The 57,186-nt window shown below is 63.2% G+C and carries 49 protein-coding genes and 1 other RNA gene (2 of these 50 running past the window's edge); 31 read left to right on the top strand and 19 right to left on the bottom strand.

What is annotated here, in order from left to right:
* Window positions 1–996, bottom strand: the 5' portion of a protein-coding gene (locus PMI20_RS13235; protein WP_007921321.1) for an ATP-binding cassette domain-containing protein. 924 nt of this gene lie to the left of the window's left edge; the window shows 996 of its 1,920 coding nt (coding positions 1–996); its start codon is at window positions 994–996; its stop codon lies off the left edge, out of view.
* 213 nt (window positions 997–1,209) lie between these two features.
* On the opposite strand from PMI20_RS13235, the gene PMI20_RS13230 reads away from it, so the two are divergent.
* Window positions 1,210–3,138 carry a transglycosylase SLT domain-containing protein gene (locus tag PMI20_RS13230; protein WP_007921323.1) on the top strand — a complete coding sequence of 643 codons (1,929 nt, stop codon included), beginning with the start codon at window positions 1,210–1,212 and terminating at the stop codon, window positions 3,136–3,138.
* Between the two features lie 60 nt (window positions 3,139–3,198).
* Here the strand turns inward: PMI20_RS13230 and PMI20_RS13225 are convergent, their stop codons facing one another.
* Window positions 3,199–4,974, bottom strand: coding sequence for an ABC transporter transmembrane domain-containing protein (locus PMI20_RS13225; RefSeq protein WP_162136160.1), 1,776 nt, complete (start codon window positions 4,972–4,974; stop codon window positions 3,199–3,201).
* A gap of 316 nt (window positions 4,975–5,290) precedes the next feature.
* On the opposite strand from PMI20_RS13225, the gene PMI20_RS13220 reads away from it, so the two are divergent.
* Window positions 5,291–5,470, top strand: a complete 180-nt coding sequence (locus PMI20_RS13220) for a PA1571 family protein (RefSeq protein ID WP_007921326.1) — start codon at window positions 5,291–5,293, stop codon at window positions 5,468–5,470.
* A gap of 98 nt (window positions 5,471–5,568) precedes the next feature.
* Here PMI20_RS13220 and pdxB read toward each other — a convergent pair whose 3' ends face one another.
* Window positions 5,569–6,714, bottom strand: a complete 1,146-nt coding sequence (pdxB, locus tag PMI20_RS13215; RefSeq protein ID WP_007921327.1) for a 4-phosphoerythronate dehydrogenase PdxB — start codon at window positions 6,712–6,714, stop codon at window positions 5,569–5,571.
* A gap of 179 nt (window positions 6,715–6,893) precedes the next feature.
* Here pdxB and PMI20_RS13210 point away from each other — a divergent pair, with 179 nt between their 5' ends.
* Window positions 6,894–8,300, top strand: coding sequence for an MATE family efflux transporter (locus PMI20_RS13210; RefSeq protein ID WP_007921328.1), 1,407 nt, complete (start codon window positions 6,894–6,896; stop codon window positions 8,298–8,300).
* Here the strand turns inward: PMI20_RS13210 and tusA are convergent.
* Window positions 8,297–8,548: a sulfurtransferase TusA gene (tusA, locus tag PMI20_RS13205; protein WP_007921329.1), complete on the bottom strand. Its 252-nt coding sequence runs from the start codon at window positions 8,546–8,548 to the stop codon at window positions 8,297–8,299. The genes PMI20_RS13210 and tusA overlap by 4 nt on opposite strands.
* Window positions 8,549–8,627: 79 nt before the next feature.
* Window positions 8,628–9,701, bottom strand: a complete 1,074-nt coding sequence (gene rlmM, locus PMI20_RS13200) for a 23S rRNA (cytidine(2498)-2'-O)-methyltransferase RlmM (RefSeq protein WP_007921330.1) — start codon at window positions 9,699–9,701, stop codon at window positions 8,628–8,630.
* Between the two features lie 214 nt (window positions 9,702–9,915).
* On the opposite strand from rlmM, the gene acnA reads away from it, so the two are divergent.
* The 3 genes from acnA (at window position 9,916) to PMI20_RS13185 (ending at window position 15,348) form a co-directional block, all read left to right on the top strand.
* Window positions 9,916–12,657 carry an aconitate hydratase AcnA gene (gene acnA / locus PMI20_RS13195; RefSeq protein ID WP_007921331.1) on the top strand — a complete coding sequence of 914 codons (2,742 nt, stop codon included), beginning with the start codon at window positions 9,916–9,918 and terminating at the stop codon, window positions 12,655–12,657.
* 161 nt (window positions 12,658–12,818) lie between these two features.
* Window positions 12,819–13,610, top strand: a complete 792-nt coding sequence (locus PMI20_RS13190) for a CPBP family intramembrane glutamic endopeptidase (protein WP_007921333.1) — start codon at window positions 12,819–12,821, stop codon at window positions 13,608–13,610.
* 172 nt (window positions 13,611–13,782) lie between these two features.
* The gene (locus PMI20_RS13185) at window positions 13,783–15,348 is read left to right on the top strand and encodes a methyl-accepting chemotaxis protein (RefSeq protein ID WP_007921342.1); all 1,566 of its coding nucleotides are present in this window, start codon (window positions 13,783–13,785) and stop codon (window positions 15,346–15,348) included.
* Between the two features lie 186 nt (window positions 15,349–15,534).
* Here the strand turns inward: PMI20_RS13185 and PMI20_RS13180 are convergent, their stop codons facing one another.
* Window positions 15,535–16,233, bottom strand: a complete 699-nt coding sequence (locus PMI20_RS13180) for an alpha/beta family hydrolase (protein WP_007921344.1) — start codon at window positions 16,231–16,233, stop codon at window positions 15,535–15,537.
* A gap of 99 nt (window positions 16,234–16,332) precedes the next feature.
* Between PMI20_RS13180 and ccoN (PMI20_RS13175) the strand changes: the two genes are divergently transcribed.
* The 18 genes from ccoN (PMI20_RS13175) (at window position 16,333) to PMI20_RS13090 (ending at window position 32,931) form a co-directional block, all read left to right on the top strand.
* Complete coding sequence (ccoN, locus tag PMI20_RS13175) at window positions 16,333–17,757, top strand: cytochrome-c oxidase, cbb3-type subunit I (RefSeq protein WP_007921346.1); 1,425 nt, start codon at window positions 16,333–16,335, stop codon at window positions 17,755–17,757.
* Between the two features lie 10 nt (window positions 17,758–17,767).
* Complete coding sequence (ccoO, locus tag PMI20_RS13170) at window positions 17,768–18,376, top strand: cytochrome-c oxidase, cbb3-type subunit II (protein ID WP_007921349.1); 609 nt, start codon at window positions 17,768–17,770, stop codon at window positions 18,374–18,376.
* A gap of 3 nt (window positions 18,377–18,379) precedes the next feature.
* Entirely contained in the window at window positions 18,380–18,604 is a 225-nt protein-coding gene (locus PMI20_RS13165) for a cbb3-type cytochrome oxidase subunit 3 (RefSeq protein WP_007921351.1), read from the top strand.
* On the top strand, window positions 18,601–19,554 hold the full coding sequence (ccoP, locus tag PMI20_RS13160) for a cytochrome-c oxidase, cbb3-type subunit III (protein WP_007921353.1): 954 nt from the start codon (window positions 18,601–18,603) through the stop codon (window positions 19,552–19,554). The genes PMI20_RS13165 and ccoP (PMI20_RS13160) overlap by 4 nt, the downstream gene beginning before the upstream one ends.
* Window positions 19,555–20,032: 478 nt before the next feature.
* Window positions 20,033–21,475, top strand: a complete 1,443-nt coding sequence (gene ccoN, locus PMI20_RS13155; RefSeq protein ID WP_007921354.1) for a cytochrome-c oxidase, cbb3-type subunit I — start codon at window positions 20,033–20,035, stop codon at window positions 21,473–21,475.
* A complete protein-coding gene (gene ccoO / locus PMI20_RS13150) occupies window positions 21,475–22,083 on the top strand; it encodes a cytochrome-c oxidase, cbb3-type subunit II (protein ID WP_009042961.1) in 609 nt (202 codons plus the stop codon). The genes ccoN (PMI20_RS13155) and ccoO (PMI20_RS13150) overlap by 1 nt, the downstream gene beginning before the upstream one ends.
* A gap of 5 nt (window positions 22,084–22,088) precedes the next feature.
* A complete protein-coding gene (locus tag PMI20_RS13145) occupies window positions 22,089–22,274 on the top strand; it encodes a CcoQ/FixQ family Cbb3-type cytochrome c oxidase assembly chaperone (protein ID WP_003175465.1) in 186 nt (61 codons plus the stop codon).
* The gene (gene ccoP, locus PMI20_RS13140) at window positions 22,271–23,248 is read left to right on the top strand and encodes a cytochrome-c oxidase, cbb3-type subunit III (protein WP_007922407.1); all 978 of its coding nucleotides are present in this window, start codon (window positions 22,271–22,273) and stop codon (window positions 23,246–23,248) included. The genes PMI20_RS13145 and ccoP (PMI20_RS13140) overlap by 4 nt, the downstream gene beginning before the upstream one ends.
* Window positions 23,249–23,413: 165 nt before the next feature.
* Window positions 23,414–23,668 carry a type II toxin-antitoxin system Phd/YefM family antitoxin gene (locus tag PMI20_RS13135; RefSeq protein WP_007922405.1) on the top strand — a complete coding sequence of 85 codons (255 nt, stop codon included), beginning with the start codon at window positions 23,414–23,416 and terminating at the stop codon, window positions 23,666–23,668.
* A complete protein-coding gene (locus PMI20_RS13130; RefSeq protein WP_007922403.1) occupies window positions 23,668–24,078 on the top strand; it encodes a type II toxin-antitoxin system VapC family toxin in 411 nt (136 codons plus the stop codon). The genes PMI20_RS13135 and PMI20_RS13130 overlap by 1 nt, the downstream gene beginning before the upstream one ends.
* A 205-nt stretch (window positions 24,079–24,283) precedes the next feature.
* Window positions 24,284–25,699 carry a cytochrome c oxidase accessory protein CcoG gene (gene ccoG / locus PMI20_RS13125; RefSeq protein ID WP_007922401.1) on the top strand — a complete coding sequence of 472 codons (1,416 nt, stop codon included), beginning with the start codon at window positions 24,284–24,286 and terminating at the stop codon, window positions 25,697–25,699.
* 11 nt (window positions 25,700–25,710) lie between these two features.
* Window positions 25,711–26,250, top strand: a complete 540-nt coding sequence (locus tag PMI20_RS13120; protein WP_007922399.1) for a FixH family protein — start codon at window positions 25,711–25,713, stop codon at window positions 26,248–26,250.
* 87 nt (window positions 26,251–26,337) lie between these two features.
* Complete coding sequence (locus tag PMI20_RS13115; RefSeq protein ID WP_007922397.1) at window positions 26,338–28,788, top strand: heavy metal translocating P-type ATPase; 2,451 nt, start codon at window positions 26,338–26,340, stop codon at window positions 28,786–28,788.
* 24 nt (window positions 28,789–28,812) lie between these two features.
* The gene (gene ccoS, locus PMI20_RS13110; RefSeq protein ID WP_007922395.1) at window positions 28,813–29,043 is read left to right on the top strand and encodes a cbb3-type cytochrome oxidase assembly protein CcoS; all 231 of its coding nucleotides are present in this window, start codon (window positions 28,813–28,815) and stop codon (window positions 29,041–29,043) included.
* A complete protein-coding gene (locus PMI20_RS13105; protein WP_007922394.1) occupies window positions 29,036–29,719 on the top strand; it encodes a sulfite exporter TauE/SafE family protein in 684 nt (227 codons plus the stop codon). Before ccoS ends, PMI20_RS13105 begins: the two co-directional genes overlap by 8 nt.
* Window positions 29,720–29,875: 156 nt before the next feature.
* The gene (gene hemN / locus PMI20_RS13100) at window positions 29,876–31,258 is read left to right on the top strand and encodes an oxygen-independent coproporphyrinogen III oxidase (RefSeq protein WP_007922392.1); all 1,383 of its coding nucleotides are present in this window, start codon (window positions 29,876–29,878) and stop codon (window positions 31,256–31,258) included.
* 307 nt (window positions 31,259–31,565) lie between these two features.
* The gene (gene fnrA / locus PMI20_RS13095; protein WP_007922390.1) at window positions 31,566–32,300 is read left to right on the top strand and encodes a Crp/Fnr family transcriptional regulator FnrA; all 735 of its coding nucleotides are present in this window, start codon (window positions 31,566–31,568) and stop codon (window positions 32,298–32,300) included.
* A gap of 82 nt (window positions 32,301–32,382) precedes the next feature.
* The gene (locus PMI20_RS13090) at window positions 32,383–32,931 is read left to right on the top strand and encodes an adenine phosphoribosyltransferase (RefSeq protein ID WP_007922389.1); all 549 of its coding nucleotides are present in this window, start codon (window positions 32,383–32,385) and stop codon (window positions 32,929–32,931) included.
* A gap of 86 nt (window positions 32,932–33,017) precedes the next feature.
* On the opposite strand, the gene PMI20_RS13085 is transcribed toward PMI20_RS13090, so the two are convergent.
* The 5 genes from PMI20_RS13085 to dnaX all read right to left on the bottom strand — a co-directional run bounded on the left by PMI20_RS13085 (window position 33,018) and on the right by dnaX (window position 38,849).
* The gene (locus PMI20_RS13085) at window positions 33,018–34,166 is read right to left on the bottom strand and encodes an acyl-CoA dehydrogenase family protein (RefSeq protein ID WP_007922387.1); all 1,149 of its coding nucleotides are present in this window, start codon (window positions 34,164–34,166) and stop codon (window positions 33,018–33,020) included.
* Window positions 34,167–34,349: 183 nt separating this feature from the next.
* Entirely contained in the window at window positions 34,350–34,952 is a 603-nt protein-coding gene (gene recR, locus PMI20_RS13080; RefSeq protein ID WP_007922386.1) for a recombination mediator RecR, read from the bottom strand.
* A gap of 65 nt (window positions 34,953–35,017) precedes the next feature.
* On the bottom strand, window positions 35,018–36,052 hold the full coding sequence (gene curA / locus PMI20_RS13075) for an NADPH-dependent curcumin/dihydrocurcumin reductase (RefSeq protein WP_007922385.1): 1,035 nt from the start codon (window positions 36,050–36,052) through the stop codon (window positions 35,018–35,020).
* A 271-nt stretch (window positions 36,053–36,323) separates the two neighbouring features.
* On the bottom strand, window positions 36,324–36,662 hold the full coding sequence (locus PMI20_RS13070) for a YbaB/EbfC family nucleoid-associated protein (protein ID WP_007922383.1): 339 nt from the start codon (window positions 36,660–36,662) through the stop codon (window positions 36,324–36,326).
* Between the two features lie 66 nt (window positions 36,663–36,728).
* Window positions 36,729–38,849 (bottom strand): DNA polymerase III subunit gamma/tau, encoded by a 2,121-nt coding sequence (gene dnaX, locus PMI20_RS13065; RefSeq protein ID WP_007922381.1) that lies wholly within the window; start codon window positions 38,847–38,849, stop codon window positions 36,729–36,731.
* A gap of 139 nt (window positions 38,850–38,988) precedes the next feature.
* On the opposite strand from dnaX, the gene PMI20_RS13060 reads away from it, so the two are divergent.
* The gene (locus tag PMI20_RS13060) at window positions 38,989–39,762 is read left to right on the top strand and encodes a substrate-binding periplasmic protein (RefSeq protein ID WP_007922379.1); all 774 of its coding nucleotides are present in this window, start codon (window positions 38,989–38,991) and stop codon (window positions 39,760–39,762) included.
* A gap of 3 nt (window positions 39,763–39,765) precedes the next feature.
* Here PMI20_RS13060 and PMI20_RS13055 read toward each other — a convergent pair whose 3' ends face one another.
* Window positions 39,766–41,466 carry a putative bifunctional diguanylate cyclase/phosphodiesterase gene (locus tag PMI20_RS13055; protein WP_007922377.1) on the bottom strand — a complete coding sequence of 567 codons (1,701 nt, stop codon included), beginning with the start codon at window positions 41,464–41,466 and terminating at the stop codon, window positions 39,766–39,768.
* Window positions 41,467–42,066: 600 nt separating this feature from the next.
* Between PMI20_RS13055 and PMI20_RS13050 the strand changes: the two genes are divergently transcribed.
* Together PMI20_RS13050 and PMI20_RS13045 are read left to right on the top strand one after the other, a co-directional pair.
* Window positions 42,067–42,381: a helix-turn-helix domain-containing protein gene (locus tag PMI20_RS13050; protein ID WP_007922376.1), complete on the top strand. Its 315-nt coding sequence runs from the start codon at window positions 42,067–42,069 to the stop codon at window positions 42,379–42,381.
* 142 nt (window positions 42,382–42,523) lie between these two features.
* Window positions 42,524–42,898, top strand: a complete 375-nt coding sequence (locus PMI20_RS13045) for a VOC family protein (RefSeq protein WP_007922375.1) — start codon at window positions 42,524–42,526, stop codon at window positions 42,896–42,898.
* Here the strand turns inward: PMI20_RS13045 and PMI20_RS13040 are convergent.
* Window positions 42,832–43,815 carry a DMT family transporter gene (locus PMI20_RS13040; protein ID WP_037033922.1) on the bottom strand — a complete coding sequence of 328 codons (984 nt, stop codon included), beginning with the start codon at window positions 43,813–43,815 and terminating at the stop codon, window positions 42,832–42,834. The two genes, PMI20_RS13045 and PMI20_RS13040, sit on opposite strands and share 67 nt — an antisense overlap.
* 102 nt (window positions 43,816–43,917) lie before the next feature.
* On the opposite strand from PMI20_RS13040, the gene PMI20_RS13035 reads away from it, so the two are divergent.
* The gene (locus tag PMI20_RS13035; RefSeq protein WP_007922372.1) at window positions 43,918–44,784 is read left to right on the top strand and encodes a LysR family transcriptional regulator; all 867 of its coding nucleotides are present in this window, start codon (window positions 43,918–43,920) and stop codon (window positions 44,782–44,784) included.
* 93 nt (window positions 44,785–44,877) lie between these two features.
* On the opposite strand, the gene ffs is transcribed toward PMI20_RS13035, so the two are convergent.
* Window positions 44,878–44,974, bottom strand: an RNA gene (ffs, locus tag PMI20_RS13030) — signal recognition particle sRNA small type.
* A 649-nt stretch (window positions 44,975–45,623) separates the two neighbouring features.
* Between ffs and PMI20_RS13025 the strand changes: the two genes are divergently transcribed.
* The gene (locus tag PMI20_RS13025; protein WP_007922370.1) at window positions 45,624–46,010 is read left to right on the top strand and encodes a DUF6124 family protein; all 387 of its coding nucleotides are present in this window, start codon (window positions 45,624–45,626) and stop codon (window positions 46,008–46,010) included.
* 112 nt (window positions 46,011–46,122) lie between these two features.
* Here the strand turns inward: PMI20_RS13025 and PMI20_RS13020 are convergent, their stop codons facing one another.
* The 5 genes from PMI20_RS13020 to PMI20_RS13000 form a co-directional block, all read right to left on the bottom strand.
* On the bottom strand, window positions 46,123–47,289 hold the full coding sequence (locus PMI20_RS13020) for a zinc-binding metallopeptidase family protein (RefSeq protein WP_007922368.1): 1,167 nt from the start codon (window positions 47,287–47,289) through the stop codon (window positions 46,123–46,125).
* Window positions 47,290–47,491: 202 nt separating this feature from the next.
* A complete protein-coding gene (gene ligA / locus PMI20_RS13015) occupies window positions 47,492–49,858 on the bottom strand; it encodes an NAD-dependent DNA ligase LigA (RefSeq protein ID WP_007922366.1) in 2,367 nt (788 codons plus the stop codon).
* A 127-nt stretch (window positions 49,859–49,985) separates the two neighbouring features.
* Complete coding sequence (zipA, locus tag PMI20_RS13010) at window positions 49,986–50,834, bottom strand: cell division protein ZipA (RefSeq protein WP_007922364.1); 849 nt, start codon at window positions 50,832–50,834, stop codon at window positions 49,986–49,988.
* A gap of 261 nt (window positions 50,835–51,095) precedes the next feature.
* Complete coding sequence (gene smc, locus PMI20_RS13005) at window positions 51,096–54,584, bottom strand: chromosome segregation protein SMC (protein WP_007922362.1); 3,489 nt, start codon at window positions 54,582–54,584, stop codon at window positions 51,096–51,098.
* 2 nt (window positions 54,585–54,586) lie between these two features.
* Window positions 54,587–55,246 carry a GntR family transcriptional regulator gene (locus tag PMI20_RS13000; protein ID WP_007922360.1) on the bottom strand — a complete coding sequence of 220 codons (660 nt, stop codon included), beginning with the start codon at window positions 55,244–55,246 and terminating at the stop codon, window positions 54,587–54,589.
* A 268-nt stretch (window positions 55,247–55,514) separates the two neighbouring features.
* Between PMI20_RS13000 and xdhA the strand changes: the two genes are divergently transcribed.
* Both xdhA and xdhB read left to right on the top strand, forming a co-directional pair.
* Window positions 55,515–56,969, top strand: a complete 1,455-nt coding sequence (xdhA, locus tag PMI20_RS12995) for a xanthine dehydrogenase small subunit (protein WP_007922358.1) — start codon at window positions 55,515–55,517, stop codon at window positions 56,967–56,969.
* A protein-coding gene (xdhB, locus tag PMI20_RS12990; protein ID WP_007922357.1) for a xanthine dehydrogenase molybdopterin binding subunit crosses the window boundary here: on the top strand, window positions 56,962–57,186 show its start. The gene runs 2,175 nt beyond the window's last position; the window shows 225 of its 2,400 coding nt (coding positions 1–225); the start codon lies at window positions 56,962–56,964; its stop codon lies beyond the right edge, outside the window. Before xdhA ends, xdhB begins: the two co-directional genes overlap by 8 nt.

Below are 57,186 nucleotides of genomic sequence, written 5' to 3'. Positions count from 1 at the left end.
CAGGAACGGACCGCCCGGATGAGCGAAGCTCACGTCTTCGAGCACCATGACCTGCTTGCCGGACTTGTCGGCGGTTTCCAGCTGGATATTGGCCTTGCCGGTACGCTCGCGACGCTCGCTGCGCTCGACACGCAGGGCCTTGAGGGCACGCACACGGCCTTCGTTACGGGTACGGCGGGCCTTGATGCCTTGGCGAATCCAGACTTCTTCCTGGGCCAGGCGCTTGTCGAACAGCGCGTTGGCCGTCTCTTCAGCCGCCAGCACGGCCTCCTTGTGTACCAGGAAGCTGGCGTAGTCGCCGTTCCAGTCGATCAGCCCACCACGGTCCAGCTCGAGAATCCGGGTCGCCAGGTTCTGCAGGAAGGAACGGTCGTGGGTAATAAAGAGGACGGCGCCCTGGAAGTCCTTCAGGGCTTCTTCCAGCCAAGCGATGGCGCCGATATCCAGGTGGTTGGTCGGTTCGTCGAGCAGCAGCAGGTCCGGTTCGGACACCAGGGCCTGGGCCAGCAGGACGCGACGACGCCAGCCACCGGACAACTCGGCGAGGGTCTTGTCGGCCGGCAGTTGCAGGCGGCTCAGGGTGCTGTCCACCAGGGTCTGCAAGCGCCAGCCGTCACGGGCTTCGAGGTCATGCTGGACGTGCATGAGCTTTTCCAGATCGGCATCGGTGACGATGTTCTGGCTCAGGTGGTGATACTGCGCCAGCAATTCGCCAACACCATCAAGGCCCTGGGCGACGACGTCGAACACCGTCCGCTCGTCGGCCACTGGCAATTCCTGCGGCAATTCGCCGATTTTCAGACCGGGCGCGCGCCATACGGAACCGTCGTCGGGCTTCTGATCGCCCTTGACCAGCTTCAGCATGCTGGATTTGCCAGTGCCGTTGCGGCCGATGATGCACACCCGCTCACCACGGGCGATCTGCCAGGACACCTTGTCCAACAACGGCATAGCGCCGAACGCAAGGGACACATCGCTGAATTTGAGCAGGGTCATGAGCTTCTCCAAAAACCGGGCGCGCATTCTACCTGAGTTGAGGCCTCAGAAGGCCGGCATTTTCACTCCTGAAGCACCCTGAACAACATTTGCAGCGAACTGGCGACAAGAGGCCGGCAAAGCTTTCACCCGCTGCTGGCAAAAGGCTAAGCTAGGGAATAATCAGTGTTGGCATTGTCGGCACTTGTCATGATTTCTCTGCCCGGATGTCTCATGCGCAGTCGCCTTTTCAGCCTTTTATCCTGCCTGCTTCTTTCTGCCTCTGCCGTGCACACCGCTCAGGCCGCGGACCTCTCACTCCAGCGTCAATATTACGATGAAGCCAAGCGCGCCCTGGCCAAGGGCGACTCCGGTCCGTATTTCCGCTACAGCCAGGTCCTGGCCGACTACCCGCTCGAGCCCTATCTGGCCTATGACGAACTGACCGCCCGGCTAAAGACCGCCAGCAACGCCGAGATCGAAAAGTTTCTCCGTGAACACGGCGACCTGCCCCAGGCAAACTGGATGAAACTGCGCTGGTTGCGCTGGCTGGCCGAACGCGGCGACTGGGCCACCTTCGTCAAGTATTACGACCCCAAGCTCAACTTCACCGAGCTGGACTGCCTGAACGCGCAATACCAGCTGGGCCACAATCTCAAGGCCGAAGGTTACGCCGCCACCGACAAGCTCTGGCTCAGCGGCAAATCCCTGCCCGCCACCTGCGACGCGTTGTTCGCCCAGTGGGCCGCCGAAGGCCAGTTGACCGAACAGAAGCGCTGGCAGCGCGCCAAGCTGGCCGCCGAGGCCCGCAACTATCCGCTGGCCAATAGCCTGGTCAACAGCATGACCACCCTCGCCCCTCAGGGTCGGCTGCTAGTAGACGTTGCCCAGAAGCCCGAACTGCTCAGCCAGCCGTCGCGCTTCACTCCAGCCAGCGAAGCCATGTCCGACGTGGTCGGCCTGGGTCTGCGCCGCCTGGCCCGCCAGGATCCGGACAGGGCCATGGCCCTGCTCGACGGTTATGCCAGCAGCATGCACTTCTCCCGTGACGAAAAAGTGGCGATCGCCCGGGAAATCGGCCTGACCCTGGCGCGGCGCTTCGACAGCCGCGGCCTTGAAGTGATGACCAAATACGATCCCGAGCTGCGCGACAACACGGTTTCCGAATGGCGCCTGCGCCTGCTGTTGCGCCTGGCTCGCTGGGAAGACGCCTACCAGCTGACCCGCAAGCTGCCCCAGGACCTGGCGACCACCAACCGCTGGCGCTACTGGCAAGCGCGCAGCCTGGAACTGGCCCAACCGCAGAACCCCCAGGCCCAGACCCTCTACAAAGGCTTGGCCAACGAGCGCGATTTCTATGGTTTCCTCGCGGCCGACCGTACCCAGCTGCCTTATCAGCTGAACAACAAACCGCTGGTGCTCAGCCAGCAGGTGATCAACAAGGTGCGCAATACGCCCGGCGTGCGGCGCGCCCTGGAGTTTCATGCCCGTGGCCAGATCGTCGATGGCCGGCGTGAGTGGTACCACGTCAGCCGTCATTTCAACCGTGACGAAATGGTTGCCCAGGCCAAGCTGGCCTATGACCTGAAATGGTACTTCCCGGCCATTCGCACCATCAGCCAGGCGAAGTACTGGGACGACCTGGACATCCGCTTCCCGATGGCCCACCGCGACACCCTGGTGCGCGAAGCCAAGGTCCGTGGCCTGCACTCGAGCTGGGTCTTCGCGATCACCCGCCAGGAAAGCGCGTTCATGGACGACGCTCGCTCGGGCGTCGGCGCGGCCGGCTTGATGCAGCTGATGCCCGGCACCGCGAAGGAAACCGCGCGCAAGTTCAGCATCCCGCTGGCCTCGCCGCAGCAAGTGCTGAACCCGGACAAGAACATCCAGCTCGGCGCAGCCTACCTGAGCCAGGTGCACAGCCAGTTCAACGGCAACCGGGTGCTCGCCTCCGCCGCCTACAACGCCGGCCCCGGACGCGTGCGCCAATGGCTCCGTGGCGCCGACCACCTGAGCTTCGACGTCTGGGTGGAGAGCATTCCGTTCGACGAAACCCGCCAGTACGTGCAGAACGTGCTGTCCTATTCGGTGATCTACGGCCAGAAGCTCAATTCGCCACAGCCACTGGTGGATTGGCATGAGCGGTATTTCGACGATCAGTAAGCGATAACGCCCAATAAAAATGCCCGCAGCGATGCGGGCATTTTCGTTTCCAGCGCAAGGTCAGGACACAGACTGGCCATCGCTGAACTGCAAGGCCGCCAGGCGCGCATACAGTGGATTGCTGGCGATCAGCTCCTGATGGGTGCCCACCGCCACCAGCCGGCCCTGATCCATCACCGCGATCCGGTCGGCGTTTTTCACCGTGGCCAGGCGATGGGCGATCACCAGGGTGGTGCGATTCTTCATCAGGCTCGGCAAGGCTTGCTGGATCAAATGCTCGCTCTGGGCATCCAGGGCGCTGGTGGCTTCATCCAGCAACAGGATCGGCGCATCCACCAGCAGCGCCCGGGCAATCGCCAGGCGCTGGCGCTGGCCGCCGGACAGTCCCAGCCCCGCATCGCCGAGATGGGTCCGGTAACCCTCGGGCATGTTCTCGATGAAGTCATGGGCGTAGGCGATCCTTGCCGCCTCCCTGACCTGTTCCGGGGTGGCCGAGGGTTTGCCATAACGAATGTTCTCCTCGATGCTGCCGAAGAACAGCGCCGGGCTTTGCGACACCAGGGCAAAACAGCGACGCACATCCTGCGGGTCGAGCTGGGTCAGGGGCACGCCATCGAGCAGGATGCGTCCCTGCTCCGGGTCGTAGAAGCGCAGCAGCAGATCGTAGAGGGTCGACTTGCCCGCCCCCGACGGCCCGACCAGCGCCAGGGTTTCCCCCTCGTGGATAGTCAGGCTCAAGCCATCGACGGCGTAACTGTCCGGACGCGACGGATAAGAGAAGCGCAAGTTCTCCAGCACCAGCTCGCCCCGTACCCGCTCGGGCAAGCTGGCCGGGCCGTCGCTCGGCGGCTGGATCAGGTTTTCCGAACGCAGCAACTCGGCAATCCGCTCCGCCGCGCCGGCGGCCCGTTGCAGCTCGCCGATCACCTCGCTCAGGGTGCCGAAGGCACTGCCGACGATCAGGCTGTAGAAGACAAAGGCCGCCAGCTCACCACTGGAAATACGCCCGGCGATCACGTCCATGCCGCCGACCCAGAGCATCACCCCGACCGCCCCCAGCACCAGCACGATCACCAGGGTGATCAGCCAGGCGCGCTGGACGATACGCCGGCGCGCGGTGTTGAACGCCTCTTCCACCGTCTGGGCAAAGCGTTGCTCATCCTGGGGCTGGTGGTTATAGGCCTGGACGGTCTTGATCTGGCCCAGGGTTTCCGCCACGTAGCTGCCGACATCGGCGATACGGTCCTGGCTCAAGCGCGACAGGCTGCGCACCCGGCGGCCGAAAATCAGGATCGGCGCCAGCACCAACGGCAAGGCGATCACCACGATGCTGGTGAGCTTGGGATTGGTGACAAACAGCAGCACGATGCCGCCGATGACCATCAGCGCATTACGCAAAAACAGCGAGAGCGACGAGCCGATCACCGATTGCAGCAAGGTGGTATCGGCGGTCAGCCGCGACTGGATCTCCGAGCTGCGATTGTTCTCATAGAAGCCCGGGTGCAGGTAGATCAGGTGATTGAACACTTGCCGACGGATGTCCGCCACGCAACGCTCGCCAATCCATGACACCAGGTAGAAACGCACGAACGTCCCCACCGCCAGCCCCAGCACCAATAACAGAAACAGACCGATGGACTGGTTGAGCAAATCCGGCGACCCGGTCATGAAGCCCCGGTCCACCAACAGGCGGATGCCCTGCCCCATGGACAAGGTGATGCCCGCGGTCACCACCAGCGCCAGCAGCGCCCCCAGGGCCTGCCAGCGATAAGGCGCGATGAAACGACTGGCCAGGCGAATCGCCCGGCGTTGACGCGAAGAAAGCATGAAGTTCATCCGGGAGCACACCTGGGAACGGCCCCGCCCCATTCACCACCGCGTGATCCAGCAAGGCGATGAGGTTGAGCCCTGTTTGTCGGAACCGATTTTCCTGGAACTTGGGTAAATCAAAATGAGTCAGGTTAATTATGTCCGCCAACACTAGAGCCTAGATGCTATTGGTCTAAGGTCCGAGTGGAAGTCCACAGACATTTCTGTTGGACTGAGGACTCCCCGGATAGAAAACGCCGTAGTGGGACCTTGCAGGGAGTTGTCACAGCTTGGTCACCTGGCGGTTTTAAAGTAAGTGCACAACCTGATGAGGAGACAGGCCATGTCCTTGCAAAACAGCAGCAATGACAAGATTGAAGTGATTCGTACCCACCCCGACCAGTCTCTGGGATGCGCCATCATCGACGCTCAGGGTCGCGAAGTACCGATCACCGAAGACATGATCCAGAACGCCTGCCGCGAACTGGAAAAGCGACTGGTCAAGCCTGCGCAGCAAGATTGACACATAGCCTCACGTCCTCTTGACCCGGCCCTGAAGCCGGGTTTTTTATGCCTGCCGGATTCCTTGTCGCTCCGTCACAAACGACTGGGTTCGAGCCTTCAGCGAACCGACACCGCGCCCAAGGCCGAGACGATCTGCTGCAAGCCTGGCGCGTCGCCCTGGATGCGCACGGCCAACCCATCGATTTCACGGCGCGGCGGATAACCCTTGCGCAACGCATCGAAGGCCGCGCGCTGCTCGGCCACGCTGCCCACCAGGCTGCGGCGAAAATCCGCATCGTCGCGCCGCGGGTCGTAGACCGCTCGGCAGATCATCGCCAGGGACCAGGCCGGGTCGCTATGGGCATCGAGGCTCACCTCCGACAACCATGGCCGGGGCAGCAGGTCGCGCAAATGAATCGCTTGCGGCTGCCCAAGGTAATCGCACAGCGCCTGATAGATCTGCGCCGTCCCGCGCTGCCGGCCATCGAGGCTGTAACCGGCGATGTGCGGCGTGGCCAGTACGCACAGGTCGGCCAGGGCCACGTCGACCTGGGGCTCGCCCTCCCAGACATCCAGCACCGCCTGCAGGTCTTCACGCTCGAGCAACACCTCGCGCAGAGCGGTGTTATCCACCACCGCGCCACGGCTGGCGTTGATCAGCCAGGCGCCGGGGCGCAGTTGCCGCAGGCGCTGCTTGTCCAGCAGATGCCAGGTCGGCAGCTCGCCGGCCTTGGTCAAGGGGGTGTGCAGGCTGATGACATCGCACTGGGCGAGGATCTGTTCCAGGCTGACGTAGTCGCCACCTTCCGCCAGCTGCCGTGGCGGGTCGCAGACCAGGACCTTCCAACCCAGGCCGCGCAGCACCTCGATCAGCCGTCCACCGACCTCGCCCGCGCCCACCACGCCGTAAGTGCGTTGCGTCAGGTCGGCACCTTCGATTTCCGCCAGGGTCAGCAGGCTGCCCAGCACATAGTCGACCACCCCGCGCGCATTACAGCCTGGCGCGCTGGACCAGCGAATGCCCGCCTCCTGGAAATACTCAAGGTCCAAATGGTCGGTGCCAATGGTGCAGGTACCGACAAACCGCACCTGGCTACCCTCGAGCAGGGCACGGCTGACCTGGGTCACCGAACGCACCAGCAGCACATCGGCGCCCTCGATGGCGGTGCGGTCGATGGCCCGCCCCGGGAAGCGGCGGATCTCGCCGAAGCCGGCAAAAAAGGCATCGAGCAGGGGAATATTTTCGTCGGCAACAATCAGCATGGCAGGCTCCTTTCGCGGAGCCGCAGTTTAGGCGTAGAAGGCCATTTTCGGCCAGCGAGCAATCCACTCCGTCAACCGCCGCCAGCACTTACAAATCGACAACAGAGGTTTTTTCCTGACTCATCCGTCAATGCGTAGAATACGCCGCCCTGCGCATCAACCCTGTGGACGCTTCGCCTGTGAATTCCGTGACCAATACTCCTGCCACCTCCCTCAACCGCCCGGCCCGGGTGCGCCTTGAACTGCGCAGCCTGTTGGCCCTGGCCTTGCCGATCATGATCGCGCAGCTGGCGACCACGGCCATGGGCTTCGTCGATGCGGTGATGGCCGGACGGGTCAGCCCACGGGACCTGGCGGCGGTGGCGCTGGGCAACTCGATCTGGATCCCGGTGTTCCTGTTGATGACTGGCACCCTGCTGGCCACCACGCCCAAGGTGGCCCAGCGGGTCGGCGCCGGCACCTATGGCGAGATCGGCCCGATCGTGCGCCAGGCGCTGTGGCTGGCCCTGGCGGTTGGCCTGAGCGCCAGCCTGATTCTGGTCAATGCCGAGCCGGTGCTGCACCTGATGAAGGTCGACCCGACACTGATCGGCCCCTGCATGGAATACTTGCACGGCATCGCCAGCGGCCTGCCGGCGGTAGCGCTGTATTACGTGCTGCGTTGCTGCAGCGATGCCCTGGGCCGCACCCGGCCAAGTATGGTCATCGGCCTGTTCGGCCTGGCCCTGAACATCCCCATCAACTACGTGTTCATTTATGGCCACCTCGGCGTGCCGGCCATGGGCGGCGTCGGTTGCGGCTGGGCCACGGCCATCGTGATGTGGGCGATGATGCTGGCCATGGCGGGCTGGACCCGCTGGGCCCCGGCCTACCAGAGCAGCCAGCTGTTCAAGCGTTTCGACTGGCCGCAATGGGCGGTGATCAAGCGTTTGCTGAGCGTCGGCCTGCCGATCGGCATCGCGGTGTTTGCCGAATCGAGCATCTTCGCGGTGATCGCCCTACTGATCGGCAGCCTCGGCGCCACGGTGGTGGCCGGGCACCAGATCGCCCTCAACATCAGCTCCCTGCTGTTCATGATTCCGTATTCCCTGGGCATGGCGGTCACGGTGCGGGTCGGCCAGGCCCTGGGCGCAGGCAACCCGTATCAGGCACGCTTCGCCGCCGGCGTCGGCCTGGGTGCGGCGCTGGCCTTCGCCCTGTTCTCCGCGAGCCTGATCCTGCTGCTGCGTGAGTCCATCGCCTCGATCTACACCCCGGACACCGCGGTAATCCAGGTGGCGGCGATGCTGATCGTGTATGCCGCGCTCTACCAGTTCTCCGACGCGATCCAGGTGATCTGCGCCGGCGCGCTGCGTGGCTACCAGGACACCCGGGTGACCATGGTCCTGACGCTGCTCGCCTACTGGGGCATCGGTTTGCCGGTGGGGTATGTGCTGGGGCTGACCGACTGGTTCGGCCCTGCCAGCGGCCCGAGCGGGCTGTGGGAAGGCCTGATCGCCGGCCTGAGTTGCGCGGCGCTGATGCTGTCGATCCGCCTGGCGCGCAGCGCGCGCAAGCGGATCCGCATCAGCCGTGCGGTGGCTTAACCGGACTTCTTGCGAATCCAGTACAGATAGGTGCCGGCCTCTTCCTGCTGGGCGACCAGCTCATGGTCGAGGAACACGCAGAACTTGGGGATGTCACGGCGGGTCGAGGGATCGGTGGCGATCACCTTGAGCAGGCCGCCGGGCTGCAGGTCACGAATATGCTGGTGCAACATCATGACCGGCTCCGGGCAATTGAGCCCGGTGGCGTCCAGCGTGCCGTCGACCGGCGTATCGATGATTTGACTCATAACTCACTCCTGAAACTGGCCGGCATTGTCGCGCAATGCCGACATCGACGCTATCTGTGGCATTGCGCCGCAACCACGATCAACGGGCCTTGGGCTTCTTTTCATCCAGCCGGCGCAGGTGGCAGGTCACTTCTTCGCGGTCGTGGTACAGCTGCTTGCAGCCAATGGCCACACGAATGCCGCGGGCCTTGAAGCCGTCCTCGATCCGCTCGAGCAAGCGCTTCACTTCCGCGTAACGCTGCTTCATCGGCAGCTTCAGGTTGACCACCGCTTCGCGGCAGTGGCCTTCGCCGATCCAGGTTTCCAGCAAGGCGGCGTTGCGCGCCGGTTTCTCGACGATGTCGCAGACCATCCAGTCCACCGGCTGCTTGGGCTTGAAGGTGAAACCGTCGGCCATCAGGTGCTGCACCAGGCCGGTGTCCATCAGGCTTTCGGCCATAGGCCCGTTATCGACAGCGGTGACCAACATGCCGCGGTTGACCAGTTGCCAGGTCCAGCCACCCGGGGCGGCGCCTAGGTCGACGCCAGTCATGTCGCCGTGCAGACGCTCGTCCCACTGATCGCGAGGAATGAAATGGTGCCAGGCCTCCTCCAGCTTCAGGGTCGAGCGGCTAGGCGCCTCACGGGGGAACTTCAGGCGCGGAATGCCCATCGGCCACATGGCCGAATTGCCTGCGTCCGCCAGGCCGACAAACACCTCGCGGCCGCTTTTGAAGGTCAGCAGCAAGCGCGGCTTGCCGGCATCGTCCACCAGCTTGCCGGCCGCCGTCAGGGCCTTGCGCAGCGGTGCTTCGAATTTCTTGCAGAAGTTCGACAGCTCCTTGCCGTCATTGGTATCCAGCACTTCCAGCCACAGGCTGCCGCAGGTCGGGAAGCTCGCCAGGTGGGCCAGGATCACGCTGATGCGGTCGGTTTCCGGCAGATCGACGAAGACGCCCCGCGCCCATTGCCGCGGGAAGACCAGCTCGGCGAAACGCAGCTCGCGCATCAGGCGCTCGGCGCCGTCTTCTTCGCTGCACACAAACTCGGCACAGGCGGTGCTCGGCTTGGCCTTGGCGTACCCGGCCACGTTCAGGCGCGCGGCATGGTCGGCGATCTCGGAACAGACTTCGCCTTCGAAGCCCGGCCGGCAGTGCATAAAGAGGGTGTTCATCGAATCTCCTGGGCAATGGGCAATGAATCATGCGCAAACCTGCCCGAAGTGCGCGCAAAGCCTGTCACGAAAACCGGCGCATGATAGCCGAGTTCGGAACCTTGGACTTGTCCATAGAGTCCAGTTATTAGCCAGCTACTGAAAACAGGGCTAGGTTAAGAGCTCTGCCCGTCCCGTCAGGTCCGTAGCCGTGCGGACCAAAAGGAGTGATTCAATGCCGTCCCTCGATAGCCTGAAAACCCTTAAAACATTAAAAATCGACGACAAGACCTACCACTACTTCAGTCTGCCGGAAGCCGCCAAGCGCCTTGGCGATCTCGACAAATTGCCGATGTCGTTGAAAGTCCTGCTGGAAAACCTGCTGCGCTGGGAAGACGAAAAGACCGTCACCGGCGCCGACCTCAAGGCTCTAGCCGCCTGGCTCAAGGAGCGCCGCTCGGATCGCGAGATCCAGTACCGCCCGGCGCGGGTGCTGATGCAAGACTTTACCGGCGTGCCGGCGGTGGTCGACCTGGCGGCCATGCGCGCGGCCATGGCCAAGGCCGGCGGCGACCCGCAACGCATCAACCCGCTGTCACCGGTGGACCTGGTAATCGACCACTCGGTGATGGTCGACAAGTTCGGCAGCAACACCGCCTTCGAACAGAACGTCGACATTGAAATGCAGCGCAACGGCGAGCGTTATGCCTTCCTGCGCTGGGGCCAGAGCGCCTTCGACAACTTCAGCGTGGTGCCGCCGGGCACCGGGATCTGTCACCAGGTCAACCTGGAATACCTGGGCCGCACGGTCTGGACCAAGGACGAAGGCGGCCGCACCTACGCCTTCCCCGACACCCTGGTCGGCACCGACTCCCACACCACCATGATCAACGGCCTCGGCGTACTCGGCTGGGGCGTGGGCGGCATCGAGGCCGAGGCGGCGATGCTCGGCCAGCCGGTGTCGATGCTGATCCCGGAAGTCATAGGTTTCAAACTGACCGGCAAGCTCAAGGAAGGCATCACCGCCACCGACCTGGTGCTGACCGTCACCCAGATGCTGCGCAAGAAAGGCGTGGTCGGCAAATTCGTCGAGTTCTATGGCGACGGCCTGGCCGACTTGCCGCTGGCCGACCGCGCCACCATCGCCAACATGGCCCCGGAATACGGCGCCACCTGCGGCTTCTTCCCGGTGGATGACGTCACCCTGGAATACCTGCGCCTGTCCGGCCGCCCGGACGCCGTGGTGAAACTGGTGGAGGCCTACAGCAAGACCCAGGGCCTGTGGCGCCTGCCGGGCAAGGAGCCGGTATTCACCGACAGCCTGGCGCTGGACATGGGCACGGTGGAAGCCAGCCTGGCCGGGCCGAAGCGGCCGCAGGACCGGGTCTCCCTGCCCAACGTCGGCCAGGCCTTCACCGACTTTCTCGATCTGCAGTTCAAGCCCACTAGCAAGGAAGAAGGCCGCCTGGAAAGCGAAGGCGGTGGCGGCGTGGCCGTGGGCAGCGCCGACCTGATAGGCGAAGTCGATTACGCCCACAATGGTCAGACCTACCGCCTGAAAAACGGTGCGGTGGTGATCGCCGCCATTACCTCCTGTACCAACACCTCCAACCCCAGCGTGATGATGGCCGCCGGCCTGGTGGCGAAAAAGGCTGTGGAAAAAGGCCTCAAGCGCAAGCCCTGGGTGAAGAGTTCGCTGGCCCCGGGTTCGAAAGTGGTCACCGACTACTACAAGGCCGCCGGGTTGACCCAATACCTCGACGCCCTGGGCTTCGACCTGGTGGGTTATGGCTGCACCACCTGCATCGGCAACTCCGGCCCCTTGCCGGAGCCGATCGAGAAAGCCATCCAGAAAGCCGACCTGACCGTCGCCTCGGTGCTGTCCGGCAACCGCAACTTCGAAGGCCGGGTGCACCCGCTGGTGAAAACCAACTGGCTGGCCTCGCCGCCGCTGGTGGTGGCCTATGCCCTGGCCGGCAGCGTGCGCATCGATATCAGCAGCGAACCGCTGGGCGAAGGCAAGGACGGCAAGCCGGTCTACCTGCGCGACATCTGGCCGAGCAGCCAGGAAATCGCCGAGGCCGTCACCCAGGTCAACACCCGGATGTTCCACAAGGAATACGCCGAGGTGTTCGCCGGCGACGCCCAGTGGCAAGCCATCGAAGTACCGCAGGCCGCGACCTACGTGTGGCAGGCGGATTCCACCTATATCCAGCATCCACCCTTCTTCGACGACATCGCCGGCCCGCTGCCGGTGATCAAGGATATCGAGGGCGCGCGGGTCCTGGCGCTGCTGGGCGACTCGGTGACCACCGACCACATTTCCCCGGCCGGCAACATCAAGGCCGACAGCCCGGCCGGCCGCTACCTGCGCGAGCAGGGCGTGGAACCGCGGGACTTCAACTCCTACGGCTCGCGTCGCGGCAACCACCAGGTGATGATGCGCGGCACCTTCGCCAACATCCGCATCCGCAACGAAATGCTCGGCGGCGAAGAAGGCGGCAACACGATCTACATCCCCACCGGCGAGAAACTGGCGATCTATGACGCGGCCATGCTGTACCAGCAATCGGCTACGCCGCTGGTGGTGATCGCCGGCCAGGAATACGGCACCGGCTCCAGCCGCGACTGGGCCGCCAAGGGCACCAACCTGCTGGGGGTCAAGGCGGTGATCGCCGAGAGCTTCGAGCGCATCCACCGCTCCAACCTGGTGGGCATGGGCGTGCTGCCGCTGCAGTTCAAGCTCGACCAGAACCGCAAGAGTCTGAACCTCACTGGCAAGGAAACCCTGGATATCCAGGGCCTGACCGGTGTCGAGCTGACACCGCGGATGAACCTGACCCTGGTGATCACCCGCGAGGATGGCAGCCAGGAAAAGGTCGAGGTGCTGTGCCGCATCGACACCCTGAACGAGGTGGAATACTTCAAGTCCGGCGGGATCCTGCACTACGTCCTGCGGCAACTGATCGCCGCGTAACGCCATGCCGCAACACCAACACCGCCTACGGGCGGTGTTTTTGTTTCACTTATTCATCGCCCGCGCCTCGTTATACTGGCCGCCCGCTCGTTCTATCCAGTAACCGCCGACGCAGGTTGCGCGAGCGGCTGATTCCATTCTTTTCGCAACAAGGATTTCACATGACTGTTCTGCCATGGATGTACCTGGCACTTCTCTCCATTGGTTACGCCCTGGCCCTGAGCTACGGCCAACTGGGCCTGCTGGCGGCGATTTCCGTCGCCTTGCTGCTGTGCGCGGGCTTTGCCGTGCGCCAGCAGAAAAGCCCTTACGCGCGCTACCTGGGACACGGCCTGTTCGTGGTGCTGGCCCTGGCGCTGGCCATGCACTGGCTCCCCGGTTTCTACAATGGCCGGGCGATCGGCCCGGAACGCTTCACCGCCGATGCCGTGCCGTTTTCCATGTACCTGAACCAGGACAAGCCGCTGATCGGCTTCTGGCTGTTGCTGGTCTGCCCCTGGATCATCGGGCGCCGCTCGCTGCGCCTGTCCCTCTATACCACTGCCCTGGCCTTGACCCTGACCGCCCTGGCGGCCCTGGGCGGCGCAGTATTGCTGGGCATCATCAGTTGGGCGCCGAAATGGCCGGACCAGGCCTGGCTGTGGGTGCTGAACAACCTGCTGCTGGTCACCCTGGTGGAAGAAGCGCTGTTCCGTGGCTACATCCAGGGCGGCCTGAGCCGTCGCCTCAAGCACCTGCCCTATGGTGAAAACCTGGCACTGATGTGCGCGGCCCTGCTGTTCGGCCTGGTGCATGTGGGCGCCGGCTGGCAATGGTGGCTGCTGGCGAGCATCGCCGGGGTCGGCTACGGCCTGGCCTACCGCTTTGGCGGCCTGGGCGCCGCGGTGGCCACCCATTTCGGCTTGAACCTGCTGCACTTCGGGCTGTTCACCTACCCGATGCTCGCGGGTTGACCCTGGCCAAGCCGGGGCTCCCTGGACGGGCCTCGGCTTCGCCGCTTCCCCTCACCCCCCCTTTGCAAAATAAGGCATCTGTCAATGAGGCACTTCTCAAATTACTGAAAAAAACCTCAATAATTGGCGAAGGCCGCCGACAACCTATCAAAGCCTTGCGGATAGAAAAACCATGCGTAACAACCAGCCCGTCACTCAGCGCGAACGTACCTTTCCGACTCAGCAACGGTTGATCTCCACCACCGATGCCAAAGGCGTGATCACCTACTGCAACGATGCCTTCGTTGAAATCAGCGGGTTTTCTCGTGAGGAACTGGTCCGCGCACCGCACAACCTGGTCCGTCACCCCGACGTCCCGGCCGCGGTGTTCGCGCACATGTGGGCCACCCTGAAACAAGGCTTGCCATGGATGGGCATTGTCAAGAATCGCTGCAAGACCGGTGACCACTACTGGGTCAACGCCTACGTGACACCGGTCTTCGAAGGCCAGCAAGTGGTCGGCTACGAGTCGGTGCGGGTCAAACCCACCGCCGAGCAGATCCGCCGCGCCGAAGCGCTTTACCAACGCATCAACCAGGGCAAGTCGGCCATTCCGAAACGCGACAAATGGCTGCCGATACTTCAGGACTGGCTGCCATTCATCCTGATCAGCCAGCTGAGCTTCCTGATTGGCGCCTGGCTCAACTCTTCCTGGGGCTTTGCCCTCGCCGCCGGCCTTTGCGTGCCGCTCGGCCTGCTCGGGCTGAGCTGGCAACAGCGCGGCCTCAAGCGTTTGCTGCGCCTGGCCGAGCAGACCACCTCCGACCCGCTGATCGCCCAGATGTACACCGACAGCCGTGGCGCCCAGGCGCGCCTGGAGATGTCGATCCTCAGCCAGGAAGCCCGCCTGAAAACCTGCCTGACCCGCCTGCAGGATACCGCCGAGCACCTCAACGAGCAGGCGCGGCAGTCCGACACCCTGGCGCACAACAGCTCCAGCGGCCTGGAACGCCAGCGCGTGGAAACCGAACAGGTGGCCACCGCGGTCAACCAGATGGCCGCCACCACCCAGGAAGTGGCCAGCCACGTGCAGCGCACCGCCGATGCCACCCAGGAAGCCAACCGCCTCACCGGGCGCGGACGCGACATCGCCGGGGAAACCCGCGAAGCGATCCAGCGCCTGTCGGTGGTGGTGGGCGAAACCGGCCTGACCGTGACCCAGCTGGCCAAGGACAGCGACGAAATCGGTGGCGTGGTCGATGTGATCAAGGGCATCGCCGACCAGACCAACCTGCTGGCGCTGAACGCGGCCATCGAAGCAGCTCGCGCCGGGGAAATGGGCCGCGGCTTCGCGGTGGTGGCCGACGAGGTTCGCCAACTGGCGCAACGCACCAGCGAATCCACCGGGCAGATCCACACCCTGATCGCCAAGCTCCAGCAAACCGCCAGCACGGCGGTGCAAACCATGGACGCCGGACACCGTCAGGCCGAGGAAGGCGTGGCCCGGGTGCTGGAAGCCGACCAGGCGCTGGTGGGCATCAGCGAAGCGGTGGCCAACATCACCGACATGACCACCCAGATCGCTGCCGCCACCGAAGAGCAAAGCGCCGTGGCCGAGGAGATCAGCCGCAACATCAGCACCATCGCCCAACTGGCCGACCAGACCTCGGAGCAGGCGCAGCATTCGGCGCAACTCAGCGAAGAGCTGACCCGCACCGCCAACACGCAGTACTCGTTGGTCGAACGCTTCAACCGCTAAGCCGAAGCCAGACAAAAAACCCGGAAGGTTCGCCTTCCGGGTTTTTATTGCCTGTTTTCCAGCACCACGCGCGTCTTCTGTATCTGTAGGAGCGAAGCTTGCTCGCGATGGAGCTTGGCAGTCGCCACCGTTGTCGCCTTGAAAAACAATCGCGAGCAAGCTTCGCTCCTACAGTCAAAAAAGCGTTCAGCCATTCAGTTGACGCAAAACCTCGGCAACTTTCTGCGCCGCCGCTTCCAGGTGCTGCTCATGGGTGAAGCCTGAGGCCTTGAGCGGTTTCAGGTCATGGTCGGCCGCCGCCAGCCAGAACAGCTCGATAGCCGGCGCCAGTGCATAGGCTTCGACCGCCGCCCGGTTACCGAGGGCGTCGCGCTCGCCCTGGACGATCAGGGTCGTGGTGCGCAATTCGGCCAAGTGAGCGACCCGCGGTTTCTCCGGCTTGCCGGCGGCATAAAACGGATACCCCAGGCACACCAGCGCATCGGCGCCCAGCTCATCGGCGAGCAAACTGGCCATGCGCCCGCCCATGGACTTGCCGCCGATGGCCAACTGCCCAGCGACATGAGGTCGCACCTGGGCATAGACCTCGCGCCAGCACTCCAGCAGCTTCGGCGTCGGGTTAGGCGGCCGTTTGCCACCATCGAGGCGACGCTGGGCCATGTAGGGAAACTCGAAGCGCAGGACGTTGACCCCATGCGCCGCAAGGCGTGCGGCCATATCGTTCATGAAAGCGCTGTCCATCGGCGCGCCAGCGCCATGGGCCAGGATCAGGGTCAGCGGTTCGCCGGCCGGCGACGGCTGCGCGACATCCCAGAGCCAGCCCCGTTCCCGCACGCACTGCGCCCATTGATCCCCGTCAATAACAGCCCCTTGCCGTTTGCCCATGCTTACCTCGCTTTTAGTCTGCCTATAACTCCAGAAGAAGTGAGCGCGCCTTGCCGTGCGCAGTCGCTTTCACTTCAGCTGAACCGTGGATGGGGAACCATGAACACTTCTATCAGTACCGCCTACAACTACAAGGTGGTCCGCCAATTCGCCATTATGACGGTGGTGTGGGGCATCGTCGGCATGGGGCTCGGGGTTTTTCTCGCTGCCCAGTTGGTCTGGCCCGAACTCAACTTCAACCTGCCCTGGACCAGTTTCGGTCGCCTGCGCCCGTTGCACACCAACGCGGTGATCTTCGCCTTTGGCGGCTGCGCCTTGTTCGCCAGCTCTTTCTATTCAGTGCAACGTACTTGCCAGACCCGCTTGTTTGCTCCCGCAATTGCCGCGTTCTGCTTCTGGGGCTGGCAGCTGGTAATCCTCCTGGCGGCCATCAGCCTGCCGCTGGGCTACACCAGCTCCAAGGAATACGCCGAGCTGGAATGGCCGATCGACATCCTCATCACCATCGTCTGGGTGGCGTACGCCATCGTGTTCTTCGGCACGGTGATGAAGCGCAACACCAAGCACATCTACGTCGGCAACTGGTTCTTCGGCGGTTTCATCATCACCGTGGCCATCCTGCACATCGTCAACAACCTGGAACTGCCCGTCAGTCTGACCAAGTCCTACTCGGTGTATGCCGGTGCGACCGACGCCATGGTGCAATGGTGGTACGGCCACAACGCGGTGGGCTTCTTCCTGACTGCGGGCTTCCTGGGGATGATGTACTACTTCGTGCCCAAGCAGGCCGAGCGTCCGGTGTATTCCTATCGCCTGTCCATCGTGCACTTCTGGGCGCTGATCACCCTGTACATCTGGGCCGGCCCGCACCACCTGCACTACACCGCGCTGCCGGACTGGGCGCAGTCCCTGGGCATGGTGATGTCGCTGATCCTCCTGGCACCAAGCTGGGGCGGCATGATCAACGGCATGATGACTCTGTCGGGTGCCTGGCATAAGTTGCGCAGCGACCCGATCCTGCGGTTCCTGGTGGTGTCCCTGGCGTTCTACGGCATGTCGACCTTCGAAGGTCCGATGATGGCGATCAAGACCGTCAACGCCCTCTCCCACTACACCGACTGGACCATCGGCCACGTCCACGCCGGCGCCCTGGGCTGGGTGGCGATGATTTCCATCGGCGCGCTGTACCACATGATCCCGAAAGTCTTCGGTCGCCAGCAGATGCACAGCATCGGCCTGATCAACGCGCACTTCTGGCTCGCCACTATCGGCACCGTGCTCTACATCGCCTCGATGTGGGTCAACGGCATCGCCCAGGGCCTGATGTGGCGCGCCGTCAACGAAGACGGGACGCTGACCTACTCCTTCGTCGAAACCCTGGTGGCCAGCCACCCAGGCTTCATCGTGCGGCTGGTCGGTGGCGCGATCTTCCTCTTCGGCATGTTGCTGATGGCCTACAACACCTGGCGCACCGTGCGCGCGGCCCAGCCTGCCGAAATCACCGCCGCTGCGCAGATGGCCTGAGGAGTCCGCCATGAAACACGAAGTCATCGAGAAAAACGTCGGCCTGCTGATGCTGCTGATGGTATTTGCCGTAAGCATCGGCGGTCTGACCCAGATCGTCCCGCTGTTCTTCCAGGACGTCACCAATAAGCCGGTGGAAGGCATGAAGCCCTACACCGCCCTGCAACTGGAAGGCCGCGATATCTACATCCGCGAAGGCTGCGTCGGCTGCCATTCGCAGATGATCCGCCCATTCCGCGCCGAGACCGAACGCTACGGACACTACTCGGTCGCCGGTGAAAGCGTCTGGGACCACCCGTTCCTGTGGGGTTCCAAGCGTACCGGTCCGGACCTGGCCCGGGTCGGCGCCCGCTACTCCGACGACTGGCACCGCGCGCACCTGTACAACCCGCGCAACGTGGTGCCCGAGTCGAAGATGCCGGCCTACCCATGGCTGGTCACCCAACAGGTCGACAGCAGCCACACCGAGACCAAGCTGCGCGCCATGCGCACCCTCGGCGTGCCGTACAACGACGACGATATCGCCGGTGCCGTCGCCTCCCTCAAGGGCAAGACCGAGATGGATGCCCTGGTCGCCTACCTGCAAGTGCTTGGCACTGCGATCAAGAGCAAGAGGTGAGCCATGGTTCTTGAACTCGATAGCGGCATGATCCGCGGGCTCGGCACGCTGGTGGTGATGATTGCCTTCATCGGCCTGTCGATCTGGGTCTTCAACGCCAAGCGCAACCCGGAGTTCGCCCAGGCGCGCCTGCTGCCCTTCGCCGACGAACCTTCGCCGCAAGTGCACGGCAATCCATCTGATGACGCTCAATCCGAAGAGCACGCGACAAGGAGCATTCGGCCATGACCACCTTCTGGAGTACGTACATCTGCGTACTGACCATAGGCAGCCTGATCGGCCTGACCTGGCTGTTGATCGGCACGCGCAAGGGCGAGACCAAGGGCAGCGTCGACCAGACCATGGGCCACAGCTTCGACGGCATCGAGGAGTACGACAACCCGCTGCCGCAGTGGTGGTTCATGCTGTTCGCCGGCACCCTGGTGTTTTCCGTCGGCTACCTGATCCTCTACCCGGGCCTGGGCAACTGGAAAGGCATCCTGCCCGGCTATGAAAATGGCTGGACCGGCGTGCACGAGTGGGAAAAGGAAATGGACAAGGCAGACGCCAAGTTCGGCCCGATCTTCGCCAAGTTCGCCGCCATGCCCGTGGAAGAAGTGGCCAAGGATCCGCAGGCGCTGAAAATGGGCGGACGCCTGTTCGCTTCCAACTGCTCGGTGTGCCACGGCTCGGATGCCAAGGGCGCCTTCGGCTTCCCTAACCTGGCCGACAACAACTGGCGCTGGGGCGGCAACGCCGACACCATCAAGGCCACCATCATGGGCGGTCGCATGGCGGCCATGCCGGCCTGGGGTGAAGTGCTGGGCGAGGACGGGGTGAAGAACGTCGCGGCCTATGTGCGTCACGAACTCGCCGGCCTGCCGTTGCCCGCCGACAGCAGCGCCGACCTGGTCGCCGGCAAACAGGCGTTCAGCACCACCTGCGTCGCCTGTCACGGCGCCAACGGCCAAGGCACGGAAATCATGGGCGCGCCGAACCTGACGCAACCGGCGGGCTTCATCTACGGCACCAGCCTGACCCAGCTGCAACAGACCATTCGCCATGGTCGCCAGGGCCATATGCCGGCGCAGAGCGAACTGCTGGGCAACGACAAGGTGCAGCTGCTCGCGGCCTACGTCTACAGCCTGTCCCACAACGCGGCCAGCCAGCCGCAGACCGAGACCCCAAGCGAGCAATAACCGCTCCACCCACTGCCGCATCGCTCGATGCGGCAGTTCCCTACCTCTGCGCGACCAAGTGTCGCACCCTCTCTACCCTCTGCCTTTCCACTCTCCGGATTCAGGTCTAAGCTGCTTCGCAGTGGACTGGCAATGGCCGGTCACAGACCAGAAGTAGCCGCTCCATTCGAAGCCGTCGTTCGAGGACAGGCCGCAAAGGCTGGTGTATACCGGCTGTCGTGCCACTTACCGTCTGTCGCTCGCTCAATGGCTTTCCACACACCCGGTTACAACTGACCTGTACCCCCTCGCCTTTTTCATCCGCTGCGACATTTTGTCCTGGGCCGATTTTGTCCTTACTCCGCGCATGGAAAGGCCGCAGAATCAGCTTTTGAAAGCATTGACCCAGGTCATGGCGCGTTGCAATGACCCCCTGCTTTCTCCATACTTGCGGCCGATTTTTACTCCTAATAAAACACCCAAACCGTGGAACCTTAGAATGAGCACAGCAATCAGTCCGACTGCTTATAACTATAAGGTAGTCCGCCAGTTCGCCATCATGACGGTGGTCTGGGGGATCCTTGGCATGGGGCTCGGTGTCTTCATCGCCTCGCAACTGGTCTGGCCGGAGTTGAACTTCGGTCTGCCATGGACGACCTTTGGACGCCTGCGCCCGCTGCACACCAACCTGGTGATTTTCGCCTTCGGTGGATGTGCGTTGTTTGCCACTTCTTACTACGTCGTGCAGCGAACCTGCCAAACGCGACTGATTTCCGACAGCCTGGCGGCCTTCACCTTCTGGGGTTGGCAAGCCGTGATCGTCGGCGCGATCGTTACCTTGCCGCTGGGTTACACCACCACCAAGGAATACGCGGAACTGGAATGGCCCCTGGCTATCCTGCTGGCCATCGTCTGGGTCACCTACGGTCTGGTGTTCTTCGGCACCATCGTCAAGCGCAAGACCAAGCACATCTATGTGGGTAACTGGTTCTACGGTGCCTTCATCGTAGTCACCGCGATGCTGCACATCGTCAACCACGCTTCCCTGCCGGTCAGCTTCTTCAAGTCCTACTCCGCCTACTCGGGCGCAACCGACGCCATGATCCAGTGGTGGTACGGCCACAACGCCGTGGGCTTCTTCCTGACCACCGGCTTCCTGGGGATGATGTACTACTTCGTGCCGAAACAGGCCGAGCGTCCGATCTACTCCTATCGCCTGTCCATCGTGCACTTCTGGGCGCTGATCACCCTGTACATCTGGGCCGGTCCGCACCACCTGCACTACACCGCGCTGCCGGACTGGGCACAGTCCCTGGGCATGGCCATGTCGATCATCCTGCTGGCGCCAAGCTGGGGCGGCATGATCAACGGCATGATGACCCTCTCGGGCGCCTGGCATAAGCTGCGCACCGACCCGATCCTGCGGTTCCTGGTGGTGTCCCTGGCGTTCTACGGCATGTCGACCTTCGAAGGGCCGATGATGGCGATCAAGACCGTCAACTCGCTGTCGCACTACACCGACTGGACCATCGGCCACGTACACGCCGGCGCTCTGGGCTGGGTAGCGATGATCTCCATCGGCGCCCTGTACCACATGATCCCGAAAGTCTTCGGTCGCCAGCAGATGCACAGCATCGGCCTGATCAACACCCACTTCTGGCTGGCAACCATCGGTACCGTGCTCTACATCGCCTCGATGTGGGTCAACGGCATCACCCAGGGCCTGATGTGGCGTGCAATCAACGATGACGGCACCCTCACCTACTCCTTCGTCGAAGCCCTGCAGGCCAGCCACCCTGGTTTCATCGTGCGCGCCCTGGGCGGTGCGTTCTTTGCCGCCGGCATGCTGTTCATGGCGTACAACGTGTTCCGCACCGTTCGCGCCTCGAACCCGGCTGAAGCTGAAGCCGCCGCTCAGATCTCTGTAGTTGGAGCTCACTGATGAAGCATGAAGCAGTAGAGAAGAATATCGGCCTGCTGGCCTTCTTCATGGTCATCGCCGTCAGCATCGGCGGCCTGACCCAGATCGTCCCGCTGTTCTTCCAGGACGTCACCAACAAGCCGGTGGAAGGCATGAAGCCGCGCACCGCCCTGGAACTGGAAGGCCGCGACGTCTATATCGCCAACGGCTGTGTCGGCTGCCACTCGCAGATGATCCGTCCGTTCCGTGCCGAAACCGAACGCTACGGCCACTACTCGGTCGCCGGCGAAAGCGTCTGGGACCACCCGTTCCTGTGGGGTTCCAAGCGTACCGGTCCGGACCTGGCCCGCGTCGGTGGTCGTTACTCCGATGACTGGCAGCGTGCGCACTTGTACAACCCGCGCAACGTTGTACCCGAGTCGAAAATGCCGGCTTACCCGTTCCTCGTAGAAAACAAGCTCGACGGCAAAGACACCGCGAAAAAAATGGAAGTCTTGCGCACGCTCGGCGTCCCTTACACCGACGAAGACATCGCCGGTGCCAAGGATGCCGTGAAGGGCAAAACCGAAATGGACGCGCTGGTGGCCTATCTGCAAGGCCTTGGCACCATCATCAAAAGCAAACGGTGATTTAGATGGATATCGGGATGATTCGTGGCCTGGGCACCGTAGTGGTGATGGTGGCCTTCATCGGCCTGGCGCTGTGGGTATTCAGCCCCAAGCGCAAGTCCGAGTTCGAAGACGCGACCTTGCTGCCGTTCGCGGATGATCCCGAAGCCATCAAGCACGTCGAGCAAGCTTCTAGGAGTAACAAAGAATGACTACGTTCTGGAGTCTGTACGTCACAGTCCTCAGTCTGGGTACCATTTTCGCCCTGACCTGGCTGCTGCTGTCGACCCGCAAGGGCCAGCGCGCCGAGCAGACCGACGAGACGGTCGGCCACTCCTTCGACGGGATCGAGGAGTATGACAACCCGCTGCCGAAATGGTGGTTCATGTTGTTCGTCGGCACCATCGTCTTCGCCCTGGGTTACCTGGTGCTCTACCCGGGCCTGGGTAACTGGAAAGGCCTGCTGCCAGGCTACAACTACCTGGACACCGAAAAGCAGACCCCCTTCGCCAACGGCCAGACCGGCTGGACCGGCGTGCACGAGTGGGAAAAGGAAATGGCCAAGTCGGACGCCAAGTTCGGTCCGATCTTCGCCAAGTTCGCCTCCATGCCGATCGAAGAAGTCGCCAAGGACCCGCAAGCCCTGAAGATGGGTGGCCGCCTGTTCGCCTCCAACTGCTCGGTCTGCCACGGTTCCGACGCCAAGGGCGCCTATGGCTTCCCGAACCTGACCGACGCCGACTGGCGCTGGGGCGGCGAACCGGAGACCATCAAGACCACCATCATGGGCGGCCGTCACGCGGTGATGCCGGCCTGGGCCGAAGTCATCGGCGAACAAGGCGTCAGCGATGTGGCCGCCTACGTGCTGACCAACCTCGATGGCCGCAAGCTGCCGGAAAGCGCCAAGGCCGACCCGGCCAACGGCCAGAAGATCTTCGCCGCCAACTGCGTGGCGTGCCACGGTCCGGCCGGTAAAGGCACCCCAGCCATGGGCGCGCCTGACCTGACCCACCCGGGTGCGTTCATCTACGGCTCGAGCTTCGCCCAACTGCAGCAGACCATCCGTTACGGCCGCCAGGGCCAGATGCCTGCCCAGGAACAGCTGCAAGGCAACGACAAGGTCCACCTGCTGGCCGCTTACGTCTACAGCCTGTCCCACAGTGACAAGCCGGCGGACGCCGAGTAAGGCAGACACCTTCGGGTAACAGAAAAGGCCCCGCCAATGTCCATTGGCGGGGCCTTTTTATTTTCCTCTCCCCTCACGTCCGTCGCTCTGCCCCCGCTTGAGATTGCCGCCTCCCCGCCAAGAGTAGTAACGTTGCTACATGAAATTTTTGTCGAGAGTATGACGATGCCTACCACCACCATCTCCAGTCGCGAATTCAATCAGGACACAAGTGGTGCCAAAAAAGCCTCGAGAAACGGCCCGGTCATCATCACCGACCGTGGCAGGCCCGCCCATGTGCTGCTAAGCATTGAGGACTACGAAAAACTGAGCGGCCTGAACACCAGCATCGTCGACATGCTGGTCATGCCTGAAGCGCCTGAAATCGATTTCGAAACAGAGCGCGCAACCATCATTCCTCGCGAGATCGATCTGTCCTGATGTTTTTGCTCGATACCAACGTCGTGTCCGAATTACGTAAGCCCAACGCTGATCGCAAGGTAGTGGCCTGGGCTCAGACCGTGGCGCCAACCAGCCTGTTTTTGTCAGTCATTACGTTATTGGAACTGGAAACCGGCATCCTGCGGTTGGAACGCCGCGATCGCACCCAAGGGGCGCTGCTGCGTGCCTGGCTGGAACTGCACGTGATGCCCGCTTTCAACGGACGAATACTGGCCATTGACCCTGCTGTCGCGATGCGCTGCGCCCGATTGCACGTTCCTGATCGCAGTAATGAATGCGATGCCCTGATTGCGGCGACCGCCCTGGAACATGGGCTGACAGTCGTTACCCGCAACATCGCCGACTTCCAGTCCAGCGGTGTGCAACTGCTCAACCCGTGGAACGATTGAACGCGGTCGCGGCGAAAAGCGTCCATAATTCACAAGTCAATTGATTCAAGTCATTACACCATCATTTGATTTCCCCCAACGCGACCAAAGGTCGCACCCTTGAGCTAGAGCGACAGGCGTATCATTGCGCCACTGCAACACCCCTACTTGATCGCGGTCGGCACGTACTGACCGGGGCATTTCTCCACTGCCGTGGGATGCAATGATGAGCAACCAGATTCCGGTACATGACGTCACCCCTCCTGCCAAGAATTCGAACAACAGCGTAGACCTCTACGCCTCTCGGGAAAAAATCTACACACGCGCTTTCACCGGCCTCTTCCGCAACTTGCGGATGGTTGGCGGTGCGGCCCTGTTCCTGCTGTATTTCGGTACGGTGTGGCTCAACTGGGGCGGCCACCAGGCCGTCTGGTGGAACCTGCCGGAACGCAAGTTCTTCATCTTCGGCGCCACCTTCTGGCCCCAGGATTTCATCCTGCTGTCGGGGCTTTTGATCATCGCCGCCTTCGGCCTGTTCTTCATCACTGTGTATGCCGGGCGCGTCTGGTGCGGCTATACCTGCCCGCAAAGCGTCTGGACCTGGATCTTCATGTGGTGCGAGAAGGTCACCGAAGGCGACCGCAACCAGCGCATCAAGCTCGACAAGGCGCCGATGAGCGCCAACAAATTGCTGCGCAAGTTCAGCAAGCACAGCCTCTGGCTGCTGATCGGCTTCGTCACCGGCATGACCTTCGTCGGTTACTTCTCGCCGATCCGCGAGCTGGTCATCGACTTCTTCACCGGCCAGGCCGATGGCTGGTCGTATTTCTGGGTCGGTTTCTTCACCCTCGCCACCTATGGCAACGCCGGCTGGCTGCGCGAACAGGTGTGCATCTACATGTGCCCGTACGCCCGCTTCCAGAGCGTGATGTTCGACAAGGACACCCTGATCGTCTCCTACGACCCGCGTCGTGGCGAAGGTCGCGGCCCGCGCAAGAAAGGCGCCGACTACAAGGCCATGGGCCTGGGCGATTGCATCGACTGCACCATGTGCGTGCAGGTCTGCCCGACCGGCATCGACATCCGTGACGGCCTGCAGATCGAATGCATCGGCTGCGCTGCCTGTATCGATGCCTGCGACAACATCATGGACAAGATGGACTACCCGCGCGGCCTGATCAGCTACACCACCGAACACAACCTGTCCGGGCAGAAAACCCATAAACTGCGTCCACGCCTGATCGGTTATGCGCTGGTGCTGCTGGCGATGATCAGCCTGCTGGTCACGGCCTTCTTCATGCGCTCGCTGGTGGGCTTCGATGTCAGCAAGGACCGCGTGCTCTATCGCGAGAACGCCGAAGGCCGGATCGAAAACGTCTACAGCCTGAAGATCATGAACAAGGACCAGCGCGACCATACCTACGTACTGGACGCCGCCGGCCTGCCGGACCTCAAGCTGCAAGGCCGGCGCGAGATCAAGGTGGCGGCCGGCGATATCGTCAGCATGCCGGTCGAGCTGTCGAGTTCGCCGGAACAACTGCCGTCGAGCACCAACGAGGTGAAGTTCATCCTCAAGGACGCCGACGACGAAAGCGTCCACGTTGAAGCCAAGAGCCGGTTCATTGGCCCACAAATTCGTTAAGAGAAGTCATCATGCCCGCAGCGACCGCCACAAGCCCCTGGTACAAGCACCTCTGGCCCTGGATCATCATCGGTATCCTGGCCTGCTCGGTGACCTTGACCCTGTCCATGGTGACCATCGCGGTGAACAACCCGGACAACCTGGTCAACGACAACTACTACGAAGCCGGCAAAGGCATCAACCGCTCCCTGGACCGCGAGCTGCTGGCCCAGACCCTGCAACTGCGCGCCAGCGTGCACCTGGATGACCTCACCGGCGAAGTCGACCTGCGCCTGAGCGGCAACAGCGCGCCCGCCACCCTGGAGCTGAACCTGATCTCGCCGACCCAGCCGGAAAAAGACCGCAAGATCACCCTCGCCCGCAGCGAAACCGAACAAGGCCGCTACATTGGCCAGTTGAGCGACAAGGTCGATGGCCGCCGGTTTGTCGAACTGCTGGGTGTCGAGGGCGACAAGACCTGGCGCATGTTTGAAGAGGAACAGGTCAGCCACGACAAGGACCTGCTGCTGGGTGACGAACCGCTGCAAGGCGCGGAACACCTGGACAAGTAAGCGCCCTCCGAACATCGCCGGCAGGCTGCTGCTTCCCAGGCAGCGGCCTGCCGGCGATGAGGTCCGCCCCTGGAACAAAGACCCGCGATGACCACGCCACTGCCCTGCTACCACTGCGCCCTGCCCGTTCCCGCCGGCAGCCGCTTCACCGCCGTCGTGCTCGGCGCCTCCCGCGAGTTCTGCTGCCCGGGCTGTCAGGCAGTGGCCGAAGCCATAGTCGCCGGCGGCCTGGAGAGCTACTACAGCCATCGCAGCGAAGCCTCGGCCAACCCGGAGGCGCTGCCGGTGCAACTGGTGGACGAACTGGCGCTGTACGACCGGGCGGACGTGCAGCAACCCTTCGTCCGGCATGAGGGCGAACTGGCCGAAACCACCCTGCTGATGGAAGGCATCAGCTGCGCCGCCTGTGGCTGGCTGATCGAGAAACACCTGCGCAGCCTGCCGGCGGTGGCCGAGGCGCGGCTGAACCTGTCCAACCATCGCCTGCATGTGCGCTGGGCCGACAGCCAGTTGCCACTGAGCCAGGTGCTCAGCGAGCTGCGCCTGATCGGCTACGCCGCACACCCCTATCAGGCCGACCGTGCTTCCGAGCAACTGGCCAGTGAAAACCGCCTGGCCCTGCGCCAACTGGGCGTGGCCGGACTGCTGTGGTTCCAGGCGATGATGGCGACCATGGCCACCTGGCCGGAATTCAATATCGACCTGAGCCCCGAGCTGCACACCATCCTGCGCTGGGTCGCGTTGTTTCTCACGACGCCGATCGTGTTCTACAGCTGCGCGCCGTTTTTCAAGGGCGCCCTGCGCGACCTGCGCACCCGCCACCTGACCATGGACGTTTCCGTGTCGCTGGCGATTGGCGCCGCCTACATCGCCGGGATCTGGACCTCGATCACTGGCGTCGGCGAGCTGTACTTCGATGCCGTGGGCATGTTCGCCCTGTTCCTGCTGGCCGGACGCTACCTGGAACGCCGTGCCCGCGAACGCACCGCCGCCGCTACCGCGCAACTGGTGAACCTGCTGCCGGCCTCGTGCCTGCGCCTGGGCGCCGATGGCCAGAGCGAACGCATCCTGCTCAGCGAACTGCGCCTGGGCGACCAGGTGCTGGTGCATCCCGGCGCCATCCTGCCGGCCGACGGCAAGATCCTCGATGGCCAGTCGAGCATCGACGAATCCCTGCTCACCGGTGAATACCTGCCGCAACCGCGCAACATCGGCGATGCGGTTACCGCCGGCACCCTCAACGTCGAGGGCGCGCTGACCGTGGAGGTCCTGGCCCTGGGTCAGGACACGCGCCTGTCGGCCATCGTCCGCCTGCTGGACCGGGCCCAGGCGGAAAAACCGCGCCTGGCGGAGATCGCCGACCGCGCCGCCCAATGGTTCCTGCTGTTCTCCCTGATCGCCGCGGCCGCCATCGGCCTGCTCTGGTGGCAGCTGGACGCCTCCCGGGCCTTCTGGATCGTCCTGGCCATGCTGGTCGCCACCTGCCCCTGTGCGCTGTCCCTGGCCACCCCGACCGCGCTCACCGCTGCCACCGGCACCCTGCACAAACTCGGCCTGCTGCTGACCCGCGGCCATGTACTCGAAGGCCTGAACCAGATCGACACGGTGATTTTCGACAAGACCGGCACCCTCACCGAGGGGCGCCTGGCCTTGCGCTCGATTCTTCCTGTGGGCGACCTCGACAGCCAGCAGTGCCTGGGCCTGGCCGCCGCCCTGGAAAACCGCTCCGAACACCCGATTGCCCGAGCCTTCGGCCGTGCGCCGCTGGCCGCGGAAGAAGTGCTGAGCATGCCCGGGCTGGGCCTGGAAGGGCTGGTGGGCGAACAGCGTCTGCGCATCGGCCAGCCCGCCTTCGTCTGCGAGCTCAGCGCCTGTGCGGTCCCGGCGATGCCGGACGAAGCCGGCCAATGGCTGCTGCTGGGCGATAGCCAAGGGCCGCTGGCCTGGCTGGTCCTCGACGATCGCCTGCGCAGCGATGCTCCGGCGCTGCTGGCCGCCTGCAAGGCGCGCGGCTGGAACACCCTGCTGCTCTCGGGCGACAGCTCGCCGATGGTCGCCAGCGTCGCCACCGAACTGGGCATCGACGAAGCCCGCGGCGGCCTGCGTCCCGACGACAAGCTGCAGGTGCTGCAACAACTGCATCGCCAGGGCCGCAAAGTGCTGATGCTCGGCGACGGGGTCAACGATGTGCCGGTGCTGGCCGCCGCCGATATCAGCGTGGCCATGGGCTCGGCCACCGACCTGGCCAAGACCAGCGCCGATGCGGTGCTGCTGTCCAACCGCCTGGATGCGCTGGTGCAGGCCTTCGGCCTGGCCCGCCGCACGCGTCGGATAATCATCGAGAACCTGCTGTGGGCCGGGCTGTACAATGGCCTCATGCTGCCGTTCGCCGCCCTCGGCTGGATCACTCCGGTATGGGCCGCCATCGGCATGTCCATCAGTTCGTTGACCGTGGTGCTCAATGCCCTGCGCCTGACTCGCCTGCCGGGCCAGCCCCAGGCCGAGGCCACGACCCAAACCCGCCCGCTACCGGCCTGAGCCGCGCGGGCATGGAGCCTACCCATGCCAGCTCTCTACGTGATGATCCCGGCGGCGCTGCTGATCGTGGCCATCGCCATCTACATCTTCTTCTGGGCGGTCGACAGCGGTCAGTACGATGACCTCGACGGCCCCGCCCACAGCATTCTGTTCGACGACCAGGACCCCAAGCACACTGCCGCGGTCGACGAGGCCAAGGGCTCACCGACGGCCGAGCAGCCACCACACAAAGACCAGGCGCCGCCCCATGCTTGAGCTGGCACCGCTGCTGGTTTCCGCGGTGATTCTCGGCCTGCTCGGCGGCGGTCACTGCCTGGGCATGTGCGGCGGCCTGATGGGCGCCCTGACCCTGGCCATTCCCCCGGAGCAGCGCAGCCGGCGTTTTCGCCTGCTGCTGGCCTACAACCTGGGGCGCATCCTCAGTTACGCCACCGCGGGCCTGCTGATCGGCCTGGCAGGCTGGGCCGTGGCCAGCAGCCCGGCGGCCATGGCCATGCGCGTGCTGGCGGGCCTGCTGCTGATTGCCATGGGCCTGTACCTGGCCGGCTGGTGGAGCGGCCTGACCCGCATCGAAAGCCTCGGACGCGGCCTGTGGCGCCATATACAGCCAGTGGCCAACCGCCTGCTGCCGGTGTCGAGCCTGCCACGCGCCTTGCTGCTGGGCGCGCTCTGGGGCTGGCTGCCGTGCGGCCTGGTCTACAGCACACTGCTGTGGTCCGCCAGCCAGGGCAATGCCCTCGACAGCGCCTTGCTGATGCTGGCCTTCGGCCTGGGCACCTGGCCGGTGCTGCTGGCGACCGGGCTCGCAGCGGAACGGGTCACCGCGCTGCTGCGTCGGCGCAGCGTGCGCATGGCCGGCGGCCTGCTGGTGATCCTGTTCGGCATCTGGACCTTGCCCGGTCCACATCAGCATTGGTTGATGGGGCACTGAGGCAACCCTTCCCGCTGCCTCCGCCCTTCGGCAGCGACGACGCAAGACTCGTATGACAGGTTCCGCGCCCCCGCCAGCCTTGATGCAAATCAAGATGGTCCGGGCGCCAACCCCCTAGACTCGCGAACACTGCCAGCCTACCGGGGGAATTCCCGCATGCTCGACGCCATTCGTTGGGACACCGATCTGATCCGCCGTTACGACCTGGCGGGACCGCGCTACACCTCCTACCCCACCGCTGTGCAATTCCACAGCCAGGTGGGCACCTTCGACCTGCTCCACGCCCTGCGCGAGAGCCGCAAGGCGCTACGGCCGCTGTCGCTGTACGTGCACGTGCCGTTCTGCGCGAACATCTGCTACTACTGCGCCTGCAACAAGGTCATCACCAAGGACCGCGGGCGCGCCCTGCCCTACCTGCAGCGCCTGGAACAGGAAATCCAGCTGATCGCCTGCCATCTCGACCCCGGGCAGAAGGTCGAGCAACTGCACTTCGGCGGCGGCACCCCGACCTTTCTCAGCCACGATGAACTGCGGCAGCTGATGAGCCACCTGCGCCAGCACTTCAACCTGCTGGACGACGATTCGGGCGACTACGGCATCGAGATCGATCCCCGCGAAGCCGACTGGTCGACCATGGGCCTGCTGCGCGAGCTGGGCTTCAACCGCGTCAGCATCGGCCTGCAGGACCTCGACCCGGCGGTACAGCGCGCGGTCAATCGCCTGCAGAGCCTGGAAGAAACCCGGGCGGTGATCGAAGCGGCGCGCACCCTGCAGTTTCGCTCGATCAACATCGACCTGATCTACGGCCTGCCAAAACAGACGCCGGACAACTTCGCCCGCACCGTCGAGGAAGTCATCAACCTGCAACCGGACCGGCTCTCGGTGTTCAACTACGCGCATCTGCCGGAGCGCTTCATGCCGCAACGGCGGATCAACAGCCACGAGCTGCCGGAACCGGCGGAAAAACTGCAGATGCTGCAGCGCACCATCGAACAGCTGACGGCTGCGGGCTACCGCTACATCGGCATGGACCACTTCGCCCTGCCCGACGACGAACTGGCGATCGCCCAGGAAGAGTCGACCCTGCAACGCAATTTCCAGGGCTACACCACCCATGGCCACTGCGACCTGATCGGCCTGGGCGTCTCGGCCATCAGCCAGATCGGCGACCTGTACTGCCAGAACAGCAGCGACCTGACCCAGTACCAGAATCTGTTGGGCGGCGCGCAACTGGCCACCAGCCGCGGCCTGGTGTGCAATCAGGACGACCGCGTCAGGCGCGCGGTGATCCAGCAGTTGATTTGTAATTTCAGCCTCGACTTCGAGGCCATCGAGCAGCAGTTCAACATCGATTTTCGCGGTTACTTCGGCGACCTCTGGCCGCAACTGCAAACCATGGCCGAAGACGGCCTGATCAAGCTGAGCAACGAAGGCATTGAAGTGCTGCCAGCCGGGCGCCTGCTGGTGCGTTCGGTGTGCATGGTGTTCGACACGTATCTGGAGCAACAGAATCGACAGCGTTTTTCCCGGGTCATCTAAGGCGTCATGAGCCGCGACCTGACCGTTCGGCGCGGCAACTTGTCGCAGGTGACGGGCAAAAACTGTCGGGACAGACAAGGCGCAAACAAGCCTGATACTTGACGCTGGGATAATCGGCGGCTGCAAGTGACGGTCAGCGCTGGAAATACCCTGAATGGACTGCACGAGCGCATTTTTCCGCAGTGGCCTGGAAGCTACAAACGGACAGCTTTACGACTAAGCGCCAATACGGCACGGACTGGCCGGAACCTCCTCCCGTGAGTTACCCTTACGGCTTATGTGTGTTTTCCCACAAGGATTCTATTGAATGTCCGAGCCAGTAAAACTGCGCGCTCATAACCAGGCCCATTGCAAGGATTGCAGCCTGGCCCCCCTCTGCCTGCCACTTTCTCTGAATCTGGAAGACATGGATGCGCTGGACGAAATCGTTAAACGCGGCCGCCCCCTGAAAAAAGGCGAGTTCCTGTTTCGCCAGGGCGACGCCTTCGACTCCGTCTATGCAGTGCGCTCCGGTGCCCTGAAGACCTTCAGCCTCAGCGACGGCGGCGAAGAACAGATCACCGGCTTCCACCTGCCCAGCGAACTGGTCGGCCTGTCCGGCATGGACACCGAGATCCACCCGGTTTCCGCCCAGGCCCTGGAAACCACGTCGGTCTGTGAAATCCCCTTCGAACGCCTCGACGAACTGGCCCTGCAGTTGCCCCAACTGCGCCGCCAGCTGATGCGGGTGATGAGCCGCGAGATCCGCGACGACCAGCAGATGATGCTGTTGCTGTCGAAAAAGACCGCCGACGAGCGCATCGCCACCTTCCTGGTCAACCTGTCGGCACGCTTTCGCGCCCGCGGCTTCTCGGCCAACCAGTTCCGCTTGAGCATGTCGCGCAACGAGATCGGCAACTATCTGGGCCTGGCGGTGGAAACCGTGTCCCGGGTGTTCACCCGCTTCCAGCAGAACGCGCTGCTCGCCGCCGAAGGCAAAGAGGTGCACATTCTCGACCCGATCCAGCTGTGCGCCCTCGCCGGCGGTTCCCTGGAAGGCTGAGGCAGAGCCCCGCCCGAGCCAAGTGGCTCGGGCGGGGCTATACTGGCGCGCTCCACTTCATGCCCGCCAGGACACCGCCACGATGGCCTTCGACTCCTTCGACATCAAATCCCTGATCCGCCCAGTCATCGACTTCCCCAAGCCGGGCGTGATCTTCCGTGACATCACTCCCCTGTTCCAGTCGCCCAAGGCCTTGCGCCTGGTCGCCGACACCTTTGCCCAGCGTTATGTCGAAGAAGACTTCACTCACGTCGGTGCCATGGATGCCCGTGGTTTCCTGATCGGCTCGATCATCGCCTACCAGCTGAACAAACCGCTGATCCTGTTCCGCAAGCAAGGCAAGCTGCCGGCCGATGTGCTTGCCGAGGGTTACCAGACCGAATACGGCGAAGCCTTCCTGGAAGTGCATGCCGACAGCCTGTGCGAAGGCGATTCGGTGCTGATGTTCGATGACCTGATCGCCACCGGCGGTACCCTGATCGCCGCGGCCAACCTGGTGCGCCGCATGGGGGCAAAAGTCTACGAGGCCGCCGCCATCATCGACCTGCCTGAGCTGGGCGGCTCGCAACGCCTGCGAGACATGGACATTCCAACCTTCTGCCTGACGCAGTTCTCGTTGAGCGAGCGTTAAATCGCCGCCACTTGGGTTGTCAGGGCCGGCGCTATCGCGAGCAAGCTTCGCTCCTACAAAGATGGCGCCCCACGCCTTCAGCTGGCCTACAACCCCATCTGCTTGCTGATGATTTCGTTCATCACTTCCCGGGTGCCGCCGCCGATGGACAGGATGCGGTTGTCGCGATACAGCCGCTCCACCAGGCTTTCGCGCATGTAACCCAGCCCGCCGAGAATCTGCACGGCATCGTGGGTGATGCGGTCGGCGGTATCAGTGGCGAAGTTCTTGGCCATGGAAATCTCCTTGATCACGCTCTGGCCCGCCGCCATCTTAGCCGCCTGGCGATAAGTGAACTCGCGGGACACCTCCAGCGCGGTCGCCATCTCCGCCAGGCGATGCTTGATCACCTGGAACTTGCCGATGGGCTTGCCGAAGGCCTCGCGCTCCCGGGCCCACTTCAGGCTCTCTTCCAGCGCCAGCTGAGCGGTCATGTTGGCCATTAGCGCCAGCGCCAGGCGCTCGCTCTGGAAGTTGCCCATGATGCAGGCGAAGCCCATGTTCTCGACCCCGATCAAATGACTGGCCGGCACTCGGCAATCATCGAAAAACAGCTCGGCGGTATCCGACGCCCACCAGCCCATCTTCTTCAGTTGCCGGCCGACGGTGAATCCCGGTGTGCCCTTGTCGATCAGCAGCAGGCTGATGCCGCCGAAACCGGGCTCGCCGGTACGCACCGCCACGGTGTAGAAATCGGCGCGCACGCCACTGGTGATAAAGGTCTTGCTGCCGCTGACGCGGTAGAAGTCGCCGTCACGCAGCGCCCGGGTCTGCAGATTGGCCACGTCCGAACCGCCGCCGGGCTCGGTGACCGCCAGGGCGCTGATCTTCTCCCCCGCCAGTACCTGCGGCACCACCCGCTCGCGGACCTCGGGGCGCGCCCATTTGACGATCGGCGGCAAACCGATGTCCAGCGAACCCAGGCCCGCCACCAGGCCGCCGGAGCCACAGCGCATCAGCTCCTCGCTGGCGGCGATCTTGGCGAACAGGTCGCCCTCGTGACTGCCCCCCAGGGCCTCGGGATAGCCGATACCGAGGATGCCGGCTGCGCCAGCCTTGAGGTACAGCTCGCGGGGGAAGCCTTGCGCCTCCTCCCACTGATCGATGTCCGGGAGGATTTCCCGCTCGACGAAACGTCGAACGCTGTCGCGGACCAACTGATGGCTAGGGTCGAAGTATTCCTGGCAGGCAGACATCGGCAAGCTCCTCTGAAGGTTGAGGAAACTTACCTAGCGCTTGCTTGGTTTTCAAGAAGGACCGCACGAAACGCCCTGCAGGAGCCAGCTTGCTGGCGATGCAGGCGACGCGGCGCGCCAGGTCGGGCGGCCATCGCGAGCAAGCTCGCTCCTACAGTAGTTTTTTGCTCACAGCCGAAACACTTACAGCGCGATCGGCTTGCGCCCGGCAAACGAGTGCGCCAGGGTGCCGCCGTCCACCAGTTCCAGCTCGCCACCCAGGGGCACGCCATGGGCGATACGCGAGGTGATCAGGCCTTTGTTGGTCAATAGCTGGGCAATATAATGGGCAGTCGCCTCGCCTTCCACCGTCGGGTTGGTGGCCAGGATCACCTCGGTGAAACTGCCTTGCTCTTCGATCCGCGCCAGCAGCTGGGGAATGCCGATGGCTTCCGGGCCCAGGCCGTCGAGAGGCGACAGGTGGCCTTTGAGCACGAAATAGCGACCGCGATAACCGGTCTGCTCCACCGCGTAGACATCCATCGGCCCTTCGACCACGCACAACAGCGTGTCGTCGCGCCGTGGATCGGCGCATTGCGGGCACAGGTCGTCCTCGGTCAGGGTGCGGCACAGGCGGCAGTGGCCGACGCCCTCCATGGCCTGGCTCAGCGCCTGGGCCAATCGCGTACCACCGCTGCGGTCGCGCTCCAGCAGCTGCAAGGCCATGCGCTGGGCGGTTTTCTGACCCACACCCGGCAAAGTGCGCAGGGCATCGATCAGTTGGCGAATCAGGGGGCTGAAGCTCATGGGTAAAGGTCCGACAAAACGACGAGACGCGGTTTATACCCGCGCCTCCGATTAGCGTCAAATGCTCAGTCCGGGGCGACCCGCACCACCAGCTTGCCGAAGTTGCGCCCTTCCAGCAGCCCGATGAAGGCTTGCGGCGCGTGCTCCAGGCCGTCTACCACATCCTCCTTGAACTTGACCTTGCCCTGCAGCACCCACGGCGCCATGGCGCTGACAAACTCCGGCTGTCGATCGCCGTAGTCGTCGAACACGATAAACCCCTGGATGCGCACGCGCTTGGTCAACAGCTGACGCTGCAACAGTGGCAGGCGATCAGGTCCTGGCGGCAACTCCTGAGCGTTGTACTGGGCGATCAGCCCGCACAGCGGAATCCGTGCCTTGGGGTTGAGCAACGGCAGCACCGCATCGAATACCTTGCCACCGACGTTTTCAAAGTAGATGTCCACGCCCTCGGAGCAGGCCTGCGCCAGTTCGTCGGCAAAGTCCGGGCTGTGGTGGTCGATACAGGCATCGAACCCCAGCTCCTCGACCACATAGCGGCACTTGTCGGCACCGCCCGCCACACCGATCACCCGCAGCCCCTTGATCTTGGCCACTTGCCCCACCACCGAGCCCACGGCGCCCGACGCCGCGGCCACCACCAGGGTTTCCCCGGCCTTGGGCTGGCCGATGTCCATCAGGCCCATGTAGGCGGTCATGCCCGGCATACCCAGCACGCCCAGGGCCATCGAAGGGTTGGGCAAACCCGCCGGCACCGGTATCAGGTTACGCCCGTCGCAAATGCTGTGGCTCTGCCATCCGGTAGCGCCCACCACCAGGTCGCCCTCCTGGAATTTCGGATTCAGCGAGCGCTCGACCCGGCTGACTGCGCCGCCGGTCATCACTTCGTTGATTTGCACCGGGGCGGCGTAGGACGGCGCATCACTCATGCGCCCGCGCATATAAGGGTCCAGCGACAGGTAAAGGGTTTTGAGCAACACCTGGCCATCCGCCAGGTCCGGCAGCGCCACCCGCTCCAGACGGAAGTTTTCCGGCACGGGCGCGCCCTGGGGCCGGGAGGCCAGAACAATGCGCTGGTTGAGGGTCAATGCTTGCGACATCAGAGCAACTCCTTATCGAGAATTGAATCGGGCCATACAGAGTGCAGACCATCGTACTGCGATCGGCGTTCGATATTTCTCACCCCGTAGCCGCTGTCGCAGGCTGCGATCGATTGCACGGCAACCGCAATCATCCAGCCAGACCCCATCGCCTGAATGACGACCGCTGCGCGCTCGATCGCAGCCTGCGGCAGCGGCTACAGGGGCCACAAACAAAAATGCCAGGCGCGATGCCTGGCATTTTCAAGTCCGACCGATGCGCGGGTGCGAATCAGAACGGCAGCTTCATACCCGGTGGCAGTTGCATGCCAGCGGTCACGCCGGACATCTTGTCCTGGCTGTTGGCTTCGATCTTGCGCACGGCGTCGTTGACGGCGGCGGCGAACAGATCTTCCAGCACTTCGCGGTCATCTTCGCTGACGCCTTCCAGCAGGCTTGGGTCGATGCTCACGCGCTTGATGTCGTGACGACCGGTCATGACCACGGTGACCATATCGCCACCTGCCTTGCCGGTGACTTCGGCGTTGGCCAGCTCTTCCTGCATCTTGGCCATCTTTTCCTGCATCTGCTGCGCCTGCTTCATCAGGCCGGCCATGCCACCTTTCATCATGGGAATCACCTCAAAGTACTTGGATAAAAACAGCGCCCGGCCTCAAGGCCCGGCGCCCTTCAGTTATTAACCCTGGCTGACCAGGGCCTCGACAGGTTCAATAGTATCGTGACGGACCACCGCGCCGAACTCCCGCACCATCTGCTGGATGAACGGATCGCCGTGGATCGACTCCTCGGCCTCGCGCTGGCGATTGGCACGGCGGCGTGACGCGGCCTGGGCCGGGGTCTCCTGCTCGGGCTTGATCAGCTCGATGCTCACCGTCAGCGTGCGCTGGTGGTACTGGTTCAGGGCGTCGTTCAGGCGCCGCTGCTGGGTGGCGTTGAACAGGGCGCTGTGGGCCGGGTCCAGGTGCAGCAACCAGTTGTCGCCCTCGGCGGCGATCAAGGTGCAGTTGGCGGCAATGCTCGCCGTCATCCCGGAAATCGGCAGCTTCGGGAACAGCTCCAGCCACTCCAGCGCCAGGCCGGTGGCCGGCTGGGCGGCTGGCAACGGCTCGGGTTCCGGCTCGGGATCGGCGGCGTGCTCGCTGGCCAGTTCGTCCAGGTAGCTGTAGGCCGAATCCATGTCCGGCTCGATGTAGTCTTCGTCCAGCGGCGGCTCGTCGTCCAGATCGATACCCGGTGTCGCGGCATCGACCTCGGCAATGCTGGGCTCCGGCACCGGGGCGCTGACCCATTCCGGCGCATCCGGCACCACGCTGTCCGGGGTCGGGGTCGGCATCGGAGTCAGCTCAGGCTGCTCTGCAGCGGTCTCCAGCACGGGCTCGACGGCCGGTTGCTGCACGACGACCGGTTCGACCGGGTCGTTCCACGGCAGGTCGACCACCTCTTCGGCGACGATAGGCGCTACCTCTGGCGGCGTCTCGACCACAGGTTGCGGTGCAGGCGCCACCGGCGCCGCAGAAACAGGTGCGGGCGTTGCAACCGGGGCTGCGGCAGGTACGGCCACGGGAGTGGCCTCGACCACCGGCGCCGCAACCGGCGCGGCGGCGGCAACTACCGGCGCAGCAACGGCTGCGCCAGCCACGGATTGGGCGGAATCAACTGTGGCCTGGCTGATCCCCACTGGCTTTAGCGGCTGTCTCGGCGCGTCTGCCGAGTCCGCTGGCCGGAAGGCCAGCATCCGCAGCAGGACCATCTCGAAACCACCGCGCGGGTCCGGCGCCAGCGGCAAGTCGCGCCGGCCGATCAGGCCCATCTGGTAATAGAACTGCACATCTTCGGCCGGCAACGCCTGGGCCAAAGCCAGCACCCGGTCGCGGTCGCCATGCCCGTTGTCGACACCGTCCGGCAAGGCCTGGGCAATGGCCACACGGTGCAGGACATTGAGAATCTCCGACAGCACACCGTTCCAGTCCGGACCCTGTTCGGCCAGGTGGCGCACGGCCTCCAGCAAGGCCTTGGCATCGCCGTCGATCAGCGCATGCAGGACGTCGTAGACCTGACCGTGATCGAGGGTGCCGAGCATCGCCCGCACATCGGCGGCCATGACCTTGCCTTCACCGAAGGCGATGGCCTGGTCGGTGAGGCTCATGGCATCGCGCATCGAACCGTCGGCGGCGCGGCCCAACAGCCACAGCGCGTCGTCTTCGAACGGCACGTTCTCGACGCCCAGCACGTGAGTCAGGTGCTCGACCACTCGCTCCGGGGTCATGTTCTTCAGGGAGAACTGCAGGCAGCGCGAAAGAATCGTTGCCGGAAGTTTCTGCGGGTCGGTGGTCGCCAGAATGAATTTGACGTAGGGCGGCGGCTCTTCCAGGGTCTTCAACAAGGCGTTGAACGAGTGACTGGACAGCATGTGCACTTCGTCGATCAGGTAGACCTTGAAGCGCCCGCGGCTCGGGGCGTATTGCACGTTGTCCAGCAGCTCGCGTGTGTCCTCGACCTTGGTCCGGCTCGCGGCGTCGATCTCGATCAGGTCGACGAAACGCCCTTCGTCGATCTCGCGGCATACCGAGCAGGTGCCGCAGGGCGTGGAAGTAATGCCTGTTTCACAGTTCAGGCATTTGGCAATGATCCGCGCGATGGTGGTCTTGCCCACTCCGCGGGTGCCGGTAAACAGATAGGCATGGTGCAGCCGCTGGCTGTCCAAGGCATTGATCAGAGCCTTGAGCACATGGGTCTGGCCGACCATTTCGCGGAACGAGCGCGGACGCCATTTACGTGCAAGAACCTGATAACTCATCGAAAACCGTCGCAACTGGGAAGCGGAAGCCCGTAATGCTAGCGGAGCAAGGGCGAAATTGCATCCGGTGCGCTCGTCTAATCTGGCTAAGCTGCTCTTTGTCGGGCTCGTCAGTGGCCTTTTCCTGCGTGGAGACTCTATGCGTTTAGCCTTGGGCGCCTTTCTGCTGGTTGCCATGAATGGTTTTGCCGCAGAACCGGCCCTGCGCTTCTCGATCCCCGACAGCTGGGCCATGCCCGTGGTACAGATCGAACACGGCCGGAGCACCCAGGGCATTCTCCACGACCTGATGGCCAGCCTTGCCACCCAGGTTGGCAACCCAGCCGAATTCCATGTCCTGGCCCGAGCCCGCGTACAAGCAGCCATGGATCATGGGGAAATCGATATCCGCTGCTATGCCGCCCAGTCCTGGCTGTCCAACCCGTCCGGCGATTACATCTGGAGTATCCCGCTGTTCGTCCAGCGCGACCTGCTGGTCAACCGCGAGCAGTCCCCGCTCCCGGTCATTCCCAGGGACCTGCCGATGCAGCCCATCGGCACCGTCCTCAGCTACACCTACCCTACCCTGCAACCCTTGTTCGACAGCCGCCAGTTGATCCGCGACGACGCGCGCAACCAGGAACAGGTGCTGCAAAAACTCTGGGCCGGCCGCTACCGGTACGCGGTGAGCAACCAATGGACGCTGGACTGGTTCAATCAGACCCTGCCACCCGACCAGCAGTTGCACGGCGTAGCCATCCTCCAGGAACAGGCGGTCGGCTGCGTCATCCGCAACGATCCGGCGCTACCGGTGCAACGAGTGCTGCGCACTTTGTTGCGCATGAAGATGTCAGGAGAGATCGACGACATCATCGGCCTGTACACCGGCCGCAGGCCGACCGAGAGCGTCCCGCAAAGCTATGGAGCGCCGTAGCTGTCAGCCGGCTTCGTCCTGCGGACACCACTCCAGCGGCGGCAGGAAAGTCGCCACCCAGCCCGGCACCTCGCTGGCCGGCATGGGCGGGGCGATGAAATAGCCTTGCGCCACGTCGCAGCCCAGCGACATCAGCAACTCGCCGTGCTCCATGGTTTCCAGGCCTTCGGCCACCACCTGCCGGTCAAACGCCCGGGCCAGGCCGATCAGGGCCTGGGTCAGCGCCAGGTCGCCCTTGTCGTGCAGCATGTCGCGCACGAACATGCGGTCGATCTTGATGGTCTGGGTGCGCAAGCGCTTGAGGTAGCTCAGCGACGAATGCCCGGTGCCGAAATCCCCCAGGGAGAATTGCACGCCCAGCGCCTGGCAGGCCTCGAGGCAAGCGCTGACGTGCTGGAGATTCTCCACCGCCACCGCCTCGACGATTTCCAGGTCCAGCAACTGCGGGGCAATCTGCGGATGGCGCTCAAGCACCGCCTTGAGCCGGTCGACGAAATCCCCCCGCTGGAAATGCCGCGCGGCGATATTGACGCTGATCGGCCAACGCTGTCCGGCCAACTGCCATTGCCGCAACTGGGCCATGACCTGCTCCATCACCCACTCGCCGATATCGACGATCAGGTCGGTCTCCTCCACCAGCGGCAGGAACTCCCGAGGTGCGACTATGCCCCGCTGCGGATGCTGCCAACGCAGCAGCGCCTCGAAACCCACCACCTCACCGCTGCGCATATTGACCTTGGGCTGAAAGTGCAGGCACAGCTCGCCGGCCGCCAGCGCCTGCCGGACCCGCTCCACTGTCTGGTGGGTGGCCTTGACCTCGCGGTCCCGCGACACATCGAACAAGTGGAAGCGATTGCGCCCGCTCTGCTTGGCCACGTACATCGCCTGGTCGGCATGCCGCAGCAAGGTGTCGGCATCGTCATTGTCAGCGGGAAACAGCGTGACGCCGATGCTGGCGCAGACGTTGATCTCCTTGTCCTGGATCTGATAAGGCGTGGCGATTACCCCCAGCACCCGGTGCAGCGCCGCCCGCAACTCGCGAATGTCACGCACATGACGCAGGATCAGCACGAACTCGTCCCCGGCCAGCCGCGCCACCACGTCTTCGCCGCGAATGATCGAGCGCAGGCGCGCCGCTACCTCCACCAATAACAGGTCGCCACTGGCATGCCCGTAACCATCGTTGACCGCCTTGAAGCCGTCGAGATCGAGCATGCACACCGCCAGCGCAATGTTCTCCTTGCGCGAGTAGTCCAGCGCCTGGTTGAGCAGGTCGGACAGAAAGGAACGGTTGGGCAAACCGGTCAGCACATCGTGCCCGACCCGCCATTGCAGCGAGTGCAACAAGCGCCGTTTTTCGCTGATATCGAAACGGATCGCCACATAACGCTGGACCCGACCAGTGGCCTCATCGAGCAAGGGCACGACAGTGCTGTCGACCCAATACAAGGTCCCATCCTTGGCCCGGTTGCAGATCTCGCCCTTCCAGACCTGGCCCAGGGCAATGGTGCGCCACATGCTGCTGAAAAATTCGGGAGGGTGCAGGCCGGAGCCGAGGATCCGGTGATTGGCGCCCAGCAGCTCTTCACGGCTGTAGCCGGAAATCGAACAGAACTGGTCGTTGACGTAAGTGATCCGGCCGGTCAGGTCGGTCTCGGAAAAAATGGCGGCGGCGTCCACGGCCCTGCGGTATTTCTCATCCATGAGTCTGGCTCACTGTCGCTAGCGGTTGAACCGCTCGACCAAGGCACGAGGCCCGGAAGAGATGTTTGGGCGTTCATCCTCACTCACTTCGCAAACCCAGGCAGGCTTAGGCTGCTGGTCCGAAGGTATCTGCTGAACAGAGGTGACCGGCACATTCAGACGCACGTTAAAACTCCATAGACAGCATTCGACAATGCCAGCCCAGACAAGCCGGCAAGAGGCCGACCGAGGAAAATGGCGCACCGTCTCGCCCCACCTGACGCAATTGCAACCGTACAGCGATCGGCACCGTCATTGACCTTCGAATCGACGAAGATCAACTAAAATCAGTCAGGGATCAGCCGAATTTGGCGGGTGGGACACTGGCAATCATCAGCGAGACGTTCGCGCCTGCGCCATACCCTCGATTCTGGTGAACAAGGAAAATGCAATGAGTTCTTGTTTCATCAGTTCATCTTCTGAAACTAGATCACCAAATGCCTGTCCGAAGCGTCGATTCTACGAATTGCATCACATTTTGCAAGGCAAGGTGATGAATCATGGCGTTGCCTAATGCAAAGATTTATCGTTAAGTTCTTGATTCTAAATGGGAATTGAGCGATGCAAATTTCAAGTTTGGGTCCAGCCATCAGGCGTTACCGCAAGGTAGCGGGGCTTACTCAGGCTGAACTAGGCGAAAAAACCGGTTTTGACCCTAAAACCATCAGCCGCTTCGAAACCGGCACCTACACCCCCAGTGTGGAAGCCCTGTTCCTGCTGGCCGATGTACTCGGGGTGAAGCTGAAAGCCTTTTTCGCAGATCTGGGCGACGAAGACGAACAGCGGGCGTATCTGTTCGGTGTCATTCACAAAGCCACCCCGAAGGACCTGGGAAAGCTGATAGCAGCGGTAGACCTGGCCTTGTCCAAGCCTTAGAGCCGAGCAACACGCAGAGGAGGCAGATCTATCGAAGCCGATAGCCTGCCTCCTCTTCATTTCCGCCAGACGACTCCTGACAGGAACTGACAGCGGCGCCCCTTAAGCTGGCGTGCGCAGCCCAACCTTCCCAGGAGTCCAGATGATCGCTACCAGCACTTACCTTCTGCTTTACGTCGACAGCCCCGCCACCAGCGCCAACTTTTATAGCCGCCTGCTGGACAGGCCACCGGTCGAGCTGTCGCCGACCTTTGCCCTGTTCATTCTTGATTCGGGGCTTAAGCTCGGCCTCTGGTCCAGACAGGATGTCGAGCCAGCCACCCAAGTCACCGGCGGTGGCGGCGAACTGGCCCTGGCCGTGGCCGATAAGCAGACCGTCGACCTGCTGCACGGCCAATGGGGCGAATCCGGCGTGAACATCGCCCAGGCCCCGACCACCCTGGACTTCGGCTACACCTTCGTCGCCCTGGACCCGGACGGGCATCGGCTCAGGGTGTTTTGCCTCACCCCGGAGTGAACAGGAGCCGTGCCGATAGTGCCCGGCAGTACGGAGCGGCGCCGCGCCCAGCGCCCCTCCAGCTGCATCGCCATTACGCTGCCGAGGACGATCGCCGCCCCCACGATCACCGCGCCATGCACCCGTTCATGCAGGACCAGCGCCGCCAGCAGCATGGCGATCGGCGGTATCAGGTACATGGCGATGGATGCCCGGCTGACTTCGACCCGCGCCAGCACATAGGCCCACGCCAGGTAAGCCAACGCACTGGGAAACAGCCCCAGCAGCAATACCGCCAGGTTCACCCGCCACGGCGCCTGGACCACCGCGACCGCCAGCCCCGGCCAATACAGGCTCAACAGCAAGGTGCCGGCCCAGACCATGTAGCACACGGTGGTCAGCAGGTCGTAACGCCCCGAATAGCGCCGCTGCAAAACGAAGTACAAGCCCCAGGAGAAGGCCGCCAGCAGCACCAGCAATCCCCGGGGCTCGATCGACGCCATGCCCTGGTCGCCCCAGACCACCACGACCGCCCCCAGCAACCCCAGCCCGACACAACCCCAGCGCCAGCCGCTGACCGGCTCTCTCAACCAGAAAAACGCAATCAGAGTGCTGAAGATCGGTGCCGACTGCGCCAGCACACTGGATGCCCCCGCGCTCAAACCCTGCTGGCCATAGTTGAGGCTGACGTGATGCAGGGCGATGGCGAAAAAGCCCAGCACCAGCAACCAGGGCAGATCGCGCCAGCGCGGCAGGGAGATTCTTTTCACCAGGGCGATTGCCCCCATGAACTGCGAAGCAATCAGAAAGCGCAGCAACGCCAGATGGCCAGGTTCGTAGCCTTCCAGCCCAATGTGGATACCCACCGGGGAGTAGGCCCAACACAGAATGACCGCGGCGGTCGCCAGGACCAGCTTCAACGCAGGAGAGATGCTCAAGACACAGGCACTCGGCAGCACAAGAAAGGCCTTCAGTCTCCCGCCTGCCACAACTCACCACAATTAACGGATACTGAGACCAGACCTCACTGGAAATGAGCAATGGAACTGAGCCAACTGAAGATGGTGAAAGCAGTCGCCCGCACCGGCAGCATTGCCCGGGCAGCCGAACAACTGCATTGCGTGCCCTCCAACATCACCAACCGCCTCAAGCAACTGGAAGGCGAGCTGGGCACCCGCCTGTTTATCCGCGCCGGCCGCGGGCTGAAAATCAGTCCGGACGGGGAAATATTTCTCCGCTACAGCGAGCGCATCCTGGCCCTGGTGGATGAGGCCAAACGGGCGGTCGACCGCCAGGCCGAACCCAGCGGCATCCTGCGCATCGGCGCCATCGAATCCTGCGCCGGCGGGCGCTTGCCGCCCCTGCTGGCGGAATTCCATCAGCGCTTTCCACAGGTCACTCTGGAGCTGGTAACCGGCACTTGGTCGCAGCTGTTCGAGGAACTGCAACATCACCGGATCGATGGCGCACTGGTCGCGGTCGACACCCTCCCCCCGAAACTGGAGCGCACCGCCCTCTACAACGAGCCACTGGTACTGGTTACCAGCGCCGACGCCGCGCCCGTGCTGAACCCGTGGGACCTGCAAGGCCAGACCCTGTTCATGTGGCCCGGCGGCTGCCCTTACCGCCGCGCCCTGGAGCACTGGCTGAACGCCCATGACGTGACTGCGACCCTCATCGGCTACGCCAGTTGGGGCACCATTATCGACTGCGTCAGCGCCGGTGCCGGCATGACCCTGGCCCCGGAAGGCGTGCTCGACCGCTACACCCTGTCCACGGGCCTGGCGCGCCACCGCTTCGCCGATCTGCAGCCGATCGACATTCGTTTTGTCTGGAACAAGGAAATACAACGCCACACCGCACGGGACGCGTTTGCGCAGTTGTTGCAGGAACGATTGGGGAAATGAAACGAGCGACCGGCGAGAGGCCAGACCAGGATAAAACAGGGGGGAGAATTCAGAATATTCGTCGAGGACCGACAGAAGGCGTTATGGAGGCAACCCCACCAGCCACACCCCGGCACACAATGTCACCGCTGCGGCTGCTCCCTTCCAGGCCTGACCGGGTTCACGGCTGATCGTTGCGAGGGGACCAATGGGGTCACCATAACGATGCTCACCTGACGGCGAGCCGCGCCATTGTACCTATCTGCGGCGAAGTTACAACCGCTCTGTAAAGATTAAAAAATCTGAACCGCTTCAAGTACTTGGATCATTACCCCGCTCGCTTGTCGATTCCTGTAGCCGCTGCCGCAGGCTGCGCTCGACTGCGAAGCAGTTGCCAACCATGTGTCGAACAGCAACGAAACACCCTGTTGTCCGCCATTGCGGCCGCTGCGCGACCGATCGCAGCCTGCGGCAGCGGCTACAGGGACCGCGCAAGAGCGAGATGGCAGTTTTGCGGCGAGCCGGCAGTCGATTTTTCGCTTTGTTTTGTAAGGGGTTTCCTAGAAACTCTGGAACGCCTTTGGGCGGGTTGTACCCCTGAATTTGATCGGGCAGTCTGCGTGGGTCGTTGCAGTTTCAACGACCCGGATGTGGAAGTCTGGAGCTAAGGACGTACAACCCTATCAACAAGCACGGGCGCCTCATGGCACTGGTGAACTTGTTCTATGGCGGCTGTGCGTGGGGCACCTTCGGGTGCGCCGGATTCCTTTAGCTCCGGTCTTCCACACCTACGCACGGCTGCCACCCCTCATGTGGAAGTGAGATTTGGCAGTTCCTTAAATGCTAAAGGAATCGCACACATGAAAAAGCTTGTCCCCGACCCACCCTTCACTGCCCCGCGCCGACTACGCGACCCTGAACTGGATGCAGCGAATGCCTCCCTGCTCCTGTCGCTCCATGACCAGAAACAACCGCTGCTGGCGCAACTGCAAGAAACCCGCAGCCAGCCCTTCGGCCTGCATGACGCCCAGCAACGGCCGCTGTTCGCGGTGCAGGCCGGGGTGAATGCCGAAGAAGCCTTGATGCATGTCTCGCTGCTGCTCAAATGCGCCGAAGAAGTCTCGGATGAAATCACCGAACAGGGCAGCGGCATCGAACGCGGGCTGATCTGGTCCATGGTGCATTCCGTGGAGATGGCTCGCGCGGTGGTCGATGCCTTGCTCGATGGCGTGCGCACAGCTCGCTAACCGCCCTTGGTAGGAGCGAAGCTTGCTCGCGATAGCATCGCCGCGGTCTTCTGCCGGACCGAGTCGCTTGCATCGCGAGCAAGATTCGCTCCTACAGAAGCAAGTGGTGGGCTCAGGCTTGTTCGAGTGCTTCGTCGGCCTTGCCGCCGGCCTGCTGGATCACCAGGTGGATGAAGTGCAGCTTGGTGATCACCGCCGGTGGCAGGATGAAGGGATAGAAGTCCGGCTGGCCCATGCTGCGCGACAGTTCGTTGAGCATGCCGGCCAGTTCGATCCAGGCATTAACAAAAGAGAGGAACGCCGGGCCGCCGGGATGCTGCGGGTCATACAGGGTATCCAGCGGGAACGGCTGGTAGTCGAAGTCCATTTCCCGGGCGCTCATGCCGAAGCCCAGCGCGGTATCGACCGCGTCCATCATGTGCAGGTAGTGGGCCCAGGTTTCCGCCCAGTCCTCCCAGGGATGCATGGTGGCGTAGGCGCTGACGTAGGTCTGCGACCAATCGCTCGGTGCGCCCTGCTGGTAATGCCGCTCCAGGGCTTCGGCGTAGCTTGCGCGTTCGTCGCCGAACAGCGCGCGACAGGGCTCCAGCCAATGGCTGCCTGCGATCAGGCGATCCCAGTAGTAATGCCCCACCTCATGCCGGAAGTGACCGAGCAAGGTGCGATAGGGTTCGCGCATCTGTACCCGCACCTGCTCGCGATACGCATCGTCGGCCTCCTTGATGTCGAGGGTGATCAGGCCGTTGGCGTGGCCGGTCATGGGCGCCCTGCCCTGCAGATCGATGCCGACAAAATCGAAAGCCAGGCCAGCCTCTTCATCCTCGGCCTTGGCGATCAGCGGCAAGCCCAGGCTCACCACTTGCGCCACCAGGCGGCGCTTGGCGATTTCCACCATGCGCCAGCGCTCGGGGTTTTCCGGCACGCCAAGGTCGGGAATGGTCCGGTTCAGCCTGCACGCCACACACAGGGTAGCGGCGCCATGCGCAGGCAGCAGCCAGTTGCAGGCCGCTGGGGTATCGAGGTTGGCACAGCGCCGGAACAGCCCGGCTTGCGGATCGACGTCCAGCCGCCAGGTATCGGCCTCCGGCCCTGGCTGCAGCGACGACAAGCGACTCTGCTCAGGCTGATAACCCAAGGCCGCCGAACAGGCCAGGCACTGACTGTTGCGAAAGAACAGCGATTGCCCGCAACGACACCGCCAGACCTTGCTGTTGCGGCTGCCCTCACGGACAAAGGGTGCGGCGATACGGGAACTGAGCTGTTCGAAGAAGCGGTACATGGCGATCTCTCCCTGGGCGTGCCAAGACTAGATCATATGGACGAGATGATCGTTCCATCGCCTTCAGGGCGTTCCTGCCGGGGGAACGCCATTCCATGTAGCCGCTGCCGCAGGCTACGACAAGATCCGCAGAACCTTCTGGCACCCGACAGAGCAACGCCCGCTGCGCGGTCGATCGCAGCCTTCGGCAGCGGCTACAGGGTTATACCGAGATGCCGTGCTGGCCGAGGAAGCTCACGAAGGTTTCTTCGTCCAGCACCTTGAGGCCCAGCTCGTTGGCCTTGGCCAGCTTGGAGCCGGCACCGGGACCGGCCACCACGCAGTGGGTCTTGGCCGAAACGGAACCGGCGACCTTGGCGCCCAGGCTTTCCAGCTTGTCCTTGGCCACGTCGCGGCTCATCAGCTCCAGCGAGCCGGTGAGCACCCAAGTCTGGCCAGCCAGCGGCAGCCCTTCCACCACTTTCTTCTCGCTCCGCCAGTGCATGCCGAAGGCTTGCAGCTGCGCCTCGATGGCCAGTGCCCGCTCGGCGTTTTCCGCGATGTCGAAGAACTCGCGCACGGCCTTGGCCTGCTTCTCCGGCAGGGTCTGGCGCATGTCCAGCCAGTCCGCCTTGACCACACCGTCGAGGGTGACGAACTTGTCCGCCAGCTTCTGCGCCGCACCCGGCCCCACCGATGGAATGTTCAGCTTGTCGAGCATGCCGCCCAGGGTGGTGCTGGCAGCGAACTCGGCGCCCAGATCGCCCTGATCCTGCAACTGCAGCCCGCACTGCTGCGGATCGAGCAGGGCACCGATCACCTGCTGGTTATGGCTGTCCTCGAAGAAGCTGTGAATCTCGTGAGCCACTTCCAGGCCGATATCCGGCAGGTAGGTCAGTACTTCCGGCAAGGCCTGCTGCACGCGCTCCAGCGAGGCCAGGGAGCGCGCCAGGACCTTGGCCGTCTCCTCGCCCACATCGGGAATGCCCAGGGCGTAGATGAAACGCGCCAGGCCCGGCTTCTTGCTGTCTTCGATGGCCTTGAGCAGCTTGTTGCTGGAGACTTCGGCGAAGCCTTCCAGATCGATGATCTGTTCGTACTTGAGCTTGTAGAGATCGGCCGGCGAACCAATGAGCTTTTCGTCCACCAGCTGTTCGATGGTCTTGTCGCCCAACCCTTCGATATCCATCGCCCGACGGGAAACGAAGTGGATGATCGCCTGCTTGAGCTGCGCGCCACAGGCCAGGCGACCGACACAGCGGTACACCGCACCTTCGCTGATGGTTTCCTTGCCCTTGCTGCGCTTGATCAACTGCGTGCGCTCGACATGGGAGCCGCACACCGGGCAGGTCTGCGGGATATGCACCTTGCGCGCATTTTCCGGACGACGCTCGACGACCACCTGCACCACTTGCGGAATCACATCGCCCGCACGACGGATGATCACGGTGTCGCCGATCATCAGGCCCAGGCGCGCCACTTCGTCCATGTTGTGCAGGGTCGCGTTGGAGACGGTGACACCCGCCACCTTGACCGGTTTCAGACGGGCCACCGGGGTCACCGCGCCGGTGCGGCCAACCTGGAATTCCACGTCCAGCAGCTCGGTCAACTCTTCCATTGCCGGGAATTTATGAGCGATCGCCCAGCGCGGCTCGCGAGCCCGGAAGCCCAGCTCGCGCTGCGAGGCAATGCTGTTGACCTTGAACACCACGCCGTCGATTTCATAAGGCAAGCCGTTACGGCGCTCGCCGATATCGCGGTAGTAATCCAGGCATTCGTCGATCCCCTTGGCCAGTTTCAGCTCGCGACTGACGGGCATACCCCAGTGCTTGAGCTGCTCCAGATTGCCGATATGGGTGTCGGCGATATCCGCAGTGACCTGGCCGATCCCGTAGCAGCAGAATTCCAGCGGGCGACTGGCGGTGATCTTCGAGTCCAGCTGGCGCAAGCTGCCGGCCGCGGCGTTCCGTGGGTTGGCGAAGGTCTTGCCGCCAACTTCCAGCTGCGCGGCATTGAGCCGCTCGAAACCGGCCTTGGACATGTACACCTCGCCGCGCACCTCCAGGGTCGCCGGCCAGCCACTGCCGTGCAGCTTCAGCGGAATGTTGCGCACGGTGCGCACATTGACGCTGATGTCTTCGCCAGTGGTGCCGTCGCCGCGGGTCGCGCCGCGCACCAGCACGCCGTCCAGATACAGCAGGCTGACCGCCAGGCCATCGAGCTTCGGCTCGCAGCTGTATTCCACCGCCGCACCGCCACCGAACAGATCGCCCACCGGCAGGTCGAGCCCCTCGGTCACCCGGCGATCGAACTCGCGCATGTCGGTTTCTTCGAAGGCGTTGCCCAGGCTGAGCATGGGGATTTCGTGGCGCACCTGAGTGAAGGCCGAGAGCGCCGCGCTGCCGACACGCTGGGTGGGCGAGTCGCTGCTGACCAGTTCCGGGTGTTCGGCTTCCAGTGCCTTGAGTTCATGGAACAGGCGATCGTATTCAGCGTCGGGGATGCTCGGTTCGTCGAGTACGTGGTAGCGATAGTTGTGCTGATCCAGCTCAGCGCGCAGCTCAAGAATGCGGGTTTCGACGGCGGTCATGATGTTCTCTCAAAAAGCAAAAGAGCAGCCTAGGCTGCTCAATATTTGTCTGGGTGGGCCCTTCGGCCCTGTCGCGAGCCCGCTCCGGCAGGCCAAGTTATGCCGGAGCGGCTGGCTCGCGAAGCGCTCAGCGCTTCTGGGTCAGGGCGCGACGTTCGAATTCGACGATGCGCTGACGGTAGTGCTCGATGGTCTGGGCGGTCAGCACGCTGCGCTGGTCATCCTTCAGCTCGCCATTCAGTTCCTGGGACAGCTTGCGCGCCGCGGCCACCATCACGTCGAAAGCCTGCTTCGGATGACGCGGGCCTGGCAGGCCGAGGAAGAAGCTCACCGCCGGGGTGCTGAAGTGGTCGATGTCGTCCAGGTCGAATACGCCCGGCTTGACCGCGTTGGCCATGGAGAACAGCACTTCGCCATTACCAGCCATGCTTTCGTGACGGTGGAAAATATCCATCTCGCCAAAACGCAGGCCACTTTCCAGGATGTTCTGCAACAGCGCCGGGCCCTTGAAGCCGCCGGCATCACGGCAGATCACGCTGATCACCAACACTTCTTCGGCTTGCGGCTGGTCCTTGTCGGCATAGCCGGAAGCCTTGGTCTCATCCGGGAAGTCGTCGTCACGGCTGCTGAAGCTCGGGCCGCCGTCCAGATCCAGGTTGAGGTTCAGGTCGCCCTGCTGTGGCTCGCTGGCACGCTTGCCACGCTTGGAGCCAGATTCGCGCGGTTCGCGCGCCGGCGCGCTCATCGACGGCAGGTCGTGCTCGTCGAGTTGCGGTTCCTTATGGGTATCCAGCACGCGGGGCGGGCCCAGCAGTTCGGCACTGCTGTCGTCGTCCGGCAGGTTGGACAGGCTACGATCCAGACGGAATTTCAACTTTCCCTTGCCGCCGCGCATACGGCGCCAGCCATCAAAAAGAATACCGGCAATGACAATGATGCCGATGACGATCAGCCACTCGCGCAGACCGATTTCCATGTAATCCCGTGCCTCTATGAAAAATGCTGAAAAATAAGAGGTTTAGCAAACTGCAAACCGCTTTAAAACGTGGCGCCAACTCTATGTTCTGACTGGCCTTTTGCCCACGTATAGGAAAAATTGACATTAAACTAGCACGACCAAAGACAACTTTACACCGTCTGTCGCAACGGCTTCATTCAATATGTCGATCAGCCAGTACTCGGCACAGGTAAAAACCTCTTACTTGTCACTTACATACCGGCTGTGGTCACCCGGATATCAGGCGTCCACCATCGCCATCGCCTCCTCGACATCCACTGCTACCAGGCGCGAACAGCCGGGTTCGTGCATCGTCACGCCCATCAATTGATCGGCCATTTCCATGGCGATCTTGTTGTGGGTGATATAGATGAACTGCACCGTCTGCGACATCTCTTTAACCAGCCTTGCGTAGCGTCCAACGTTAGCGTCATCCAGCGGGGCGTCAACTTCGTCGAGCATGCAGAACGGCGCCGGGTTCAACTTGAAGATGGCAAATACCAGCGCCAGGGCCGTCAATGCTTTCTCACCACCGGACAACAAATGAATGGTGCTGTTCTTCTTCCCTGGCGGACGCGCCATGATCGTTACCCCTGTATCGAGTAGATCTTCGCCCGTCAGTTCCAAATAAGCGCTGCCGCCACCGAAAACTTTTGGAAAGAGCGCCTGCAAACCGCCGTTAATCTGATCAAAGGTATCCTTGAAACGATTACGGGTTTCCTTGTCGATCTTGCGAATCACGTTTTCCAGGGTTTCCAGGGCTTCCACCAGATCGGCGTCCTGGGCGTCCAGATAACGTTTGCGTTCGGACTGCTGCTGGTACTCATCGATGGCCGCGAGGTTGATCGCCCCCAGGCGCAGGATGCGCGCGGCAATCCGCTCGAGTTCTTCCTCGGCCTCTTTCTCGCTGGCCTGCGCGGTCAGCGTGGCGAGCACGCCCTGCAAGTCGTAGCCGTCTTCCAGCAACTGGTCCTGCAAGGTCTTGCGACGCACGCTCAGGGCCTGCCATTCCATGCGCTGCTGTTCGAGCTGGCCACGGATCAAGTGCGATTGCTGCTCGGCCTGGGTCCGACGTTTTTCCGCGTCGCGCAATTCGCGGTCGGCATCCTCCATGGCGATCTGCGCGCTCTTGAGCTCGACGTCGACGGTCATGCGTTTTTCCAGCAACTCCTCGAGCTTCAGGCGCAGTTCTTCCAACGGCGCGGCGCCCTCCTCCAGGTTCAGGCTGAGCTGTTCGCGCTTCTCCGTCAGGCGCTCCGATTGCAGCTCCAGGCGCTCCAGGGCCTGGCGGGTGGAATCGTGCTGGGCCTTGAGCGACCCCAGGCGCACCGCCAACTGATGAGCATGATCCTTGTGCTGGCGCGCCTCCTGGCGCACCCGGTCCAGGCGCTCGCGCAAACTGTCGCGCTGGGCCAGCAGCAATTCGCGCTGCTCGGTGTCCAGGGCCATGCTGTCGAGGGCTTCCTGCAACTGCAGACGGGCTTCGCCCACTTGCTCGTGTTCGACCGCGCGCTGCTCGCCCAGCTCCGCCACTTCTTCATCCAGGCGGGTACGGCGCAGGGCCAACTGCTCGGCCTTGGCCTTGCCGGCGGAAAGCCTGGCTTTCAATTCACCCTGCTGACGGGCTTCGTCCTGCAAGAGACGGCGCAAGTGTTCGCGACCGTTCTCTTGCTGGCGCTGTTGCGCACGCAGGTTCTGCAACCGGGTTTCCAGGTCTTCCACGCTGGCTTCGCGCTCGTCGCGCTCCAGGCTCAGTTGTTCGATTTCCTGGTTGCGCGCGAGCATGCCGCTTTCCGCTTCGCTGGCGCGGCGCACCCGCAGGAAATGCCGGCCAACCCAGAACCCGTCACGGCTGATCAGACTCTCGCCGGCCGCCAATTGGCCACGCAACGCCAAGGCCTGCTCAAGGCTTTCCACCGGTTTGACCTGGCCCAGCCAGGGCGCCAGATCGACCTGGGCATCGACCTTGTCCAGCAGGCTGCCAGGCATCCGCACACTCTCGCCCGCCAGCTGGAGCAGGCGCAGGTCGCCCTGCTCGAAGCCGGCCAGGTCGAACCCGGCAAAGTCGTCGACCAGTACCGCTTGCAGGTCGGCGCCGAGCACGGTTTCCACCGCCAGCTCCCAACCGGCCTCGACCTTCAAGCCTTCGGCCAGCCGCGGACGCTCGGCCAACTGTTGCTCCTGCAGCCATTGCGCGGCGCCGGTCCCCGGATTGAGCGCCGCCTGCTGCAAAGCCTCCAGCGAGGCCAGGCGCCCATTGAGACGCTGTAGTTCGCCCTGGGCCTGCTGCTGGGCCTGGGTCGCCTGATGCAGCTCCTGGCGCAGTTGCTCCAGGCGCTCGACTTGAGCGTCTTCGCTGGCCTGCAAATCTTCCAGGGTCGCCTCGCTGGCCGCGAGTTGTTCATTGAGTTCGAGGATCGCCGCGTCTTCCGGGTCGGCGGCGAGCAACGCGCGCTCCTCCACCAGGCGCCGCTGGCGCTCGCCCAGGCGCTCCATGCTGCCTTCGAGCTGCTGGATACGCGACTGCTGCACCTCGGCCTGGCGCCGCGGCTCGGCGGACTTGAGGTTGAATCCGTCCCACTGCTCCTGCCAGCCGTGCATGGTGGTTTCGGCTTCTTCCAGCGCCGCGGCAGCCTCTTCGGCAGCGGCGCTGGTGACTTCCTGCTCGGGCTCGAGCATTTCCAGCTCTTCACCGAGGGTGGCGAGCAAGGTGCGGTCGTGGCCCAGGTGGGATTCGGTCTCCTGGCGTGCACGCTCGGCCTCGCGCAAGTCGTCCTGCAACTGGCGCAGACGCTGCTGGCCGTGCTGGATGCTCTGCTCGACCCGGGCGATATCGCCGCCGACCGAATAGAAGCGCCCCTGCACCAGATTGAAGCGCTCGGACAACTCATGGTGACCGTCGCGCAGGCGCTCGATGGCGGCGTCGGCATTGCGTTGCTCCGCCACCAGGGCTTCAAAGCCGACTTCCTGGTTGCCGATGATCGATTCGCGCTGGCCGACCTGCTCGTTAAGCTCCTGCCAGCGCAGTGCCGACAGTTGGGCCTTGAGCTGACGCTCCTCGGCTTTGTATTCCTGGTACTTCTCGGCCGCCTGGGCCTGCCGGTGCAGGCGTTCGAGCTGGCGCTCCAGCTCTTCGCGCAGGTCGGTCAGGCGCGCCAGGTTTTCGTGGGTACGGCGGATGCGGTTTTCGGTTTCCCGGCGGCGCTCCTTGTACTTGGAAATCCCGGCGGCTTCTTCGATGAAGTTGCGCAGGTCTTCCGGCTTGGCTTCGATCAGCTTGGAGATCATGCCCTGCTCGATGATCGAGTAGCTGCGTGGCCCCAGGCCGGTGCCGAGGAAAATGTCGGTAATGTCGCGACGACGGCACTTGGCGCCGTTGAGGAAATAGCTGTTCTGGCTGTCGCGGGTGACCTTGCGGCGGATGGAGATCTCCGCGTAGGCCGCGTACTCGCCGACCAGGGTGCCGTCGGAGTTGTCGAAGACCAGCTCGATGCTGGCCTGGCTCACCGGCTTGCGGCTGGTGGAGCCGTTGAAGATGACGTCGGTCATCGACTCGCCGCGCAGGTTCTTGGCCGAGCTCTCGCCCATGACCCAGCGCACGGCGTCGATGATGTTCGACTTGCCACAACCATTGGGCCCGACCACCGCCGCCATGTTACTGGGGAAGTTCACCGTGGTCGGGTCGACGAAGGACTTGAACCCCGCCAGCTTGATGCACTTGAGCCGCACGCTCAGGCAACCGTCAAGGCGGCGACTACCAGGTCGCAACTGCGCCGGGCATAGGCCGTCAGCACCAGGCGGATCGTCGGCAGGTCACGGGCCAGCACGGCGGCCAGCAGTTGCTCGAACAGGTCGAGGAATTCGCTCATTTCCGCCTTGCGCTGCTCCAGGGCCAGGAAATAGGCACGGCTCATCGCCGGCTGCAGGTTCTCGACGGTTTCCTGCAGGTACGGGTTGTCGGCGAACGGGTAGGCGGCGCGCATCACATTGAAGCTGTCTTCGACGAAACTGCGGATGTCCTGGCGCTCGTAGGCGGCGATCAATCGCTGCTGGATCTGCAGGAACGGCGCCATGTCGGCCTGCAGTTCCCAGCCATTGGCCACGGAGTTGCCCAGCAGGATGTACAGCTCGCTCATCAGAGTGCACAGGCTCCGCACCTTGTGCGGGGTGAGTTCGGTCACATGGGCGCCACGACGCGGCAGGATGGCGATCAGGTGACGGCGTTCGAGGATCAGCAGGGCCTCGCGGACCGAGCCGCGGCTGACGTTGAGGGCCAGCGTGACCTTCTGTTCCTGAATGCGCTCCCCAGGCTTGAGCTCGCCGCGAATGATGCGTTCGGCGAGGTGGTGAGCGATTTGCTCGGCGAGGCTGTCCGGCGCCTTGAACGTCATGGTTTTCCTTCAAACTCTCAGATCGGTACAAGCGGCGCAGTGTAGCGCAATTGCTACCTCATGGCGGAGTGCCCAAGGGCCTGAATTTGGCACGGAATAAGCAAAAAGCACTGCGGCCCGGGAGGGTCAATACTGTTTGAAAGCGCATGTTGATCGGCAAAAAATTATTTCCTGACCCTTAAGTCAGAAAATCATTGACCGAAAAGTCAGACATGACTAAATTCGGCCCCTGTCGGTTAACAACAATAATGAGTCTGCGAGGCCTTCCGTGATCCAGTTTTTACTCAACCAGGAACTCCGTAGCGAGCACACCCTGGACCCGAATCTGACGGTGCTCAATTATCTGCGCGAGCATCTGGGCAAGCCCGGTACCAAGGAAGGCTGCGCCAGTGGCGACTGTGGCGCCTGCACCGTGGTGGTCGGCGAATTGCAGACCGACGACACGGGCGCGGAGCACATCCGTTATCGCAGCCTCAACTCGTGCCTGACCTTCGTCTCGTCGCTGCACGGCAAACAGCTGATCAGCGTCGAAGACCTCAAGCACCAGGGCCAGTTGCACAGCGTGCAGAAAGCCATGGTCGAGTGCCACGGCTCGCAGTGCGGCTTCTGTACGCCGGGCTTCGTCATGTCGCTGTTCGCCCTGCAGAAGAACTCCGAACAACCCGACGCGCACAAGGCCCACGAGGCCCTGGCCGGCAACCTGTGCCGCTGCACCGGCTACCGCCCGATCCTCGCCGCCGCCGAGCAGGCCTGTTGCGGCAAGCAGCCGGACCAGTTCGACGCCCGCGAAGCCGAGACCATCGCCCGCCTGAAAGCCATCGCCCCCAGCGATACCGGCGAACTGAACAGTGGCGACAAACGTTGCCTGGTACCGCTGACCGTATCCGACCTGGCCGACCTGTATGACGCCTACCCGCAAGCTCGGTTGCTGGCCGGCGGCACCGACCTGGCACTGGAAGTCACCCAGTTCCACCGCCCGCTGCCGGTGATGATCTACGTCGGCAACGTCGCCGAAATGAAACGCGTCGAGCGCTTCGACGACCGCCTGGAAATCGGCGCCGCCACCGCCCTCTCCGATTGCTACGACGCCCTCAAGGCCGAATACCCGGACTTCGGCGAACTGCTGCAACGCTTCGCCTCGTTGCAGATCCGCAACCAGGGCACCCTGGGCGGCAACATCGGCAACGCTTCGCCCATCGGCGACTCATCGCCCTTGCTGATCGCCCTGGGCGCGCAGATCGTCCTGTGCAAGGGCAACACCCGCCGCACCCTGGCCCTGGAAGACTATTTCATCGACTACCGCGTCACCGCGCGCCAGGAAAGCGAGTTCATCGAGAAGATCATCGTGCCACGGGCCAGCGCCCAGCAGCTGTTCCGCGCCTACAAGGTGTCCAAGCGCCTGGACGACGATATTTCCGCGGTCTGCGCGGCCTTCAACCTGCGTATCGAGAACGGCGTGATCGCCGACGCCCGCGTAGCCTTCGGTGGCATGGCCGCCACCCCGAAACGCGCCAAGCACTGTGAGGCCGCGCTGCTCGGCGCACCGTGGAGCGAGACCACCGTCGAACGTGCCTGCGCCGCCCTGGGCGAAGACTTCACCCCGCTTTCGGACTTCCGCGCCAGCAAGGAATACCGCCTGCTCAGCGCCCAGAACCTGCTGCGCAAATACTTTATCGAACTGCAAACACCGCACATCGAAACCCGGGTGACCGCTTATGTCTAATCATCACAAAGTCGAGAAGACTCAAGCCGAACTGAGCGCCCTGTTTCAACAGGACCTGGCCACCGGCGTCGGGCGCAGCGTCAAGCACGACAGTGCCGCCAAGCATGTATCCGGCGAAGCGGTGTATATCGATGACCGGCTGGAATTCCCCAACCAGCTGCATGTGTATGCGCGCCTCTCAGACCGTGCCCACGCCAAGATCCTCAGCATCGACACC

It is taken from the genome of Pseudomonas sp. GM17, from assembly GCF_000282175.2.
In the GTDB taxonomy this organism is placed as follows: domain Bacteria; phylum Pseudomonadota; class Gammaproteobacteria; order Pseudomonadales; family Pseudomonadaceae; genus Aquipseudomonas; species Aquipseudomonas chlororaphis.
This window is presented reverse-complemented; position numbering and strand designations above follow the sequence as displayed.

Bases quoted from the DNA above. Each gene is read 5' to 3' on its own strand.
- PMI20_RS13230 (WP_007921323.1), top strand. From the start codon at position 1,210: ATGCGCAGTCGCCTTTTCAGCCTTTTATCCTGCCTGCTTCTTTCTGCC.
- PMI20_RS13225 (WP_162136160.1), bottom strand. From the start codon at position 4,974: ATGAACTTCATGCTTTCTTCGCGTCAACGCCGGGCGATTCGCCTGGCC.
- PMI20_RS13220 (WP_007921326.1), top strand. From the start codon at position 5,291: ATGTCCTTGCAAAACAGCAGCAATGACAAGATTGAAGTGATTCGTACC.
- pdxB (WP_007921327.1), bottom strand. From the start codon at position 6,714: ATGCTGATTGTTGCCGACGAAAATATTCCCCTGCTCGATGCCTTTTTT.
- tusA (WP_007921329.1), bottom strand. From the start codon at position 8,548: ATGAGTCAAATCATCGATACGCCGGTCGACGGCACGCTGGACGCCACC.
- rlmM (WP_007921330.1), bottom strand. From the start codon at position 9,701: ATGAACACCCTCTTTATGCACTGCCGGCCGGGCTTCGAAGGCGAAGTC.
- acnA (WP_007921331.1), top strand. From the start codon at position 9,916: ATGCCGTCCCTCGATAGCCTGAAAACCCTTAAAACATTAAAAATCGAC.
- PMI20_RS13190 (WP_007921333.1), top strand. From the start codon at position 12,819: ATGACTGTTCTGCCATGGATGTACCTGGCACTTCTCTCCATTGGTTAC.
- PMI20_RS13185 (WP_007921342.1), top strand. From the start codon at position 13,783: ATGCGTAACAACCAGCCCGTCACTCAGCGCGAACGTACCTTTCCGACT.
- PMI20_RS13180 (WP_007921344.1), bottom strand. From the start codon at position 16,233: ATGGGCAAACGGCAAGGGGCTGTTATTGACGGGGATCAATGGGCGCAG.
- ccoN (WP_007921346.1), top strand. From the start codon at position 16,333: ATGAACACTTCTATCAGTACCGCCTACAACTACAAGGTGGTCCGCCAA.
- ccoO (WP_007921349.1), top strand. From the start codon at position 17,768: ATGAAACACGAAGTCATCGAGAAAAACGTCGGCCTGCTGATGCTGCTG.
- PMI20_RS13165 (WP_007921351.1), top strand. From the start codon at position 18,380: ATGGTTCTTGAACTCGATAGCGGCATGATCCGCGGGCTCGGCACGCTG.
- ccoP (WP_007921353.1), top strand. From the start codon at position 18,601: ATGACCACCTTCTGGAGTACGTACATCTGCGTACTGACCATAGGCAGC.
- ccoN (WP_007921354.1), top strand. From the start codon at position 20,033: ATGAGCACAGCAATCAGTCCGACTGCTTATAACTATAAGGTAGTCCGC.
- ccoO (WP_009042961.1), top strand. From the start codon at position 21,475: ATGAAGCATGAAGCAGTAGAGAAGAATATCGGCCTGCTGGCCTTCTTC.
- PMI20_RS13145 (WP_003175465.1), top strand. From the start codon at position 22,089: ATGGATATCGGGATGATTCGTGGCCTGGGCACCGTAGTGGTGATGGTG.
- ccoP (WP_007922407.1), top strand. From the start codon at position 22,271: ATGACTACGTTCTGGAGTCTGTACGTCACAGTCCTCAGTCTGGGTACC.
- PMI20_RS13135 (WP_007922405.1), top strand. From the start codon at position 23,414: ATGCCTACCACCACCATCTCCAGTCGCGAATTCAATCAGGACACAAGT.
- PMI20_RS13130 (WP_007922403.1), top strand. From the start codon at position 23,668: ATGTTTTTGCTCGATACCAACGTCGTGTCCGAATTACGTAAGCCCAAC.
- ccoG (WP_007922401.1), top strand. From the start codon at position 24,284: ATGAGCAACCAGATTCCGGTACATGACGTCACCCCTCCTGCCAAGAAT.
- PMI20_RS13120 (WP_007922399.1), top strand. From the start codon at position 25,711: ATGCCCGCAGCGACCGCCACAAGCCCCTGGTACAAGCACCTCTGGCCC.
- PMI20_RS13115 (WP_007922397.1), top strand. From the start codon at position 26,338: ATGACCACGCCACTGCCCTGCTACCACTGCGCCCTGCCCGTTCCCGCC.
- ccoS (WP_007922395.1), top strand. From the start codon at position 28,813: ATGCCAGCTCTCTACGTGATGATCCCGGCGGCGCTGCTGATCGTGGCC.
- PMI20_RS13105 (WP_007922394.1), top strand. From the start codon at position 29,036: ATGCTTGAGCTGGCACCGCTGCTGGTTTCCGCGGTGATTCTCGGCCTG.
- hemN (WP_007922392.1), top strand. From the start codon at position 29,876: ATGCTCGACGCCATTCGTTGGGACACCGATCTGATCCGCCGTTACGAC.
- fnrA (WP_007922390.1), top strand. From the start codon at position 31,566: ATGTCCGAGCCAGTAAAACTGCGCGCTCATAACCAGGCCCATTGCAAG.
- PMI20_RS13090 (WP_007922389.1), top strand. From the start codon at position 32,383: ATGGCCTTCGACTCCTTCGACATCAAATCCCTGATCCGCCCAGTCATC.
- PMI20_RS13085 (WP_007922387.1), bottom strand. From the start codon at position 34,166: ATGTCTGCCTGCCAGGAATACTTCGACCCTAGCCATCAGTTGGTCCGC.
- recR (WP_007922386.1), bottom strand. From the start codon at position 34,952: ATGAGCTTCAGCCCCCTGATTCGCCAACTGATCGATGCCCTGCGCACT.
- curA (WP_007922385.1), bottom strand. From the start codon at position 36,052: ATGTCGCAAGCATTGACCCTCAACCAGCGCATTGTTCTGGCCTCCCGG.
- PMI20_RS13070 (WP_007922383.1), bottom strand. From the start codon at position 36,662: ATGATGAAAGGTGGCATGGCCGGCCTGATGAAGCAGGCGCAGCAGATG.
- dnaX (WP_007922381.1), bottom strand. From the start codon at position 38,849: ATGAGTTATCAGGTTCTTGCACGTAAATGGCGTCCGCGCTCGTTCCGC.
- PMI20_RS13060 (WP_007922379.1), top strand. From the start codon at position 38,989: ATGCGTTTAGCCTTGGGCGCCTTTCTGCTGGTTGCCATGAATGGTTTT.
- PMI20_RS13055 (WP_007922377.1), bottom strand. From the start codon at position 41,466: ATGGATGAGAAATACCGCAGGGCCGTGGACGCCGCCGCCATTTTTTCC.
- PMI20_RS13050 (WP_007922376.1), top strand. From the start codon at position 42,067: ATGCAAATTTCAAGTTTGGGTCCAGCCATCAGGCGTTACCGCAAGGTA.
- PMI20_RS13045 (WP_007922375.1), top strand. From the start codon at position 42,524: ATGATCGCTACCAGCACTTACCTTCTGCTTTACGTCGACAGCCCCGCC.
- PMI20_RS13035 (WP_007922372.1), top strand. From the start codon at position 43,918: ATGGAACTGAGCCAACTGAAGATGGTGAAAGCAGTCGCCCGCACCGGC.
- PMI20_RS13025 (WP_007922370.1), top strand. From the start codon at position 45,624: ATGAAAAAGCTTGTCCCCGACCCACCCTTCACTGCCCCGCGCCGACTA.
- PMI20_RS13020 (WP_007922368.1), bottom strand. From the start codon at position 47,289: ATGTACCGCTTCTTCGAACAGCTCAGTTCCCGTATCGCCGCACCCTTT.
- ligA (WP_007922366.1), bottom strand. From the start codon at position 49,858: ATGACCGCCGTCGAAACCCGCATTCTTGAGCTGCGCGCTGAGCTGGAT.
- zipA (WP_007922364.1), bottom strand. From the start codon at position 50,834: ATGGAAATCGGTCTGCGCGAGTGGCTGATCGTCATCGGCATCATTGTC.
- PMI20_RS13000 (WP_007922360.1), bottom strand. From the start codon at position 55,246: ATGACGTTCAAGGCGCCGGACAGCCTCGCCGAGCAAATCGCTCACCAC.